49 protein-coding genes and 1 tRNA gene (1 of these 50 running past the window's edge) are annotated in these 57,671 nt (G+C 42.2%); 31 read left to right on the top strand and 19 right to left on the bottom strand.

The features are described 5' to 3' along the window. The 13 genes from D0T87_RS18445 to D0T87_RS18385 all read left to right on the top strand — a co-directional run. Positions 1-423 carry the 3' portion of a hypothetical protein gene (locus D0T87_RS18445; RefSeq protein WP_163176769.1) on the top strand. 75 nt of this gene lie to the left of the window's left edge, so only the last 423 of its 498 coding nucleotides appear in the window; its start codon lies off the left edge, out of view; the stop codon is at positions 421-423. 272 nt (positions 424-695) lie between these two features. Continuing rightward, positions 696-974, top strand: coding sequence for a helix-turn-helix transcriptional regulator (locus D0T87_RS18440; RefSeq protein ID WP_163176767.1), 279 nt, complete (start codon positions 696-698; stop codon positions 972-974). A 75-nt stretch (positions 975-1,049) separates the two neighbouring features. Next, positions 1,050-1,286, top strand: coding sequence for a hypothetical protein (locus D0T87_RS18435; protein ID WP_163176765.1), 237 nt, complete (start codon positions 1,050-1,052; stop codon positions 1,284-1,286). Next, positions 1,280-1,636, top strand: a complete 357-nt coding sequence (locus D0T87_RS18430) for a type II toxin-antitoxin system RelE/ParE family toxin (protein WP_163176763.1) — start codon at positions 1,280-1,282, stop codon at positions 1,634-1,636. The genes D0T87_RS18435 and D0T87_RS18430 overlap by 7 nt, the downstream gene beginning before the upstream one ends. 205 nt (positions 1,637-1,841) lie before the next feature. Then, positions 1,842-2,336: an HU family DNA-binding protein gene (locus D0T87_RS18425; protein ID WP_163176761.1), complete on the top strand. Its 495-nt coding sequence runs from the start codon at positions 1,842-1,844 to the stop codon at positions 2,334-2,336. Positions 2,337-2,696: 360 nt separating this feature from the next. Then, positions 2,697-4,058 (top strand): hypothetical protein, encoded by a 1,362-nt coding sequence (locus tag D0T87_RS18420; RefSeq protein ID WP_163176759.1) that lies wholly within the window; start codon positions 2,697-2,699, stop codon positions 4,056-4,058. A 125-nt stretch (positions 4,059-4,183) separates the two neighbouring features. Then, positions 4,184-4,804: a hypothetical protein gene (locus tag D0T87_RS18415; RefSeq protein ID WP_203558730.1), complete on the top strand. Its 621-nt coding sequence runs from the start codon at positions 4,184-4,186 to the stop codon at positions 4,802-4,804. 2 nt (positions 4,805-4,806) lie between these two features. Beyond that, positions 4,807-5,628, top strand: a complete 822-nt coding sequence (locus D0T87_RS18410) for a nucleotidyl transferase AbiEii/AbiGii toxin family protein (RefSeq protein WP_239063761.1) — start codon at positions 4,807-4,809, stop codon at positions 5,626-5,628. Positions 5,629-5,728: 100 nt separating this feature from the next. Further along, entirely contained in the window at positions 5,729-5,929 is a 201-nt protein-coding gene (locus D0T87_RS18405) for a hypothetical protein (protein ID WP_163176757.1), read from the top strand. Positions 5,930-6,221: 292 nt separating this feature from the next. Continuing rightward, the gene (locus D0T87_RS18400; RefSeq protein WP_163176755.1) at positions 6,222-7,835 is read left to right on the top strand and encodes a DUF6377 domain-containing protein; all 1,614 of its coding nucleotides are present in this window, start codon (positions 6,222-6,224) and stop codon (positions 7,833-7,835) included. A gap of 227 nt (positions 7,836-8,062) precedes the next feature. Then, a complete protein-coding gene (locus D0T87_RS18395; protein WP_163176753.1) occupies positions 8,063-11,044 on the top strand; it encodes a TonB-dependent receptor in 2,982 nt (993 codons plus the stop codon). An 11-nt stretch (positions 11,045-11,055) separates the two neighbouring features. Next, a complete protein-coding gene (locus D0T87_RS18390) occupies positions 11,056-12,576 on the top strand; it encodes a RagB/SusD family nutrient uptake outer membrane protein (RefSeq protein WP_203558729.1) in 1,521 nt (506 codons plus the stop codon). 7 nt (positions 12,577-12,583) lie between these two features. Further along, the gene (locus D0T87_RS18385) at positions 12,584-14,989 is read left to right on the top strand and encodes a CocE/NonD family hydrolase (protein ID WP_163176751.1); all 2,406 of its coding nucleotides are present in this window, start codon (positions 12,584-12,586) and stop codon (positions 14,987-14,989) included. A gap of 223 nt (positions 14,990-15,212) precedes the next feature. Here the strand turns inward: D0T87_RS18385 and D0T87_RS18380 are convergent, their stop codons facing one another. From D0T87_RS18380 to D0T87_RS18345, 8 genes are all read right to left on the bottom strand, one after another. Beyond that, positions 15,213-17,021, bottom strand: a complete 1,809-nt coding sequence (locus tag D0T87_RS18380) for a glycoside hydrolase family 2 protein (RefSeq protein ID WP_163176749.1) — start codon at positions 17,019-17,021, stop codon at positions 15,213-15,215. A gap of 30 nt (positions 17,022-17,051) precedes the next feature. Beyond that, positions 17,052-18,188, bottom strand: a complete 1,137-nt coding sequence (locus D0T87_RS18375; RefSeq protein ID WP_370526914.1) for an aldose epimerase family protein — start codon at positions 18,186-18,188, stop codon at positions 17,052-17,054. 63 nt (positions 18,189-18,251) lie between these two features. Beyond that, positions 18,252-19,265: a family 43 glycosylhydrolase gene (locus D0T87_RS18370; protein WP_163176747.1), complete on the bottom strand. Its 1,014-nt coding sequence runs from the start codon at positions 19,263-19,265 to the stop codon at positions 18,252-18,254. A gap of 84 nt (positions 19,266-19,349) precedes the next feature. After that, a complete protein-coding gene (locus tag D0T87_RS18365) occupies positions 19,350-21,359 on the bottom strand; it encodes a hypothetical protein (protein WP_163176745.1) in 2,010 nt (669 codons plus the stop codon). 19 nt (positions 21,360-21,378) lie between these two features. Further along, the gene (locus D0T87_RS18360; RefSeq protein ID WP_163176743.1) at positions 21,379-22,335 is read right to left on the bottom strand and encodes a glycoside hydrolase family 43 protein; all 957 of its coding nucleotides are present in this window, start codon (positions 22,333-22,335) and stop codon (positions 21,379-21,381) included. A gap of 23 nt (positions 22,336-22,358) precedes the next feature. Next, on the bottom strand, positions 22,359-24,566 hold the full coding sequence (locus D0T87_RS18355) for a family 43 glycosylhydrolase (protein ID WP_163176741.1): 2,208 nt from the start codon (positions 24,564-24,566) through the stop codon (positions 22,359-22,361). A gap of 170 nt (positions 24,567-24,736) precedes the next feature. Further along, the gene (locus D0T87_RS18350; RefSeq protein ID WP_163176739.1) at positions 24,737-26,323 is read right to left on the bottom strand and encodes a RagB/SusD family nutrient uptake outer membrane protein; all 1,587 of its coding nucleotides are present in this window, start codon (positions 26,321-26,323) and stop codon (positions 24,737-24,739) included. A 27-nt stretch (positions 26,324-26,350) separates the two neighbouring features. Beyond that, on the bottom strand, positions 26,351-29,368 hold the full coding sequence (locus D0T87_RS18345) for a TonB-dependent receptor (protein WP_163176737.1): 3,018 nt from the start codon (positions 29,366-29,368) through the stop codon (positions 26,351-26,353). A gap of 1,087 nt (positions 29,369-30,455) precedes the next feature. Between D0T87_RS18345 and D0T87_RS18340 the strand changes: the two genes are divergently transcribed. After that, positions 30,456-34,469: a hybrid sensor histidine kinase/response regulator transcription factor gene (locus D0T87_RS18340; RefSeq protein WP_163176735.1), complete on the top strand. Its 4,014-nt coding sequence runs from the start codon at positions 30,456-30,458 to the stop codon at positions 34,467-34,469. Between the two features lie 188 nt (positions 34,470-34,657). Here the strand turns inward: D0T87_RS18340 and D0T87_RS18335 are convergent, their stop codons facing one another. The 4 genes from D0T87_RS18335 to D0T87_RS18320 all read right to left on the bottom strand — a co-directional run bounded on the left by D0T87_RS18335 (position 34,658) and on the right by D0T87_RS18320 (position 37,399). Next, positions 34,658-35,053 (bottom strand): YtxH domain-containing protein, encoded by a 396-nt coding sequence (locus tag D0T87_RS18335; protein WP_163176733.1) that lies wholly within the window; start codon positions 35,051-35,053, stop codon positions 34,658-34,660. A 296-nt stretch (positions 35,054-35,349) separates the two neighbouring features. After that, positions 35,350-35,784, bottom strand: a complete 435-nt coding sequence (locus D0T87_RS18330) for a UPF0158 family protein (RefSeq protein ID WP_163176731.1) — start codon at positions 35,782-35,784, stop codon at positions 35,350-35,352. 15 nt (positions 35,785-35,799) lie between these two features. Next, entirely contained in the window at positions 35,800-36,378 is a 579-nt protein-coding gene (locus tag D0T87_RS18325; RefSeq protein WP_163176729.1) for a plasmid pRiA4b ORF-3 family protein, read from the bottom strand. A gap of 100 nt (positions 36,379-36,478) precedes the next feature. Next, positions 36,479-37,399, bottom strand: coding sequence for a hypothetical protein (locus D0T87_RS18320; protein WP_163176727.1), 921 nt, complete (start codon positions 37,397-37,399; stop codon positions 36,479-36,481). Positions 37,400-37,484: 85 nt separating this feature from the next. Here D0T87_RS18320 and D0T87_RS18315 point away from each other — a divergent pair, with 85 nt between their 5' ends. From D0T87_RS18315 to D0T87_RS18295, 5 genes are all read left to right on the top strand, one after another. Then, positions 37,485-38,033: a DUF4738 domain-containing protein gene (locus D0T87_RS18315; RefSeq protein WP_163176725.1), complete on the top strand. Its 549-nt coding sequence runs from the start codon at positions 37,485-37,487 to the stop codon at positions 38,031-38,033. Positions 38,034-38,188: 155 nt separating this feature from the next. Next, the gene (locus D0T87_RS18310) at positions 38,189-38,866 is read left to right on the top strand and encodes a response regulator transcription factor (RefSeq protein ID WP_163176722.1); all 678 of its coding nucleotides are present in this window, start codon (positions 38,189-38,191) and stop codon (positions 38,864-38,866) included. Then, positions 38,863-40,128, top strand: a complete 1,266-nt coding sequence (locus D0T87_RS18305; RefSeq protein WP_163176720.1) for a HAMP domain-containing sensor histidine kinase — start codon at positions 38,863-38,865, stop codon at positions 40,126-40,128. Before D0T87_RS18310 ends, D0T87_RS18305 begins: the two co-directional genes overlap by 4 nt. 139 nt (positions 40,129-40,267) lie before the next feature. Continuing rightward, the gene (locus D0T87_RS18300) at positions 40,268-40,708 is read left to right on the top strand and encodes a PepSY-like domain-containing protein (RefSeq protein WP_163176718.1); all 441 of its coding nucleotides are present in this window, start codon (positions 40,268-40,270) and stop codon (positions 40,706-40,708) included. Between the two features lie 35 nt (positions 40,709-40,743). Further along, a complete protein-coding gene (locus D0T87_RS18295) occupies positions 40,744-41,229 on the top strand; it encodes a PepSY-like domain-containing protein (RefSeq protein WP_163176716.1) in 486 nt (161 codons plus the stop codon). Between the two features lie 76 nt (positions 41,230-41,305). On the opposite strand, the gene D0T87_RS18290 is transcribed toward D0T87_RS18295, so the two are convergent. From D0T87_RS18290 to D0T87_RS18280, 3 genes are all read right to left on the bottom strand, one after another. Continuing rightward, a complete protein-coding gene (locus D0T87_RS18290) occupies positions 41,306-42,514 on the bottom strand; it encodes an L-serine ammonia-lyase (RefSeq protein ID WP_163176714.1) in 1,209 nt (402 codons plus the stop codon). A 114-nt stretch (positions 42,515-42,628) separates the two neighbouring features. Next, entirely contained in the window at positions 42,629-43,672 is a 1,044-nt protein-coding gene (corA, locus tag D0T87_RS18285) for a magnesium/cobalt transporter CorA (RefSeq protein WP_163176712.1), read from the bottom strand. Between the two features lie 84 nt (positions 43,673-43,756). Further along, positions 43,757-46,249, bottom strand: coding sequence for an endonuclease MutS2 (locus D0T87_RS18280; RefSeq protein ID WP_163176710.1), 2,493 nt, complete (start codon positions 46,247-46,249; stop codon positions 43,757-43,759). Positions 46,250-46,382: 133 nt separating this feature from the next. Here D0T87_RS18280 and D0T87_RS18275 point away from each other — a divergent pair. From D0T87_RS18275 to D0T87_RS18230, 10 genes are all read left to right on the top strand, one after another. Further along, positions 46,383-46,467: transfer RNA gene (locus tag D0T87_RS18275), tRNA-Ser, on the top strand. A gap of 460 nt (positions 46,468-46,927) precedes the next feature. Continuing rightward, complete coding sequence (locus D0T87_RS18270; RefSeq protein ID WP_163176708.1) at positions 46,928-47,674, top strand: hypothetical protein; 747 nt, start codon at positions 46,928-46,930, stop codon at positions 47,672-47,674. A 25-nt stretch (positions 47,675-47,699) separates the two neighbouring features. Then, positions 47,700-48,257 (top strand): hypothetical protein, encoded by a 558-nt coding sequence (locus D0T87_RS18265; protein WP_163176706.1) that lies wholly within the window; start codon positions 47,700-47,702, stop codon positions 48,255-48,257. Beyond that, positions 48,254-48,718 carry a hypothetical protein gene (locus tag D0T87_RS18260; RefSeq protein WP_163176704.1) on the top strand — a complete coding sequence of 155 codons (465 nt, stop codon included), beginning with the start codon at positions 48,254-48,256 and terminating at the stop codon, positions 48,716-48,718. Before D0T87_RS18265 ends, D0T87_RS18260 begins: the two co-directional genes overlap by 4 nt. 1 nt (position 48,719) lies before the next feature. Further along, a complete protein-coding gene (locus D0T87_RS18255; RefSeq protein ID WP_163176702.1) occupies positions 48,720-50,351 on the top strand; it encodes a hypothetical protein in 1,632 nt (543 codons plus the stop codon). Between the two features lie 63 nt (positions 50,352-50,414). Continuing rightward, positions 50,415-50,756, top strand: coding sequence for a hypothetical protein (locus tag D0T87_RS18250; RefSeq protein WP_163176700.1), 342 nt, complete (start codon positions 50,415-50,417; stop codon positions 50,754-50,756). Further along, positions 50,698-51,198 carry a hypothetical protein gene (locus D0T87_RS18245; protein ID WP_163176698.1) on the top strand — a complete coding sequence of 167 codons (501 nt, stop codon included), beginning with the start codon at positions 50,698-50,700 and terminating at the stop codon, positions 51,196-51,198. The genes D0T87_RS18250 and D0T87_RS18245 overlap by 59 nt, the downstream gene beginning before the upstream one ends. A gap of 62 nt (positions 51,199-51,260) precedes the next feature. Beyond that, the gene (locus tag D0T87_RS18240) at positions 51,261-51,641 is read left to right on the top strand and encodes a hypothetical protein (RefSeq protein ID WP_163176696.1); all 381 of its coding nucleotides are present in this window, start codon (positions 51,261-51,263) and stop codon (positions 51,639-51,641) included. Between the two features lie 263 nt (positions 51,642-51,904). Continuing rightward, positions 51,905-52,336, top strand: coding sequence for a hypothetical protein (locus tag D0T87_RS18235; protein ID WP_163176694.1), 432 nt, complete (start codon positions 51,905-51,907; stop codon positions 52,334-52,336). Further along, positions 52,323-53,612, top strand: a complete 1,290-nt coding sequence (locus D0T87_RS18230; RefSeq protein WP_163176692.1) for a terminase large subunit domain-containing protein — start codon at positions 52,323-52,325, stop codon at positions 53,610-53,612. The genes D0T87_RS18235 and D0T87_RS18230 overlap by 14 nt, the downstream gene beginning before the upstream one ends. 110 nt (positions 53,613-53,722) lie before the next feature. Here D0T87_RS18230 and D0T87_RS18225 read toward each other — a convergent pair whose 3' ends face one another. Beyond that, positions 53,723-54,061 (bottom strand): hypothetical protein, encoded by a 339-nt coding sequence (locus D0T87_RS18225; RefSeq protein WP_163176690.1) that lies wholly within the window; start codon positions 54,059-54,061, stop codon positions 53,723-53,725. A gap of 33 nt (positions 54,062-54,094) precedes the next feature. Between D0T87_RS18225 and D0T87_RS18220 the strand changes: the two genes are divergently transcribed. Further along, positions 54,095-54,493: a DUF5675 family protein gene (locus D0T87_RS18220; RefSeq protein WP_370526916.1), complete on the top strand. Its 399-nt coding sequence runs from the start codon at positions 54,095-54,097 to the stop codon at positions 54,491-54,493. A 45-nt stretch (positions 54,494-54,538) separates the two neighbouring features. On the opposite strand, the gene D0T87_RS18215 is transcribed toward D0T87_RS18220, so the two are convergent. The 3 genes from D0T87_RS18215 to D0T87_RS18205 all read right to left on the bottom strand — a co-directional run bounded on the left by D0T87_RS18215 (position 54,539) and on the right by D0T87_RS18205 (position 56,442). After that, positions 54,539-54,958 (bottom strand): DUF5053 domain-containing protein, encoded by a 420-nt coding sequence (locus D0T87_RS18215; RefSeq protein WP_163176686.1) that lies wholly within the window; start codon positions 54,956-54,958, stop codon positions 54,539-54,541. 41 nt (positions 54,959-54,999) lie between these two features. Continuing rightward, positions 55,000-55,188, bottom strand: coding sequence for a hypothetical protein (locus tag D0T87_RS18210; protein ID WP_163176684.1), 189 nt, complete (start codon positions 55,186-55,188; stop codon positions 55,000-55,002). Positions 55,189-55,275: 87 nt separating this feature from the next. Further along, complete coding sequence (locus D0T87_RS18205) at positions 55,276-56,442, bottom strand: site-specific integrase (protein ID WP_163176682.1); 1,167 nt, start codon at positions 56,440-56,442, stop codon at positions 55,276-55,278. A gap of 417 nt (positions 56,443-56,859) precedes the next feature. Between D0T87_RS18205 and D0T87_RS18200 the strand changes: the two genes are divergently transcribed. Next, positions 56,860-57,579 carry a phage integrase SAM-like domain and Arm DNA-binding domain-containing protein gene (locus tag D0T87_RS18200; RefSeq protein ID WP_163176681.1) on the top strand — a complete coding sequence of 240 codons (720 nt, stop codon included), beginning with the start codon at positions 56,860-56,862 and terminating at the stop codon, positions 57,577-57,579. Positions 57,580-57,671: the final 92 nt, after the last annotated feature.

Raw genomic sequence — 57,671 nt, 5'->3', positions numbered from 1 at the left:
TACCGCCTGTTCTTTCTGCTGGAAGGTAAGATATTCCTTAAAAGTCAGGTAGCAGGGAAACATCTGCTCTATGCCAAAGAAATGATGATGTTACCGGCAGGAAGTGAGATCAGTTGCAGTGCATTTGATAAATCTAAATTTGTTATATTGGATTGTACCGTACTTCGTGCCAAAGGGAATGTTTCTTATATGGAGGAATTGAAAGAGGTTGCAGTTGTATATGAGCCGGAAAAAACGGTCTTTCCTATTTGTATTAAATTGGAGAAGGTGTTAAATGGCTTTTTTGCTTATGCAATGGATGGGAACTATTATACTGATGTTTATGATGCTGTTTTTATTTTCCTGCGGTCGTTGTATACACCACAGGAACTGGGGGCTTTGTTTGCTCCGATGATACGTGTAGAGTTGAAAGTTGAAAATTGAAAGTTGAAAGTTAAAGGTAAAATACAGTATTTATGAACTCTCTCTCCGCTGGTGCGGGAGTATAGGCGGATGTTATTAATCAGTTATGATGGAAATGGTTTACTGTAGGGGCGGTTCGCGAACCGCCCGAAAATGGTTTTCTGTATATTCTGTGCATTGGGCGGTTCGCGAACCGCCCCTACAGTAATCAATTCACTTTCAATCCGTTATACGCTAACCGTGTTCAACCCAATATAAACGAATTTAAAGAATATATTTAAGATAAAAATAAAATGGATAATGATATGCTTATAGATCAGATCAAAGAACACCTGTTTTGGATAAAGAAAGAATCAGGTTTGTTGTTACTGGAAATCCGTCAGCGTAACGGATTAACCCGGCTATTTGTGGCCGAAAGTATAAATATGAGTCAAAGGAATTTATCTACGATAGAAAGGGAATACAAAGCTACACTCGATGAAATACTCAAACTCTATACGTTTTATCATTCCAAAAGCTATGGAACCGCTGAGGATGATGAACGGTTTAGAAGGATTATGAGGGGTGGATGATGAAGAATTGTGCTACTGTTTACTGTTATTATAAATGGTATTGATTATCTTTGTGTGTAAATAAGATAAAGAGACATGAAAACAACCATCACTATTGAAACAGACAATCGGGCGAGCCTGGATAAAATACTCGATAGTTTTCGCAAGACAAAAGGTGTGAAAAAAGTAGAGAGGTTACATTCGGAACGTATTCAGGGTGTACCAGTAACACGTGAGGAGGTAATGGAAGACATTCGTTGTTCCGAGGAAGATATAAAAGCCGGGCGAACAATTACAAATGAAGAACTACGTAAACGAATAGTTACGTGGTAGTGGTGTGGTCGGAACGTGCCGAGAATAGACTCCGGAATATTTATAAGTATTACTTTGAAATAGCTGGTCTAAGGACGGCTCGTAAAATAGTTAACACCATTATAGATGCATCGGATAGACTTGCTTCTCATCCAAATATGGGTCCCGTAGAGCGCTACTTAGGAAGAATGTCATTAACTTATCGTTCTATCGTAGTACATAAAAATTATAAACTCCTATACCGGGTCGAAGACCAGGTAATTCATATTCTTTCTATTTTTGATTGTCGGCAACATCCCGGACGAATGAGAGAAGATATGGAGGAAGATCTTTCACATGGAATGTTGCACGAAGACTTTGTTGGATGGTGATCCTAAAGATAAGAAATATAAATTTGTATAAGTTGTGGTTTTAGTAAATAGTTGAATATTAGCCGGTTATGTTATTTCTCTGAAAACCGCTCCCAGAACCCCTAAATTCGTTTGCCGGCTACCGGATAATCCCCACCTTTGCATTGTTAGCTAACAATAGAGAGTATATTAACTGATTGTATAACAATGAAAAAAGGAGGTTTTTATGTCTGTAATTTACAGAGCCGTGAAACGGAAATCGAATCCCTTAGTAGCAGAGTCACCGGACAAATATTACCCGCAGATTGTAACGCTGGGTAGTAAGATTGACCTGAAATTTATGGCGGAACGCATGCGTGACAATTCGTCACTTACTACAGGGGACATTAAAAGTGTAATCCAGAATTTTGTGGATAAGTTGAAAGAGCAGTTGCTCGAAGGGAAGACCGTCAATATTGAAGGACTGGGTGTGTTTAGCTTATCGGCCCGCTCAAAAGGCGCGGAAACAGCCGAGGACCTAAATGCCGACAGCATTGAGGGTGTACGCATCTGTTTTCAGGCCAACAAGGAACTGAAACTACATCGCAATGCGACCCGTGCAAGCGAGAAACTACAGTTCACCCGATTGGAAGAACACCTGAAGAATATGGGTATTCTGGCAGGCACGGGAGGCGCAGCCGACGGTGAAGATGGTGGTGATGTCGTAGATCCAGGGTTTTGATATCGATTTATTAATTCTAAAATGAGAAAAAATGAAGAAATCGACAAAGGATTTGCTTTATAAGATCATTATTGCCATAGTCAGTGTATTGGCGGGGGTGGCAAGTGGTCAGGCAATGACTAGCTTGTAGTCTGTAAAGGCAGATTGCCGTAATATTAAGGAGAGACATGAATATTCGTGTCTCTCCTTTTTGTCCTATTAACTAGTATTTTTATGGTTATTCTTATATCTGTTTCCTGGATTATTTGCTATCTATGAATATAGTCTTACTCTACAAAAATATGACTTTTTACTAATTAGTAGATAATTCAGTGGGAAATAAAGAAGTAGGCTTTGCTCTTTTACCAAAAATGGGTAATTTTGGAGGAAAATAAACCTAAACAAAGATACAAAGATGAAACTGATAAAAACGGTAACTATCAGATATTTTTCGAACTGAAAGACGATGAACTGAAACCATATGATTCGGCTGACCCTGTATCGAGGGGATTCCAACTCACTTTCGATCTGGATAACCTGCCAAAGGATACCTATTTCATGCCCACCGAGGTAAACAGACTCAACGAGAGTCAGAAATTATTCTTTTCCTACGACAATCGTTCCTTTGAGAAAGGTGAAATTTACGAGCGTCATCTCTATGTCCCCCAAAAACAATGGATAGAAGTTACGGTGGTCAACAACCAGCCTTTGGGAGGCAATAGTGACTTTGCCATTCGCAATTGGATAACATATGGTAGTGGTCGCTGGTCTGATAATGATTATAGCAAAGGCGAACTTGCTTGTGTGGATTATCCCATAAAACTGACCGAAGAAGAGGTGCAGACATTCCGGGTGCCTTGTGCAGCCAATGACTCCAACCGCATCGCCTTAGCGTGTGCAGAGGGAGCTACTACGGGCTGGTATGAAACCATTTCGCCGATACAGAAGGTATATGTCACAAAAGACAAGCCCGGATCATTGCAACTTGAGAATAATCTGCTGGCGAAAGAGTTCAGGTTCAAGCTAAAAGCCTGGTCCGATGGACGTACTGTGGCACCCTTTGAAAATATAGTATTTCTAATTACCGACTGGGACGGAAAGGAATCAATAAGCATTCCTTCTTCCTTATGCAGCTATTACGACTCCATTGTGTGGTCGGCCGATGGGTATCCTGACCATTTGACCATCTATCGAGATTTGGGTATACCCCATTATACGAACATATCGGAATGGAGATGTCACTTCTTCCAGAACAAACCGCTCTATACCCGTTTGCAGGGTTATAGAAACGGACGGGTAATGTTCTCCGATTCCGTTCAGACCGTTATTGGCCCTCGTGACTTCCTCCGCTATGATTGGGACGATCCTACCATTAGTATTGATGCTCCGCATTATGTATGCAGTTGTCCGTTGTACAAAGAAGCTGCGTTCCACTACTACCTGCCGGCTGAACAGAATGGGCATCTCTACTCCAAGGTTACCTTGGTGCGCAATGATTATGAGACCGACGATGCTATGTTCACCGAAAGAGCCAGGAAAACACTTTCCGGTTTGATGGATTACCATCTGGGCGAACAAAAATCATTCGATTTGGCCATGGCGGGCAGCCTGTTTCATTGCCTGCCCACAGGAGTAAAGGCTATTGCCTATTGGCAGACCCCATCCACTCATGCGTTGCTTATTGAAGCTGAAGCCGAAGAAGGTACTTATCCAAGTGTTTATATCCATGCCGAGCCCCGGTAGTTAATAGTGGCTGGGGGGATGGTAATCTAATAGCTGTAGTTCAGTAATTTTTGCGTGGTTATTCTTGTTTTATTCAACTATCTATTCAAAAATCACTATATTTGTATGACAGTTATGAATTTATTATGGAAGAATTAGAGCAATTAGGAATAATACCGGTAGACTATGCAGTCTTACGCTCCCTGTTTTCTGATTATCGTTCACCTCGTAACAAGATTGCCAATCTTGAACAGGCAGGAAAGATAATTCGATTGAAAAGAGGACTGTATGTTGTGTCACCGAAGATAAGTAAGCAGCTATTGTCTGCGGAACTGATTGCAAATCATATCTATGGACCGTCTTATGTTTCAATGGAGAGTGCTCTACGTTATTATGGCTTAATTCCCGAACAAGTATATACCATTCGTTCTATGACTATCAACCGTTCCAGGAATTTTGAAAATTCGATTGGTCATTTTGAATATATAGCAGCGAATGATGCTTATTATTCTATAGGTATAAAACAACAAATAGCTGAGAATAAGTATACTTTCTTGATTGCTACTCCGGAAAAGGCTTTATGCGATATGATTATTGCAACACCACAGTTGCGGATTCAATCAGAAAAAGCATTAGTGATCTACCTGAGAGAAGATTTGCGGTTTGATATGTCTGGCTTAGATAATATGGATACGGATATTATTAAAGAGTGTATTGAGGTCGGAAAAAAAAAGGAAGTATTAAAATTATTATTGAAATTGATATAGCTATGAATATATTCGAACAAATGCTCTCAAGATATGAGGTTAAGACTAGTGAGCAAAAAAGAAATGCAACACACGAAGTAATGCAAGAAATAGCCCTTGCCGGATTATACCGGGGTGGCTTTTTCGATAAAGCAGCTTTTTATGGCGGTACTTGCTTGAGAATATTTCATGAATTACCTCGATTTAGTGAGGATATGGATTTTTCTCTTATCCGGAAAAAGGAAGCGTTTGACTTGGAAAACTATTTCCCTTTTATTGTTGAAGAATTCAAAGCAGTAGGACGTGATGTTGTTATTACCCGAAAAGAGAAAAAGAAGGAAACAAAGGTGGAATCCGCTTTTTTGAAGGATAACACAGCGATATATGATGTTGAGTTCAAGACTGAGAAAGATTTCAAAATTAAGATAGAGGTTGATATTGACCCCCCTCTTGGATTTGTTACAGAACAAAAATTGTCGTTAATGCCTTTTTCTTTTATGACACGCTGTTTTACACTTCCTGATTTATATGCCGGGAAAATGCATGCTTTGTTATTCCGAAATTGGAAAACTCGGGTAAAAGGTCGGGACTGGTATGATTTTGAGTGGTATATTCGCTATAATATTCCATTGGATTTTGCTCATTTGCAAATCAGAACTAAAGAATTTAATGATATGGATATAGATAAGGAAACGTTTACTTCTATACTGAAAGAAAGGTTGACCTCTACAGATATTAATATGGTAAAACGTGATGTATTGCCATTCATACAAAATCCCAAAGAGTTGGATATCTGGTCTAACGATTATTTTCTTCAATTAGCAGATAGAGTTAAGTTCCTGTAGGGAGTTTTGTTTTTCGACCATTTATCGAAATCTGGGTAATACCATATTATACGAGCGTAAATCATTCGATTTGGCCTGCCCTAAGATACATGATAATGTTTTGAATACTAGAATCTTACTTCAGGCCGACAAGGAACCGAAGCTACATCGCGATACGATACGTGCGGGTGAAAAGCTACGGTTTACCCGACTGGAAGATCACCTGAAGAATATGGGTATTCTGGCAGGCACGGGAGGCGAAGGCGGCACCGGAGGCGGAGACGGCGAGGATGACGATGAAGTCGTAGATCCAGGGTTTTAATGTCGATTTATTAATTAAAAAAATGATGAAAGAATGAAGAAATCGACAAAGGATTTACTTTATAAGATTATTATTGCCATAGTCAGCGTGCTGGCGGGTGTGGCAAGTGGTCAGGCAATGACTGGCGTGTAATCTGTAGTAGCATGTTGCTGTAAAAAAGGGTAGAGTGTGTCAAAACAGCGTTTCGATACACTCTCTTTTTAAGAACGCACAAGAAGAATTGCATATCATTTACAGTTTTTTGTAACTGGGATTGATTACCTTTGTCTATCCATTAAACATATCTCCTACTATGAAGAGAAGCACAATTTTTATATGGTTCGTTCTTTGTCCCTTATTATCTTTCGCAAGTTCAACGCTTGATTCCTTGCTGCATGTGCTTGATAAAGCCATTGACGACCATATGATATATACTGATATCCGGGAAAAACGTATTCATGATCTTAAAACAAAGCTGCAAGCCAAAGACCTTTCTCCGGATAGCATTTATGCATTAAATATGGGTTTATATATGGAATACAGACCATATATATGCGATTCTGCTATTTACTACTTAAACCGCAACCTGGATATTGCCGACGTATTGAATGAATTGGATAAGCAAACCGAAACCAGACTTCGGCTTGCCTACTTTCTGGCTTCAACCGGCATGTATAAGGAGTGTATGGATGTACTTGATGGGGTAAACCGGAAAACCTTGAATCCTAAGTATCTGGTTGATTATTATAATACGTATGGACACGTATACGGCGATATGTCCTTTTATTCGCAAGATAAGAGGAACAGCTCCCGTTATGCGGCTATATCCAGAACCTATAAAGACTCGTTGTATAGTGTCCTCACCCCCGATGCAAAGCAATATCTCAGGCTCAAAGAGTATTATTGGTTTTCCATAGGGAAGATAGACGATGCTATGGCCATTAACGATGAGCGCCTCGCCATGACCGAGATGGGTACTCCGGAATATGCTGCGATAACCTATTATCGCTCACTATATTATTCGAGAAAGAAAAACGGCGAGAAGCGGAAAGAGTATCTTGCTCTTTCCGCCATCTCGGATATTAAAGCCTCCATACGCGATAATGCTTCTCTGTGGGCGTTGGCCGACTCGCTTTACTCCAATGGCGATTTAAACCGGGCCTATAATTACATCAAGTTCTCGCTTGATAACGCCAATGCCTTCAATGCCCGTTTGCGCAGCTCGCAGATATCGGGCATACAATCTATTATTAATAAAACGTATCAGATGCGTAGCGACCAACAGAAAGAGAAGTTACGCAATTACCTGATTATGATTAGTTTCCTGTCTGTGCTTTTGGTCATAGCTGTACTGTTCATCTATAAACAGGTAAAGAAGGTGTCTGTAGCCCGGAATAATCTGCAAGCGGCCAATGAAGAACTCAAACGGATGAATCTGGAGCTCTCGGAGTCTAATCTGGTGAAAGAAGAATATATCGGGCAGTCGCTGACCTTATGCTCCACCTATATTAATAAGTTAGAATCATTCAGAAAGCTCATACATCGCCGGATCACGTTGGGACAAACGGAAGAAGTCTTTAAGCTAACCCGCTCGGAAGATTTTATGGAAAAAGAGATGAAGGAGTTCTATACGAATTTCGATAATACCTTCCTGCATCTGTATCCTACTTTCGTGAAAGAGTTTAATATGCTTCTTACCGACGACGAGCAAATCGTATTAAAGAAAGGCGAACTCTTGAATGCCGAACTCCGGATATTCGCCCTGATCCGTTTGGGTATAGACGATAGTTCCAAGATCGCCAGCTTTCTGGGCTACTCGGTAAATACCATCTATAACTACCGGGCTAAGGTGAAGAATAAAACCAGGGTTTCGCGTGATGAGTTCGAACGTTATGTGATGAAAATCGGTGCTCCATCCGATAAATAATGCCTCATTGCAATTAAAATTTCTCTTTATTTATTTGTATAACATCCACTCTGCCGTTCTACGGTGGAGTGATTAACTTGTTGATTCTCAGATTTGTTTTTCTGAATATCCTCCAATTTAATCCACTCTGCATACCCCCGGTGTAAAACCAAACCTCTTTCGCTATACTTTTGCCTTTGTCATTTTAGCTAAGATGCATAAAGTATTAACTTTTAAATTTAATATTCATGAAAAAGAGTAAGCGAAAGAGTACTTTTAAGAGAGAGATCCTTTTTCCGTTATTTGTGTTTTTCTTATCTGTCGGTGCATTCGCACAGTCCATATCTATCAGCGGGACGGTGAAAGATGCTTCAAACGAGCCTATCATTGGAGCGAGCGTGCTTGAAAAAGGAACAGCCAACGGTACGGTAACCGATCTGGATGGTAACTTCAGGCTCAATGTGTCCGGGAATGCCGTATTGACGGTATCTTATATCGGCTATCAATCACAGGAAATTGCTGTTAAGGCAAACCATACCTTTGATATTACCTTAAAGGAAGACACTAAATTCCTTGATGAGGTTGTGGTAGTGGGCTATGGCACGATGCAACGCAAAGACGTAACCACCTCTGTGGCTACCGTTTCTACCAAAGATTTAGACCAGCGGCCCATCATTTCTACCGGAGCGGCTATGCAGGGAAAAGCGGCCGGGGTGCAGATTACACAACCCAACGGACTTCCCGGTCAGGAAATGGTGATTCGTGTGCGTGGTAATTCCTCCATCAACGCCAGCAACGACCCGCTGTATGTGGTGGATGGCGTTCCGATGACGAGCATCAGCTTCTTGTCGCCCAATGATATCGAGTCGATGCAGATTTTGAAGGATGCTTCTTCGGCTGCGATCTATGGTTCGCGTGCGGCTAATGGTGTTGTATTGATTACCACCAAGGCTGGTGCCGAGGGTAGTGCTAAGGTTACCTTTAATAGTTTCGTTGGTTTTTCTAACGTGATCAAGCAGATGAAATCGCTGAATCACGAGCAATATAAAGAGTTGATGGACGAAACCGGGGCCATCAGTCTGCCCGAAGGGTTGAAGGATGAAACGGATTGGTTCAAAGAAACCTATACTACCGGGGTGAATCAAAACTATCAGTTGTCTTTCTCGAACGGGAATGATAAGATGCGGTATTACGTTTCGGGTGGATATACAGAAGACGATGGTATTATTAAAGTAGCGTTTTATAAACGATATAACTTCCGTGCCAACCTGGAGAATCAAATCCGTAAATGGTTGAAAATGAATGTAGGCGCTTCTTATTCCGACTATTCCAGCAATGGAATTATCTCGGGAACGGGCTCCAATCGTGCAGGGGTGGTGCTTTCGGTTATCAATACGCCTACCTATGCCAAAATATGGGATGATGAGAACCCGGGGCAGTATTATAACAACTTCTATGGTGCTAACCTTACCCATCCGGTATCGAATATGTCGCGTAGTGCCGATAACAAAACGAAGAACAACCGTTTGTTGGGCAACATTTCGGGTGAGGTAACGCTGACTCCCGATTTGAAGTTCAAGACCTCATTGGCACTGGACAGGACATATTATCATTATAAGTCATTCTTAGATCCGGTGAAGACCAGTTATGGTAGAGAGCAATTCGGCACGGCGTCCGACAACCGTTCGTTGAGTACGGTATTGGTTTTTGATAACACTCTTTCTTTTGACAAGAGCTTTAACGGGCACAATATCTCTGCCGTGGGGGTTACTTCGTATACCACTTCGGATTATGAATATTCCTATCAGACGGCTTCGCATTTCTTCTCTTCGGATATCCAGACGTTGAACGCGGCCAATAAGATTTCGCAGAGCAATGGTACATCCGGTGCGCAATGGGCCATTATGTCGTATGCGGCTCGCGTGGCTTATAATTATCAGAGTAAATACCTGTTTACGGCCAATATGCGTGCCGATGGTTCTTCGAAACTGGCTCCGGGCAAGCGTTGGGGCGTATTCCCATCGTTCTCTGCCGGTTGGCGAATGTCGGCCGAGAGCTTTATGAAAGATATGACATGGATAGACGACCTTAAGATCCGTGGTGGTTGGGGACAAACCGGTAACCAATCGGGCATTGGCGACTATGCATATATGCAACAGTACAGCATCACCCGCCAGGACTGGACGAAAGAGGATAAAGCAAATGCCATGATTACCCTGTCGCCTGCCAACATGGCCAATCGCGACCTGACCTGGGAAACCACTACGCAAACCAACATCGGTATCGACCTGAGCGTATTGAACAACCGTTTGCAGTTTACGGCAGATGCGTATTACAAGAAAACCACCGACTTGCTGATGGATGTTCCGTTGCCATCGACCGCCAGTGTATCTTCCGTAACCCGCAACGAGGGCGAAATGATCAACAAGGGATTGGAGTTCGCTGTCAATTCCAAGAACCTGGTAGGCGGATTCAAGTGGGACACAGATTTCAATATTTCTTTCAACCGCAATGAGTTGACCAAGTTAACGCTTCAGCAGGTGTATTATTATGCCAAGACATCGGAATCTACCAGTGAGAATTGCGTACGCATGACGGTAGGTAAGCCACTGGGCATGTTCTGGGGATACATCAGCGAAGGGGTAGACCCGCAGACGGGAGATATCGTTTACCGTGATCTGGATGATAACGGAAGAATAACATCGAGCGACAAAACGCACATCGGCGACCCCAACCCGGACTTTACTTTCGGTATGACAAACAATTTTTCTTATAAAGGTATAGGTTTAAGTGTGTTATTAACAGGTTCAGTAGGTAATGATATATATAATGCTTCGAGAATTGAGACGGAAGGCATGTACAGTTCCAGAAACCAGTCGACAGAGGTGTTGAAGCGCTGGAGACAACCGGGCGACGTTACGGATATGCCGCGTGCGGTGATTGGCACGCAGAACGTAAAATCGTCCAGCCGTTGGGTAGAGGATGGGTCTTTCCTCCGGGTAAAGAACGTCACCCTATCGTATGAGTTTGACCGCCGGTTGTTGAGTAAAATCCAGTTGAACAGATTGCAGGTGTATGCTTCGGCGAACAACTTGCTTACGTGGACAAAGTATAAAGGTTTCGACCCCGAAGTAAACCAATACGGTGGTGCGGCTACTACGCAAGGCATTGATTGGGGTACTTATCCGCAGGTCAGATCGTTTGTATTTGGTTTAAATGTTGAATTCTAAAACTATCAGATATGAAAATTATAATAAAAAGTTTATTGTTATTGGCCGTGTGCTTTTTATATACTTCCTGCGAGTTGGATAAAGATCCGGTATCGACGTTCAGCGAGAAGACCATTGCCGGCGATACGGACGATTCGGAGGTTAAATTCGCTACGAAGGCCGAGATGGAAACACAGTATAATGCCATGTATAGCCTGATAAGCGGGTCGGCTCAGCAGGAGTGGACGCTGGACTTGCTGGTGTTCTCTGATACCCATTCGGATAACGCATACAGCGGAGGAACGGGCAATAACTTGGTTACGCTGGAGGCGCAGAGCCAGGATGCCGATAATGGAGTGATTGAACGAAGCTGGAATAAATACCTGAGCTACGTCAATACGGCGAATATCGTTATACTGAATGTAGATAAAGTGCCCGACCAATCGCTGACCGACGCCGAGCGCAAACGATGGAAAGCCGAAGCTAAGATTTTCCGCGGATGGATTATGTTGGATCTGGTGCGCCTTTGGGGAGATATCCCTGTAGTGGTGCAGGAAACCCCGGAAATTACTGCCGAGAACATTGAAGAGGTTTATCCGTTGCTTTATCCCGAAAGAAAACCGGTAGAAGAGGTTTACGCACAGATCGTACAAGACCTGCAAGAGGCGGTTGCCGATGCTCCGGCGGTGGATGCAAACAATAAGTTCCTCCTCACCAAAGGAGTGGCCAATGCACTTCTGGCAAAGGCGTATGCCGAAAAGCCTCTACGCGATTACGACAAAGTGGTGAAGTATTGCAGCGATGTGGAAGCCGCCGGATATGATCTGATGCCGGAATACTCGGACTTGTTTGCTGCCAACGATGCGAAGACGGACGTGCGCTACCGCAACACGAAGGAGTCGATTTTCGAGATCACCTATTCTCCCGGAAGCGGTCAGTGGTTGTGGTCGATGTATGGGGTGAATGAGCTGAATCCGGCTTCGACCTACAACTGGGCCAAGTATCTGACACCTTCAAGAGACTTGATCCGCGCTTTCGAGGACGAAGGAGACGCGGTCCGGATGAAGGAGTCGATGGTTTTTGCCAGTCCCTCGTGGACGCATCATTACAAGAAGGACGATCCTTATTATTATCCTTTCATGTATAAGTTGCGGACGAATGCAACGAGCATCATTAAGATCAGGTTTGCAGATATCCTGTTGCTAAAGGCCGAGGCTTTGGTAGAGCAAAATAAGTTGTCGGATGCGGAGGCACTGGTCAACCGGGTGCGTAACCGTGCGAAACTGGCCAATCTGCCTACGGGCGTGGTGGCTTCACAAGGCAGCATGCGCGATGCGGTAGACAAGGAACGCCGTCTGGAACTGGCTTTCGAGGGGCATCGTTGGTTCGACCTGGTGCGCACGGGCCGCGTACTGGATGTGATGAACTCGTTGCCCGCAAGGGATGAAGGCCGCCGGAAGTCGGATACGTTGACGGAAGAACGGGTGCTCTTTCCCGTGCCTCAGACGCAGATAGATATTAATCCGAATTTGACGCAGAATAAAGGGTATTAGGGTAAAAATGAAAACAAAACTTATCCTCAGCCTTCTGTTCGGCCTCTGTGCGCTGTTTTGCTATTCGCAAAACAGCATCACACAGTCCGGATGCCTGCATGTAGAGAACACAGAAGATTCCGTTTGGTTAACCCGTTACGAGAATGATATTCTTGCATTGGAGAAGCAGGATAAACAGGTGCAGGAGTTTACGTGCGATGCACTCTTCCTCGGTAGTTCCTCCTTCCGGATGTGGAGGAAGATGGCAGAAGACTTCGCCCCGTTGCACGTTGTCAACCGCGGATACGGAGGTGCCTCCATCCGCGACCTGTTGTACAACTACACCCGCATTGTCGGCAAGTACCAGCCCCGGAACATTGTTTTCTATTCCGAGAACGATATTATAGGCTATAAAACGGACATCGGCATCGGCGAATCATTCGATCTTCACCGTCTCTTTTTCGAGAAGCTACTGCACGATTACCCTCAGGCGCGGTTATACATTCTTTCCGTCAAGCCGTCGGGTTCGCGCAAGGCTTTAATGCCCAGGCATAAGATGCTGAATGCGCTGTTCGAGGAGTATGCTGCGAAAACACGTCGCGTTGCTTATCTGGATGTGGCTACCCCGTTGCTGGACGGGCAGGGAGAGATTCGTCCCGAACTTTACCTCGACGACAATCTTCATTTGAACGACGAGGGATACCGGATCTGGACAAACATCATCAAGCCCCGCCTGTCTCCGCCTGCCGGTTATGTCTATAAAGATACGTTCATTCGTGGAGGAGGCCCATACCAACTATTCACCCGCATCTACCTTCCCAAGGGCGAGGGGCCGTTTCCGGTAGTCATCACCCGGACGCCCTACACCTTTAATGAAACCCGTGGCGACAACATAAAGCAAGGGCAGGAGTACGTCCGCCGCGGACTGGGGTACATTCAGCAATACTGCCGCGGAAAGGGCGGTTCGGAAGGCGTATACCAACCCAATGTTTATGAGCGCGAAGATGGACGCGCGCTCGTAAACTGGGTTGCCGCGCAGCCCTGGTGCCGCAGCATTGGCCTGTTCGGAGTTTCGTATACGGCGCTTACCGGTTGGATTGTGGCCGACTCGCTGCCCGATAAAGTGAAAGGAATATATCTTCATCATTACGGAATAGACCGGCACCTGTCGGCCTACAAAGATGGTTTGTTCCGGCACGATATCCTTACGGGATGGGCCATCGACAATGCTTCCGAGGTGAGCCACAAACCCAGTCACGATCCGGAAGAGCCGTATTACGACGAAAGCCGTTTCCGTCCGCACAAAGAGATGGACGTGAAGAGGCTGGGTGTTGAACTGCCGTGGTATCGCGATTGGATTTCGCACCCCGATTACAGCGACCCTTATTGGGAAACCGGAGTCTGGGGGCAACTGCGTGGCATTCCTTCGAAAATCAAGGTCCCCATGACGATCGTGGCCGGACTGTTCGACCATCATCTCGAAGGTACCCTCAAGGGTTACGAACTCCTGTCGCCCGAAACCAAAAAGAATAGCCGGCTGATACTCGGAGGGTGGGATCACTTCTACCAGTATCATCCCGATGTTTCCCCCCAGCCGCATGCCAAAGATGTGGATGTCTTTGCCGATCAACTCGATTGGTTGCACAAGGTAGTGGCCCAGGGCGTTGTGCCCGAAGGCAATGTGCAGGTTTATTTCATTGGTGCCGATTGTTGGAAGACGTATGCGTCATGGCCCATCCGCAGGGACAAAGACGTTGTGTACAGCCTGAGCAACCGGAAAGATGCCGGAAACCACCATGCGTACCAGCTTTTGAAAGACCGTATAAACACCCCGCACACGGGCAGTAGGCAGCTTGCCTCTTCGTCCCTGAAGTTCGTCTACAATCCCCTCCGTCCCGTTATGTCGGTAGGGGGAGAAACCTTGTTCAACTCTTCTGCCCGCCGCGGAAGTAAGCCCCAACCCGAAATCGGCTATCGGGATGATGTTCTCTTCTTCCTTTCGCCACCTCTGGAAGAGCCGCTCACCATAGCCGGTCCGGTAAGGGCAACGATTTATATGAGTAGCGATTGCGACGACACCTGCCTGACATACAAAATCAGCGAGGTAATGCCCGACGGCAGGGCGTATAATATCCGCACGGGCATTACCACGTTGGCCTACCGGAACAATACCTACGGACAAGCGCAAGCGTACACCCCGAATGAGGTGGTGGAACTGAACATAGAAACCCTGCCTGTGACCTGGCAGGTGAAGCCCGGCAGCCGGCTGCGGGTAGATATCACTTCGTCCGATTTCCCGCAATACAGTATACATTCCAATTACGCCGGACTGTGGTCGGAACAGGTGCGGACCCGCAAAGCCCACCAAACCATTTATATGGACGAAGAACATAACAGCCGCATCTCCATTCCGGTGATTGAATGGGAAGATTAAACCAGCTTCATCTCCAACAGAAGGTTTCACCTGTTTGCTGACACCCGGGTGTGAACGGGCTTGACACCCGGGTGTCAGATCTATTCACACCCGGGTGTCAGCAAACGCATGAAACTTTCATCGGCAATATATAAAAGTAGAAGGGGGCGCCTGTGCAGGCACCCCCTTGCGTGAGTCAAATACGAAGCTTTGCTTCGGTGTTATCCTGAATGACTCTTCAAACTTACTTGTTCAATAAATTACAGATTTCCTGATTTACTTTCCGTATCCGGTCTTCTTCTACCTTAATAATCTTCCGGTCATACGTGATCAGTCCGTTAACTTCCACTTCCACATCCGTGGTTTGGGTATAAACGGCTGCGGAGAAGCCACTGCGGATCATTTTCTTTAGCATTTCGGCATACTTCACATACTCGTCTGTTACCTCCTTAGCGTTTTTGAACTGAACGTATCCCCAGTTTTTGTCCGTTTGCCACAGGTGTCCGTCGAGTGGGAGGCCGATGCCGCCATACTCGCCCAGTACTGTTGCCCTTTCGGCATCATACAGATACATTTCCGGACCAGGATAGTTGTGCAGGTCCAACATATCGCCTGTGTGGTAGTGGTTACCTCCACTGGCTGGGTTCACCAGGCGGGAAGGATCGTAGGTTTTCGTCCATTCGGCAAATTCAACTGTTTTGAACTGTCCCCAAGCCTCGTTGAACGGAACCCAGGTCACGATAGAAGGGTAGGAGTGCAGATAGTCCATAATCTCTTTCCATTCCTTGCGGAAATTGGCTTCCGATTCGCCTGTGCGTACGGCTTCGGTTCCGGTGAAGTATTGCCTGTTTTGCCATTGGGGTGAGCGATCGCCGTTGGGCATATCCTGCCAAACGAGGATACCGATGCGGTCGCAGTGTGTGTACCAACGTGCCGGCTCCACTTTTACGTGTTTACGGATCATGTTGAAACCGAGATCCTTTGTTTTTTGTATATCGTACAGTAGTGCTTCGTCGGTTGGTGCGGTGTACAGTCCGTCGGGCCACCAGCCTTGATCGAGCGGGCCGAACTGGAAATAATCCTTGTTATTGAGTTGCAGGCGAACAATGCCATTCCCGTCTCTTTTGCTCGAAACCTTGCGCATGGCGGCATAGCTTTTTACTCTGTCTTGTAGCTTGCCCTGGCTGTAAAGACTAACTTCGAGGTCGTAGAGCGCGGGCGATTCGGGCGACCATAGTTTAGGATTGTCGATGGCAATTTCGAGCATTTCGCTTGTGGCGGCTTTCGCCCTGGCGATGGTTGTATTGCCGTCTTTTACGATCACCTCTACAATATCGCCAAAGGCAGTTCCTTCGGTACAAGCCTTCACGCTCAGTTTCCTGGCATCAATGTCGGGCGTGGTTTTCAGGTTGGCGATGAACTTCTTATTAACCGGTTCCAGCCAAACGGTTTGCCAGATGCCCGATACGGGTGTGTACCATATGCCATGCGGATTTTTATGTTGCTTGCCTACGGGTTGGTAACCATCGGTCGTAGGGTCCCAAACTTTGACCACCAGCTTTTGGGCGCCCGGGGTGAGGTAAGGGGAAATATCAAAACTGAACGGAGCATATCCTCCGGTGTGCGTACCGATCTTGATGTCGTTCAGGTAGACTTCAGTTTTCCAGTCTACTGCGCCAAAGTGCAGCAACACGGTCTTGCTTTTCCATGAAGACGGCACGGTGAAGGTGCGTTTGTACCACAGTTCATTGTCTTTTCCGAGGTTCTTTTGTACGCCGGACAGACTGGATTCTACGGCAAATGGAACCAGGATTTTACCATCGAATTGCTGGGGTTCACGCTGTCCGATGGGAAGTATGGCGTAATCCCAAAGGCCATTCAGGTTTACCCAATCGGTACGCTCCATAATAGGGCGGGGATACTCGGGCAATACGTTGTTGGGGTCGAGCGTTTCGGCCCAATTGGTTTTTATTTTGTCTCCTGCGGGTTTCCATTGGGCATGGAGTCCTGTGGAAGCGAAGAGAAGGGCTAAAAGAATGAGTCTGATTTTCATAATGGTATTATATTTTTCTTACAAAGTCATTTACTTAGTCGTAAACTTATATATGCACGTATGCGTATACGTTTCTCCCGGATTTAACCGTGTAGAAGGGAAGTCCGGATGGTTCGGGCTATCCGGGAACTTCTGCGTTTCCAGAGCAAGCGCTTCCCTATAGCCAATAGCCTTTCCATACTTATTCTTCGCCTTTCCGTCGAAGAAGTTTCCGCTATAGAACTGTACACCGGGTTGATCGGTATATACCTCCATCACCCTTCCGCTGGCGGGCTCATACAACGTCACAGCCAGTTCAACGTCGTTAGCCGATTTACGGTCCAATACCCAATTGTGGTCATACCCCAAGCCATTCTTAAGCTGTGCATCATCCACATTGATTCTCTCGCCGATGGCAGTTGGCGTTCTGAAATCGAAAGGAGTGCCATCTACCGGAGCAAGCTCACCCGTTGGAATAAGAACGCTATCAACCGGAGTGGTTTTGCCGGCGTTGATGGTCAGGATATGATCGGTGATCGTACCGTTGCTATCGCCTTTCAGATTAAAGAAAGAGTGGTTCGACAAATTAACCACGGTTGGCTTATCAGTCGTAGCTTTATATTCAATCTTCAACCCATTGTCTGTTGTGAGCGAGTACTTTACGTCAATCTTAAGCTCTCCCGGAAAGCCTTCGTCGCCATCGGGCGAGGTATAAGAGAACAGGATGGAATTGGGGGTAACTTCGTTTACATCCCAAACAACCATGTCTAACCCTTTGAGGCCTCCGTGCAACGTCTGACCGTTATTATTGATTGGTAACTGATAGGTTACTCCATCCAGTTCGAACTGTCCTTTGGCGATGCGGTTGGCATATCTTCCTACGATACAGCCCATGAAGCGTTCGCCACCATTATTTATATAGCGATCTATGTTTTCGTAACCCACAGCCACATCGGCATACTTACCGTCGCGGTCTGCCGCCCAGATGGAAACGACACGCAAACCGAAGTTGGTTACCTGTACGGTTAGCCCCTTGCCCGAATCCAGCGTGTAAAGAGAGACAGGCTTGCCGTCTACTTCCGTATTAAAGGCCGATTTATCGAGTAATGGCAATTCATTCTTTTTGTTGCCGCTACAAGCAAACATGGCGAATAGGGCGCTTGCGAATAAAATCTTTCTGATCATCATATTTTGTTTTTTAATGAGCCTGATACTTGTCAGGGAAATCTGTCATTAACTGACCGGCTCTTGTTATTTGAAAACCGGAATCGCTGCCTGGTTATCCGGACTATTGCCGTCGACATAAGGCCAGCCGTTGGCGTCCCACCCGATCTGACTGAGAAGTAATACCCTGCCCTGTGGTGCATTTCTGTCTACTCCGTGATACAAGAGCCAATCGTTTCCCGCGTTATCCTGCACAATCTCAGAGCAATGTCCGTTACCCACAAAGCGTTCGTTCGACCCGATAACCACCGTATACCCGTTCTCCATCATATCCTTTCCGGCTTTATCCACATAAGGCCCGAACAGAGACTTGGAGCGGCCCACTACCAATTGGTAAGTACTGTTCACCCCCTCGCAGCAGCTACCGATAGAAGCAAACAGGTAATAGTCATCTCCTTTTTTGTAGATGTACGTACCTTCGAAGGCGGTTCCGGCAATGCGTTTCTTTTCTGCATCCGGTTTAACGGATAGTCCGTCGGCGCTTAGTTCAATGGCATAAAGTCCTCGGAAACTTCCCCAGAAGAGGTATTTCTTCCTGCCGTCTTCTATATAGAACGGGTCGATAGAGTTCTGTACATCAATCTCGTTGCTCCGGAATAGTTTTCCTTTGTCCGTAAAGGGGCCTTCGGGCTTATCGGCCACGGCAACACCCACTCCGCAGGTCCATTCGCCACCCCATACAGACATGGAGTAATAAAGCACATACTGGTCGTTGATGTAATTTATGTCCGGTGCCCACAGCCCGCCATCGGGTTCGAATGTGGGCCGGGAGTTGTTTGTAAATGCGGTGCCGATGTATGTCCAGTCTACCAGATTAGACGATTTTAATATAGGCAGGTTGCGAACATCCTCCGTGGCGTACAGATAGAAGCTACCGTCTTTGGCCCGGATGATGGTAGGGTCCGGCAGGCTGTTGCGCACTACCGGATTTGTGTATGTATCTTTCTCTGGTGCGGGTGGTTCCCCGGCATGTGAGGATGAACTGCATCCGGTAAATAGCACTGTTGCTAATAAAAGACTGAATAAGGATTGTTTTTTCATAATCTTTTGTTTTATAGTGAGGGTGCATTATAAGTAGGACATTAGTCACGTCATTGGTAGCTACTTATGCCCCCTTCTTTATTCCTACTTCTTACTGTTTGTGAAATAGTTACTCACCCGTTCCGGGCTGAGCATTTGCCAAAGAGAAGCAACCGTCCATCCCGGTGCAAAGATCGTATTATAAAATCCTTTTCCATTCTTTCCGTAGTCCCAATTTGTATGTTGTACAACTTCGGGATAATAACCTACCTTGCCGATATCAAACATATGACCTTTGACAGGCATTAACTGCAACATCGAGGTTTTGATCACTTGCGAGAATTCCGAGAAGCGGGCCTCGTTCCGTTCTTTGGTCAGCCAGTCTAACACAGTGGCAAATTCAAAGATAAACACATCAATGTGGTTATTCTCTACCGATACATTGCCCCAACCGCGGGATTGGAAACCTACATCGCCCAACATTTGCCCCTGAGCAAACGGCAGATCCCACAGGTAATACCAGGAAAGGCAGAAGTATGCCGATTCTTTGGCCAGGTCGATATAATGTTCGCGCTCTTTGCCTTTGGTCACCATCGACAGATAGTACATAGCAGTAGAGGCATACAATGAGGCTTCTTTATCTTCACAATTAGAGTCTAATGTCGAAGAAAAGTAATCAGCCTTCGATATGAGTTCTTTTTCCAGATAGACGGCGGTTTTGCGGGCGCTCTCCAAATAGCTCTTATTCTTGAAGTAAGAGTAAGCCATAGTGAGTGGGAGCGTGGCCGATGGGGTACTGCCACCCGATGCGTCGGAGATATTAAATGCGTTATCAAACTTTCTGGGGAAGCTACCATCTGCATTTTGCAGTTTCAGAAGATTGTCGAGCAATGTTTTCATCTTCGCTTCCCATTCGGTATGCTTCCGTCCTTGCTTTCTTTCGTAGTCGAGGTAGTTCAGTATGGCAAATGCTCCTTCGGACTGGCGGCGGATGCTGTAGATGGTTGTCTCGCTGTTATCATCATAGTTTACGAACTCTCTGAAGAATCCGTTGGATGTAAATCCGTGCACCAGATAACTATCGAACACCGCGTTGGCCTTTTGCACCAAACCGGGCTGGCTGTGTGTTTCTCCATACTCCAATGCGTTGAATGCATTGAGCAATACACGGCCAACGAATCCTACCTCTACGGAACCTACGCTGGCACAATCGTCTGTACGCATATGTACACCAGAGAAATACTTCAGATCATATTTGTCTACATAACTTTCGGTAAAGAAATTGCTCAATACCTGTTTTGCGCTTTCCGTATTCCATCCGGTTTCTACGGTGGTTGGTTTGTATTTATCATAACTGTACTCCCAGGTGTTGGCCACGAATGTAGAGAAATCTTTGGCCGTGCCTTGAGCTATTTCCCAGCAAAGTTCGCGTTTCTCTCCCTTTTCCAGTTTCTCAAAAGCCTGTACGGCAGGAGCTAATATCAGTTTACGTAGATAAGTGTTCGGAGCTTCATGGTAAGGGAACCCGAAAACCAAAGCCGTATTCCCATCCATGTTTCTGAATCCGGTGAAGCCCAGGGAGGTCTTTCCGCTTAGAATAACTTCTCCCGCCTGATGCGTGGTGAGGCATTCATCTTTAAAATCGTCTAGTCGGAGAACGGTGTAGTACTCTCCGGTTTTCTCATTAAATATACCCGTCATCGGGGCGCTTAGCCTATCTTCACGTACCTGCCAACTGTCGCTGGTGTGGAACGATGGGGCTTCCTGTGGTGAACGCAGGTTGTGGCGATACCAGAATCCCGGCATATAGAACTGGCAGTCGCTATGACTGATTTGGTCTAGTTCGAATATCTGTTCAAGATTGTAGTATGCGGTTTCGGTAGCCTCTATAGTTACCTTTATTTGTTTGACAGTGCCTTCTTCGGAAACCTGACGGGTGATTTTGAGTGGCAATGCGGTGTTCGCTTTCAACTCTCCCGATGGGGTGGCTTGTAGTTCATAACTTTCGGCCGGGTTGCCCGGTGATTTTACGGATAGCTTGTATGCAAACTGTTGCGCAGTTGTATTTGCCAGCGTGCAGGTGATCAGTGCGATGATCGTGAATATCTTTTTCATATCTATCTTTGTTTAGAGATTAATAAACAAGTTGCGGACGGATGATCTCTCCGGATATTTTCATTATGGCCGGATCATCGTTGGTAAACGTTACATCTACAATGTACATGTCGCGCGGGTGAATGTTATTCTTGTCGCGATGGGCATGGAATACCATCTTCAGCTGACCGGATTTGTCTTTGAACAGGGCGCTATGTCCCACTCCGACAAGTGTTTCGGGCTTTTGAAAGATTGGGTTCTTGTCATATTTCGTCCACGGTCCCATTGGAGAGGTGGCTGTGGCATAGCCTACACCATAGAACGGGCTTTCGTAGCTGTTGGCAGAATAGATCATGTAATATAATCCGTTGTGTTTGATGATGTATGAACCTTCGTTGACACGTGGCCAGACTTCTTCCCACTCTTGCGAAACGTGCAGGCAGGGTTGCATGGTTTCTGTTTTAAGCGTTACCAGGTCTTTTTCCAGTTCGGCAATCCAGATATTGTTACCATCGTTGAACCGGACGAAAGATAAGTAAGGCGTGCCGTCATCATCTATGAACAATGAATTGTCGATGCCTTTTTCGTTGGCTATCATCGGTTCCTTTATGCTTTGTATGAAAGGGCCGGTAGGAGAATCTGAGGTGGCTACACAGATGTGCTCATCGGCCGAGTAGTACATATAGAACTTGCCGTTGATGTGATAAACTTCCGGTGCCCAGAACCAGCGGTCTGCCCAGGAGTCTTGCTTGTTCAATGCCAGGTTTTGTTCCTTTTTCCAACTGAGGAGGTCGGAAGAAGTATAGACTTCGATTCCGTCATTGGCATGGGTACCGTAGGCGTAATAGGTGTCCTGGTACAACATGATGAAAGGATCTCCCAATGGCACGGGATAATGAATTGTCGGATTTCCTTCCTTCTCCTGGTCTGACGAACAGCTGCTGCAACTCCAACATAGGGATGCCAGCACAAGAAATAGTAAATTTAGTTTCTTCATGGTCTATTCTTTTATTAGTTATATTATTCGGGTATGTGGTACAGCATCATCCCATTGAAGGATGGCGTTGCGTTTTCGGCATATATTCCCACTTGCGACGGAGTATTGCTAATCTTCATCCGGGTAATCAGGTTGCCATCTACAAAGACATAGAGTTGGCCTTCTTTTTTAACGAACCGTAGGTTGTACGATGTTTTGAATAGCTCTTTGGTTCTTATTTTATAGATGTAAACGCGTTCGTCCTGCGGATCTTTATTGATAAAACGTAGCGCATCGGTTTTAATGGGATGTTCGAATACGACTTCGTTATACATAGCATCTTCCGTAGTTTGGATTTGAGCAATGGGTGCCGGAAGCCATTTCCCGTTGTCTATCTTGTACTCTACCGATAGTTTATCGAACATATTGTCGATGAATACCCCTTCTTCACCGGTTGCCTGACGGTTTAACTGAATACCATCCATCCAGACGGGATAGTTGAAGGTGTATCCTTTTTCAATGAAGTCGGTGTATTTAATATCTGCATATTGGGTTTTCCAATCTGCCAGGCTGAATGTTTCAGGAGATTTGGCTTTTCCTTTCTCCATCCGTTCTATCGTAAGGTGTTGCTTATCAAAATCAAGGCTGGCTAAAATGTAATTGTCCTCATTTATATATACAGGATAGGCGCCAACTTTTCCTTTTTCTGCCTCGTTGGCTACTTGAAGGGAGAACTCGTATTGCGAAAGCATATCGCCTTTGAACGCTTTGAACAGGGGGGCGGTGCCCATATTGTCCCAGCCGGTGATGTTATCGTCGAATTCATCCCAGCCGATGGTATATAAAAGCCCGTTGAATGCCGTGCTTCCGTTTCCGGAGAAAAGGCCGGGGATTCCTTTTCCGGTGATGTTTGTTTCCAAAACCGGCGAAGCGCCGGGGGCGGGGATATCGTCTATACGAAAGGAGAAATGAGTAACGTTTCTTTCTACGCTTATTTTATGGTATACACCAAACTTAAAGTCCTGGGGCAGGGCATATGTTTGGGTAGTGCTTTCGCCGTTTCTGCATTGCTGTACGTACCAGCTGGCTGGCGCTTCCAGTCCAACCTTTATCCAGTTGTTTTTGTCCTTCCACCAGGCAATGACTCCTGCGGTTGAGGCTGTTTTTATTCCGGCTTCGAACAGGTAGGAAGTGGCCGGAGTAGCTTCGTTGGTTAATAACTTTTCTGAGTTGGCCTGTAAAGAGAATTCTTCGGTACAGGCATAAGTGGCTTTTGTTGGTTCGGGATAATAGCCTTCGGTCTGGCTTGCAGTTATCCCGTCGGCATGCATCGTTTTGTTGTGGAAGTAGATACGGTTGATGTATTGGCCTCTTCTGTCCTGGTTCTTGTTGGCCATATAGATAAGCCACCACTCAAAACCATTCGGACCACGGAGGATATTAGGCTGTCCGGGCGAGAAGAGGAGGCCGTCTGCCGTGTGGACTGCATGCAATAGCGGATAGGAGTATTTGTTGCCATTGTTGAATGAGGTGGGCGAGTCGGCCTCGGCTACGCCAAGTTGATAATTTCCATATTCAGTAGAAGTATGATTGGCGTTGTACATCATGTAGTATCTGTTGCGGTATTTTATTACCCACGGGCCTTCGGCCACGCGGTTGTCCATCGTTTCCCAGGTACCGGGCAGGGAGGCGAACAGATAAATGGGGTGTCCGTCGAATGTACGGGGATCTTTCATGGGGCGTACCCAGATGGTGTTTCCATCGGTGAAGCGTACCATGTACATGTATAGTTTGCCGTCGTCGTCTTTGAATACCTGCGGGTCGATGCGGTTGTCCATCCATTGGTCTTTTACGGGTTCGTGGTAGGGGCCGAGGATGTCGCTGGATTCGGCATGGGCAATGTGCACAATGTGTTTATCTTTTCCCCAGTGGTTTACCGACCAATAGAGGTGGAAGGTGCCGTTCAGGTAGATCATGTCGTTGGCATGTATCTGATTGTTTTTGGCTCCTGTTCCGGCGGTCCACTCGTTGTCCATGTCTATTACGTGGAAGGGGCCGGCCCAGTTAACGAGGTCGGTGGAGGAGTAGAAATCGCCATTTGTATTGACTCCACCAATGTAATAGGTACCGTTGTGTTTGATCACGCCGGCATCGGCCACACCGGGTAGGACCGGGTTGTTGATGTTTTGGGCGGATAAGGCGCCGAAACATGCGAAAACGAGAGGTAATATTAGTTTTCTTGGGGTAAACATGGGGTATAGGGTTTGAATGAAATTATTTATGTGTGTCTAATATCCACCCCCTGCCCCCGCCAGCGGGGGATAGGCTGCGCACCATCCGCATGGAAACCTGGCTCACCGCCTCGGTGTCCCCCGCTGGCGGGGGTAGGGGGTGGATATTAATACACATCTAATTTAAATTATTAATAACCCGGATTCTGGGTAAGTAGCTTAACGCCATCTACTTCACTTATATCCACTTCATCCCTTGGGATAGGCAGACGTCTGTGTTTACCCACAACGAAGTTATTGAAATCTTTGTCGCGAGCTTTCAGCTCATCAATACCGGCTTGAGAATCAAGTAAGCCCCAACGTTTCAGGTCGGCCCATCTCCAGCCTTCGAAGCAAAGTTCCAGGGTACGTTCCATTTGAAGACGTTTGATGAAAGCTTCTTTTGAGTTCAGGCAATCTTTCCACTGGCTGTCTTTCAACTTAGTCATACCGGCACGTTCTCTTACTTTATCCACATGTACGGCGGCATCTGTAGGTGTGCTTCCTGTTTCTACAAGACATTCTGCATAGTTCATCAGGATATCTGCATAGCGCATAATGCGGTAGTTGTTGCGTGCAAAGTAATCTTCACGTTCGCGGTAATAAGAAGTGTTGTACTTACGGATGTAACAATCTTCCGCGTCCATTCCCCATTCCGGGAACCATTGCGAAGCATCTGCATTGGCATAGTATTTCTTAGATTGATCGGGGAAGTCATCACCAAAGTTCTTATAAAGAATACTGCTATATAGACGCAGGTCGTTTCTTCCGTCCGCCATTCTTTCTTTCAGGAACTCGTCTACCAGCCAGCGGCGTGCTTTACCGTCGCCCCAACCTGTACCATGATCGCCACCGGGAGCGTAGAATTGTGTACGTTGGAATCCGAATGCCATGCTGGCGTCATTTCCTGTACCACCTTTATTTTGATCGTCGAACTGGATTTCGAAGATACCTTCCTTGTTGTTCTCATCTAAATCGGTAAAGTTGTTTTCGCGGTTATCAATAAGTCCGTATATAGACCCTTCTCTTTCGATGAGCCATTGCAGTTCTGTTTTTGCTTTGTCGAACAAACGTTGTTGCATATAAGCTTTGCCGAGCAATGCTTTGGCAGCTCCTTTTGTGGCGCGTCCCAGATCGGCACCACCCCATGAGTCTGGCAAATAGGTAGCAGCAAAGGTAAGATCTATTTCTATCTGATCCCAGATTTCTTGTTCGGAAGCATCCGAAGGAACATAGCTGGTATCTTTTGGTTCCAGAATCAATGTACCTTTATCCCATAACAGATTGACCTGGAAGTACCACAAGGCACGTAAGAAAGAAGCCTGTGCCAGTATCCGGTTTTTCTGAGTTTCGTCCATCTCGATCTCGGGTACATAGGTCAACACCTGATTGCAACGGAAAATTCCGACATAGAAATGTTCCCAATGTACGTTGTTTCCTTCATAGAAATTGTAATTATTATAAAGGAAGCGCGCCCAGTCGGCCAACTCGGTCCAGGGCGAGGAACTCCATCCTTCGTCCGATGTCAGGTCGTAACGGAAAGAGAGCCAGCGCATCCAGGTTCCTTCTTTATATAAGAAGCTGTAACAAGCGTTTACACCTGCTTGTGCATCATCTGCCGATCGCCAATAGGTTGTATTTGTCACTTCATTGGGGTTGTCGATGTCCAGTAAGCTGGAATCACATCCGGTACCCAGAAGTAAAGCACCGGCTAACAATAATCCATATATCTTTTTCATAATTTAATTGTTCTACTGATTTATAAATTAAAAGGTCAAATCCAAACCAAACATAACAGAACGTGTGTTGGGATATGCATAGCTATCGGTTCCGCTGTTCCAGATGTTGGTATTTACGAAGTCGGGGTCAAGTCCTTTATATCCTGTAATGGTAATCAGGTTGCTGCCGGTGGCAAACACGCGAAGGTTATCAATGCCCAGGTTACTTAGCCAGTTCTTCTTGAAGTTGTATCCGATAGAGATATTCTTCATGCGGAAGTATGAGCCATTTTCTAGGAAGCGGTCGGAATCCTTTGAGTTGCGGCCATCGCCATAAATGATACGTGGGGTATTGGAGTTCGGATTTACCTGATAAGGTTCTTCGCCTTTCTTGAAGCTGATATAGTTGGAGTTGTCGGAGAACAAACGGCCTTGCCATTGTGCTACGTTGTAAACTTTGTTGCCGAACTGGCCGTTCCACATCATGCTGAAATCAAAGTTCTTCCATTCTGCATTGAACATGAATGACATTTGCATCTTTGCCCAAGGGCTGCCACAGAACACGCGGTCGTTGTCGGTGATGTTGGCGTCCTGATATCCTTCTCCGTCGGGCATGTCAATGTACTTCACGTCACCCAGTTGCGGACGCTTTCCGTCGATCATGATCGGTCTGCCATCGGTGGTCACATAATTGTCAATTTGTTCTTGCGTCTTAAAGATACCGTCTGTTTTAAGCAGATAGAATTCGGCCAATGATCTGCCGGGTATTGTTCTTGCCTGGCCCGAGTCGATGGATTCTTTTCCTACTCCCAGACTGAGCACTTTATTATTCAACGTAGTTATATTCAACAATGCGCTGTATTTAAAATCGGAAATCTGATCTTTCCAACCTACAGTAAATTCAAATCCGCGGTTACGCAAGCTGGCTGCGTTAGATTTTGGTGCTCCTCCCTGATTACCAGTAGATATGGCAATCGGTGTATCGGCCAAAACGTCTTTTGTTTTTGAGTTGTAGTATTCAGCGCTGAATGTTAAACGTTGATTAAGGAAGCTGGCATCGAAACCTACGTTCACTGTTTCTTTTGTTTCCCAAACCAGTCCGGTGTTTACTAATTTTACCTGCGTACCACCCGATTGAATGGCTCCTCCAAAGACGGTTACAATACTCTGGTTGATGGTTCCGATATAATCCCATTCGCCAATAGAAGCATTCCCCAGGCGTCCCCAGTTACCTCTCAGTTTCAGGTCGTTGATCCAAGGCACATCGAAGAAACCTTCTCTTGAAATTCTCCAGGCACCGGATATGGATGGGAAGTTTCCCCAACGGTTTTCCTTTGACAGGCGAGAGGTGCCGTCGCGACGGAAAGTGGCTGTCAGATAGTATTTATCATCATAAATGTAATTGGCACGTCCCAGATAGGAAATCATAGCGCTTTCCCGGATGCTGTTCGAGTTTTGCTGGTTGCTTTGTCCGGCATTCAATACAGTCAGGTAGTCGCCATTGCCCAGCATCGGGAAGTTGAGGCGGGATGCCCAAAGACCTTCCCATTTATTGTGCTGATAGGTTGTACCGGCTACAGCATCTACGTGATGCTTTCCAAAGTCTTTATTGAAGTTCAGGGTATGTTCAATCAGCGTGTTAAAGGTATTGTCGCGTGCTTTCTGACTTTCCGGATCGCGGTGTTCCTGGTTTTGAGTCCAGTTACCTTCGCCGCGGAACCAGGAGTTTTCGTAGAAATACAGGTCGATACCACCATTGAATTTGTAAGAAAGGAATTCGAATGGTTTGAACTCCAACCACATCGAACCGTTCAGGCGATTCTCGCGGATGCGACGGTCTTCGAGGTCTTCGCGGGCAATCGGGTTCACACCGAATGTGTTGTATTTTGCCTGGTCGCCATAACCATATCCGCCCGGATTGTTTGCATCGTAAACCGGAATGGTAGGCATCATACGCAGGAAGTCGTTGTACGTATTGGTCTGGTTAGGGTCGGTATTCGTGTAAGAATAAGCCAGACTTTCGCCGAAGGAGAACCAACCTTTTTTACCTTGTGTATTTACGCGGAAGCTGTAACGGTCGAATGTATTTCCATAAGAAACACCATCATTCGTGTAGTAACCTCCGGATACGAAGTAACTTCCTGAGTCGCCACCACCCGAAAGTGATACGTTATAATCCTGAACCAGTGCTGTGCTCAATACCTCGTCCTGCCAGTTGGTATCGTAAGACGAATGCTGTTGCGTGGTTGTTATAGAGCCGATGCCGTCTTTGATGGCTTCTTTGTAAGCGATGTCATTATATTTAATATAATCGGCTGCGTTCATCAGGTCGTACTTCGGACTCCATTCCAGTGTTTCTTTCACGCTTACATTGACTTTCATAGGGCCTTTTGAACCTCTCTTGGTTGTAACGATAATTACACCATTGGCAGCACGCGAACCGTAGATGGCAGCGGCCGAGGCGTCTTTCAGGATCTGGATAGACTCCGCGTCGGCGGGGTTGAAGGCAACGCCCGGGTCGGTAATCATACCATCGATTACCCACAACGGAGAGTTGTTACTCAAAGAGCCTACCCCGCGGATTTGAATCGAAGCGTCTTCGCCTGCTCTACCTGTGCTGCGCACGTTTACACCGGTGGCCAAACCCTGCATCTGACTGACAAGTGTTCCGGCCGAGCTTTTCTTCATTTCTTTGGTATCTACCACGGCAACAGCTCCGGTCAGGTCGGACTTCTTAACCGTTTGGTAACCAATGACAACGATTTCGTCCAATATTTTGGTATCAGATACCAGGACTACGTTCAAGTTACTCTGTCCTTTGTAGACAATTTCTTGTGTGGTGAATCCAATGTAAGAAAATACCAACGTCTGCCCCTGATCTACGTTGACAACATATACGCCATCCAGATCGGATACAGTACCTGTACCTGCACTTTTAATGGAAATACTTACTCCGGGAAGCGGCTCTTGGTTTTCGTCCGTAACTTTCCCTCTTAATTGTACACTCTGTCCGTATGCGGATAATGTACATAATGCTAACAGTGAAAAAAGAATTCTTTTTAGCATGTTTTTAGTTTTAAATTATGGTTAACTAAATAATGAATGTCGAGACAAATGTATGCTATTACTAAAATTTCTATGCTGCTAATTTCGGCAAAAGAATTGTATAAATGGGTCTAAGGGGACTGTTGACTGAAATTTACTATTCTTGACCGGAATTTTCGCCTGGCTTCCATTTTTGTTGGTTGCTACGGCAAAGATATAACACTTCCCAAAATCCGATTGATGTGAACGACCGTATTTGTCCGCCAATGACCGCCGTTTGCTTTAAATTGTCGCCAGGGTGGTATTGGGGTTGTGGTAGGATAGTACTTTGGTTGTGCTACCATAGTACCCTGGCGGTGTTACCATACTACCCAACGAGGCTTAGGGTAGTACCCTAGCGGTGTTACCATACTACCCTGGCAACACTACCATACCACCCAACGGGGCTTAGGGTAGTACCCTGGCGGTGTTACCATACTACCCTGGTTTTAGAGCATAACGGATTGAAAAGGAGTGATTTACTGTAGGGGCGGTTCGCGAACCGCCCAATGCCCAGAATACACAGGAAACCATTTTCGGGCGTTTCGCGACCCGCCCCTACAGTAAATCATTTAAATCAAAACACATACCAAACCCCTCAAAACCCCACAACATGCAGCGCCCCGTACAGAAAATACCTTAACATAAATAACACATCCCACTTTTATAATGTATACATCTGAGTTCATAATGCATACATTTGCCCCCATAATGCATACATTTTCAGACAAAAGAAAGGAAAGTAAAGTAAATAAAATCTTGAAAATGAAAGTTCGCAAGCTCACATTACACGCATGCGCACGTACGCGAGAGATTCAAATATTTATTTCGTGACAATCAGCCAACAGTCGGAAAACAACCTCCCGAATACTTCCATACCCACAAATATCTCGCTACTTTTACACACAGCAATGCCTCGGATAACACATCGTATATCGGCAAGAAAGAGTGGTAAAAACAGGGCTTTTCCGGCAAATGACCGGAATTTACCCTACTTGGTTAATTTTTACCAGCATTTTAATGCTGCACCATCTAAGGCATACCTGATAATATTTGTAACTTTACGCATATGAAAAGAATTAAAATACTATACGCACTGCTGCTGCTCACTTTCTGCCTGCAAGGGTTTGCGGTTGGGAATAAGAATTTCCATTTCAGGAAAATACAGGTAGACGATGGACTGTCCGAAAACACCGTCTACTGCATCCTGCAAGATTCCAAAGGCTTCATGTGGTTTGGCACGAAAGACGGACTGAACCGGTACGACGGCAGCAACTTCCGCGTCTTCAGGCATAGCGTGCTCAACCCATCCTCCCTGGGCAATAACTTCATTCGTAGCATAGCCGAGGGACCGGAGGGCGTTTTGTATATCGGCACCGACATCGGACTGTACATCATGGACACCGTTCACGAAACCTTTATCCCCGTTACGCTCGAAACACTCGAAGGCAAGCGCCTGACCACGGCCGTAAACACGCTTCTGATCGACCGCGATGGCAAACTCTGGATCGGCTCCATGTATCAGGGCACATTCATTTACGACCCCGCCCAACAAACCCTGCGCCAGGTTGAGGTGAAAAACTACAACCTCGGGCAGAATGCCGTCTGGACCATTTACGGCGACCGCTCCGGCACCATCTGGGTGGGCACCCGTCTCGGACTGTTGCGCTATAACGCCGGCGCCAAAGAACTCGAAGCCGTAGACGGTCTGTTTAGTCCCCTCGAAAACTCCGACCATGAAGTCCTCACCATTCTCGAAGACACGAAAGGCAGCCTGTGGCTCGGAACCTGGTCCGATGGTGTACGGTTTTACGACCGCCAGCGATACTACAACACCTCCTATCTGGGCTTGCAGAGCGAAACAGATTACATCACCCATGTCCGTGCGCTTTACCAATACGACAATACCCACATCCTCATCGGTTCCGACGACGGCCTCTACCTGTTCGACATGGAGAGCAAAGAAAGCCGCAGGGTAGATATTCCCCAATCGTACTACAGCATGAGCGACCAGAACGTGTACTCCATAGCCAGCGACCGCGAAGGCGGAATCTGGATCGGAACCTATTTCGGTGGCATCAACTACCTCGATGTCTTCCTGCTTCCGGTCGAAACCTACTACGCCGACGTGAAACACGGCATGCTCTCCGGCAAAGCCGTCAGCCAGTTCTGCGAAGACGCCAACGGCAATATGTGGATTGCAACCGAAGACGGCGGGGTGAACCATTTTGATGTACGCACCAAGCGCATCACCCAACCCATTCAAACCTCCTATCACAACACCCACGCCCTGCTGCTGGACGATGACAACCTGTGGATCGGAACCTTCTCCCGTGGCGTCGACGTCTACAACACCCGTACCGGCAAGCTCCTGAACTACCGCAGCAACGTACGCGATGAGTTTACGCTGAACGACGACTGTATCTTCTCCCTCTACCGCACCAAAAACGGCGATATATATGCCGGAACACCCGTCGGACTGAATAAATACGACCGCAGCACCGATCGCTTTGTCCGTATCACCGAGGTCACCGGATTCATTTACGATGTCAGAGAAGACGATCTGGGCAACCTCTGGGTAGCCACCTACGGAAACGGCGTCGTTCGCCTGGATGGTAAAACCGGGAAATGGATGTATTACGACCAGATCATTAGCAGCGACGACCCCGTGGTTGGCAGCAAACTGACCAGTATTTACATCGACGGACAGAAACGGTTGATCTTTTCCAGCGAGGGCCGGGGCATCTTTGTCTATGATTATCAGACCGATAAGTTCCGTAACATCTCCGAAACCGAGGGCCTGCCCAACAATGTGGTTTATGGCGTGCTCGACGACCCGTTTGGCAATCTTTGGTTGAGTTGCAACAAAGGCATTGTCTGTTTTGACATCCAAACACCAGCCAACTATAAACTATACAACAAAGAAGACGGTCTGCAAAGCAACCAGTTCAACTACAAATCCAGCTATAAAACCCGCGACGGGAAGTTTTATTTTGGTGGCATCAACGGTTTCAGTTGTTTCTATCCGCAAGACCTTTCGCAGCTTCAGAACACACATATACCGTCGGTCGAAATCACAGGCGTCCGCTTGCTCGGCGATTCCAAAGGACAAGATGCCGACATCCAGATCCTATTAAACAAACAACAACGCATCGTCTTCCCACACTACAAATCATCCTTCACAATCTCTTATATCAGCCTGAGCTACCAGTCGCAAAACAAAAATGAATATGCCTACATGCTCGAAGGAGTAGATAAAGACTGGACCCCGGCGGGCAATAACAAGAGTGTGACGTATGTAAATCTTCGTCCCGGCGAATATTCCTTTAAGGTAAAAGCATCCAACAACAGCGGTGTGTGGAACGAAGAAGGAGCACAGATAGATATCGAAATCCTGCCTCCGTTCTGGTTGTCGCTACCCGCCAGATTACTCTATCTGCTGTTAAGCATCGTCCTGATCTACTCACTGATAAGCTATTTCTGGAAGAAACACAAAGAGAAACAAACCCAACAACTGTATGCTTACAAAACGGAACAGGAAAAACTGGCATTTAAGTCGAAAATAGACTTCTTTACCAACATAGCACACGAAATCCGCACACCCGTAAGCCTCATAAAAGCCCCCCTGGAAGAGGTCATCGCACTGGGCGAGGGGAGCGAAGATACCAAACACAACCTGTTTGTGATAGAAAAGAACTGCAACCGGTTGAGCGTGCTCATCAATCAACTTCTCGATTTCCGTAAGATGGATTCCACCGATTATCATCTGAATCCGGAGGCAATAGACCTGAAAAACTATATGACCGAGCTCTACGAACGGTTCAAGAAAACCGTGGTGAGCCGCGACATCGAATTTACCCTTTCCCTGCCCAATGATTCGGTGGGAAGCATCATCTTCGATTCCGATGTGTTGACAAAGATTATCGGCAACCTGCTAACCAATGCCATGAAGTTTACCCGCGACAAGATTATCCTTACGATGGTGGTAAACGAAGATCAATCCTACACTGTTACCGTTGAAGACAATGGAAAAGGAATCCCCGACGATTTAAAGAAACTCGTCTTCGACCCCTTCTACCAAATTGAACCCGACAGCAATAAAGTAGGTACCGGTATTGGCCTTTCTTTGGTAAAAAAACTGGCAAAGATCGTGAATGGTAAAGTCACGGTGGTAGACGGTGGGATGGGCGGTGCACTTTTCTCCTTTACCTTCTCGGGGCTCTCCAAAGAACTGCCGGAGCAAAAGAATGTGACCGACAGCGTACCCGCTGTCGATGCTGCCGCAGAAGAACGTCCCGAAGTGAAAGAAAGAGATAAGAATGCCGTTCTCGTAGTAGACGATAATCCGGATATCACTTCATTTATTAAAAAAGTTCTTGAACGCGATTACGTCGTAGATACCGCCCTGGATGCCAATACCGCCTGGCGACTGTTGGAAGAGCGGGGGTACGACCTGATCATATCGGATATCATGATGCCCGATGTGGACGGAATTACGTTTACCAAGCGCATAAAAGCGGATTTGAATTATAGTCATATCCCCGTTATCCTCCTGTCGGCCAAGACCGAGAATGCCGTAAAGATAGAAGGCTTGCGCTCCGGAGCAGAGGTGTTTATGGAAAAACCATTCTCTACTTCTTTCCTGAAAGCACAGATATTGAGCCTGTTAGAGAACCGCCGAACCCTGCTGGAAGCATTCAACCGTTCGCCGCTGGCTTCGTATTCCATGTTGGCTACCAACCGGGGCGATGAGGTATTTCTGAACAAACTGAACGAGGAAATAGAGAAGAACCTGTCCGATGAAACCTTCTCGGTAGAGTCTCTCACAGATGTGCTCGGGATTAGCCGCTCCAATCTGCAACGGAAACTGAAAGCAATTTGTGCCGTAACCCCGGGCGAATACTTGCGTAATTATCGTTTGAAAAAAGCATGTAAGCTGCTCTTGGAAGGTGATATGCGGATTAACGAGGTGGCTTTTTATGTCGGGTTTAGCTCTGCATCTTATTTTGCAAAGGTGTTTATCAAGTGTTATGATATGTCGCCCAAAGAATTTATTCGCAGAAATTCTCTTGATGTTTCTTGATTTGGCAAGAATATGACTAGAATGAGAGTTTCCCATTAACTGTAGGGGCGGTTCGCGAACCGCCCGTGGCAACGCTAGGTGTATCATTGATTTCACTATTCAGCGTCAAGGGCAGACACAAGGCCTGCCCCTACAGTGCGATTGCTAAACAAATCGCTTTCTGGTGTTTATTTAAAGATTGAGTACGCTTAGTTCAGATTCTTCTTAATCGAATCGCCTACCTGCTTGATTTCTTTGCTTGCCTTGTCTGTTGCTTTCTTCACATCCTTTTTGGTATCATTCCAGGCATCTTTTGCATCGTCGGCCACTTTATCAATCTGTTTACCAGCTTTATCGGCAGCCTTGTTGATTTCTTTTTTTGCATCTTTGGCACCATCTTTCACATCGTCTTTGGTGTCCTCCCACGCATCTTGTACATTATCTACGGCTTTGTCAATCTTATCACCAGCTTTGTCTGCGGCGTTTTCGACTTTGTTCTTAGCATCGTCTATATTGTCCTTAGCGTTGTTTTTAGACTTTTCGCTACAGGAAGCTAATGACAGGATGAGTCCTGCTGCAATAAATACATTTAAAATCTTTTTCATTTTCTTTGTTGAGTTAGGTTAATACTTAAATTCCTATTAATGATACTTTCAACAATAATGAATACGGTTTTGTTTTTGATTGAGCGTTAAATAATGGGTCAAGCAGAAAAGTGTTTCTTTTGTGGGGTTATGAGAGAAACTTATGCTGTCTTAATATCGTCCCAAAGGGTGAGGCTGTTCAAATTATCAGAGCGAATGCAGTTATAACTAAAACGCTCGTCTGAGGTTATTCTTAAATCCGTGAAAAATTATCATCCGGACCTTTGATGAAAATCGTCGGATGATCTTATTCTTATTTACAACAACTGATTCAAAACAAATTTCTCCAGTTGCATTTGCTTAAAATCAAACCAAGACTGCCTATATTTGCTATCATCAATAATATACTTGAAGTTCTGAAAGGGTTTACGTTTTGAAATAGCAGTCCATAAACGTTCTTTTATAGTGTCTTGGTCGGGGATGCAATACTCAATAAAATCCTCCATGATCTTAAATGATTCCCATGATTCGGGTGGATCAATACGTGTTGAATGCTCCCAGCTGTCTACTTTATCATATACTTCACGGCTTACCTTATCGTACTCTTCATCACCGTAAGTAAGGTATGATTCGCCCAAAACGCAATCAACTTCCAGGGTGTCTGTATTAAGGAAACAAATCATGCCCATATCAATTCTTTGAGCAATATCCTTTATTGTTTCTTTAGGGTATTTTGGAGAATCAATATCCATTATAGTTCGGTTTTGTTATATTTTCTTTAAATAGTCATTTACTATATCTATATCAAAAGCATTGGCGTCCCAATTTTCGCCTTCTTCCAATCCAAGCCAGTCTCTATATTCATCGGCTTCTTCACTATCGGGACTCGTTATGAAAGTGTTTTTCATTTCTTCATAACCGTATGTGCCACCACAGTCTTCGGGTGGGCAGGCCCCTTTTCCTGAAAGGCAGACAGCTTTCTTTGTTTTATCGTCCGAGGTGTCTTCTAATGTGATTTCATGAACCCAGTTGTCGCCAAAATCATAGATATAGAGCAGTTTACGGACGTTGTTCGTGAAAATATCAGAAAGCTTAGTCTTTGAAGGATCTTGGGCTTCGACACCATATCCGAATTCGAAAAGATTATCTTCGGCTGGAATAGATATCCGAATATTGCTTTGATATTCTTTATCCATGAATTCAAATAGGTGATAATCCTCCCAATCAAATGCGGTTTGTATTACACTGTGGAATTTTAAAAAAGTGAAATCCGAAGGAACTGCGAGTTTTCTCCATACTGGAGGTCTGGTGATTCCTTTTATTTGAATTTTAAATAGATAAGTCATAAACATTATTTTTTTCAAAAATAGTGTGAAATAAAATATCTACAAAGTATAAATGTGTATTTATTGTACTTGATTAGTGTAATTAGGAGAAAATAACTCCTTATGCCCCTTTTTTATTGAATAACTTCCGCTCATATAAACGATAAACCCCCAAAATAGCAACACCAAAAGCGATAGCTCCAAATACAATTACTGTATTGCTAAGTCCATCTGCTTTAAAGGATAACTTTAACAAGATGGTAGATATGATAAAACCGGAATTTCGTATAATTTTATGAAACTGCTCGGTTAGACTGAACGATAATAGCAAAACCAATACTTCGGTTAGGATTAACGCAGTAAAGAATATATCAAAAAACGTGTTGTTCATGTGCTTTAGGATAAGAATAGTGTTGTCTATAGTTGGCGATATATGACCGAATACAGTAAAACTCCATATAAAGAGTACAATAAATAAAAGCATTAGTCCGATAGCCAGAATCTTTTTGGCAATTACGTATTTTATGCTTCTATCCCCATCGCACTGACGTTCATCTCCTAAGATACACCTATTTCCACTGAGTTTATAGAAACAGAATATGAGTAAACAAAATACAATAAGACTGGTGAATGTGATAAGTATTCCCTGAATCTGACTGAATTCAAATGGGGCATGGGTAACAGATGCATTGGATAAATCGTAGAATATCTTACGGATAAGTATCAATACAATGATTTCGTACTGTTTGCCCAGGTAAATAGTTAGTGATTTAGGCAGATAGTATATAAGGGAATATATCTCATATAATAAGATAATCGTAAATGGGGTATAAATAGCTGATAATAGTTTAAGAGAGTTCTTATTGTCTGCCTCATTTATGGGTATTATTCCGATGTCAACCAGCGCAATCAATGTGAGATGAAGTATGAATGCTACAATGGCTGTCAGGAAAATGATTTTTTCAACTTCTTTTTTCCTCGAATCGGATAGGAAGAATGAATATATCTTATTTATATGTTTAAATACTACATTCTGTGCCATATCTATATAACCGAAAAAAAAGAGAATTGTTCTTTTGTTTATGTATATTCTTTATCTTTGCATGCATCAAATTAGATCATTAAATATGGAAAAACTAATATATATCATTATGTTGCTGGGGCTAACTACCATGGTGGCATGTACAGGAAATAAAGACACTACAAAACATGATGAAACACGTATAGTGTTAAAAGATAGCGTTGATTCACAAGGTGTGCAACGTATGCAACCTTCTAAAATGGAACAAACAATCACTTTTAAAGGCAAGGACTATCAATCATTTGTAAATCGGGTACCTGGCGATTCCCTGGCTCGTGTTAAGAACGATATGGGAGATGTGTTTGTAGATAATACAATTACATTGCGATTGACCCGGGGAAATGAGAAAGTATTCAATAAGACATTTACCAAGCATAATTTTTCTTCATTGATAGGTGCGGATTTCATGAAACATGCTATTCTGGAAGGTATGGTGTTTGATAAAACAACGTCACAAGGCTTTGTGTATGCGGTGAGTGTGAGTTATCCCCAAACGGATTTATATATTCCGATATCGGTTACAATTACGCCTGACGGAAAGATGTCGATGGTGAAAGAGGAACTGATGGAAGAGATTTATGAAGTTGACAGTTGATAGTTGACAGTTAACCATGCGGCATCGTAACTGTCAACTATCAACTGTCAACTGTTAACTATCAACTGTCAACTAAATTACAGATTCTTTCCCAAATTGATTCTTTACTTTGTATGCTACCCATTGCCTAAAGCCGATAGTAGGAGGAAAAGAATATGAAGATACTTATTGTTGAGGACGAACCGGAATTAAGAGAAACTATTCGCGCGTCATTGATCAAGGAAAAGTTTGTTGTTGAAACGGCATCAGACTATCACACGGCAATGCTAAAGGTTAATGACTATAATTACGATTGTATTTTGCTGGATATCATGTTACCCGGTGGAAGTGGGCTTGATCTGTTGAAAGAACTGAAGCAACTTCACCGGAGCGATAGTGTATTGATCATATCCGCTAAGGACTCATTGGAGGATAAGGTTTATGGTTTAGACCTAGGGGCTGATGATTACCTGACTAAACCCTTTCATCTGGCAGAATTGAATGCCCGCGTCAAATCCATTATTCGTCGTAAGCAAACGCAAGGCGATATCTCTATAGAGTTAGGCAACCTGAAACTGTGGCCTGATAATCGGGAAGTTGTTGTAGAAGGTGAACCGTTACAGCTAAATCGTAAAGAATACGATCTGCTTTATTATTTTGTAGTGAATCCCAATCGGGTGATTAATAAAATGAGTTTAGCCGAAGCGGTGTGGGGGGATAATATTGATCAGGCAGATAGTCTGGACTTTATTTATTCGCAAGTGAAAAACCTACGCAGGAAACTGAAACAGGCAGGTGCTACGGTTGAGGTTAATGCCGTTTATGGTTTTGGCTATAAATTATCTGAATTATGAAACTGCTGCATTATATATTTCGTCAGATATCTGTTCTACTCTTTTTGCTGATGAGCGCATGGGGAGTATTTTTCTATTATGCCATATTAGAAGAGGTGACTGATGAAACGGATGATTCATTGGAGAACTACCGGGATATTATCATACGAAGTGCTTTGCAGGATTCAACGATATTAGATACACAAGGAACATTGATGTCTCTTTATTCTTTTCGACCGATTTCAGTGGAAGAAGCGGCAGGATATCGGGAAAAGTATTACGATTCGACTGTTTATATTGAGATAGAAGACGAATATGAGCCAGTGCGCGTGATGAAAAGTTGTTTCATGATGCCCAGCGGACAATATTATGAACTAGAAATCATGACTTCTACTTTGGAGAGGGAAGATATGATTGAGGCTATTCTATGGTACCTATTAGCCCTGTTTACCTTATTGTTGCTTTGCTTGTTGCTGGTTACCCGACTGGTGTTGAAGAAATCGTTTCGTCCGTTGGACCGGTTATTGGAGTGGTTGGGGAAAGTGCAGCCGGGTAAAGAAGTGCCTCCATTGGAAAATGATACTAAAATACAAGAGTTTAGTAAGTTGGGTGAGGCTGCTATTGATATGAGTAACCGAAGCTTTAAAGCCTATCAGGAACAAAAGCAGTTTATAGAGAATGCTTCGCATGAGTTGCAAACTCCTTTGGCCATTGTACGTGGTAAAGTAGAGTTGTTGGCAGAGAGTGAACCCCTTACTGAGGAACAAATGAAGGAGCTTGATGATATTTACAATACATTGGGTCGTGCGGTAAAACTCAATAAATCGTTGTTGCTGTTATCGCGCATAGAGAATAAACAATATACGGATACAGAAGATATTGTACTTAACCGTGTTATTGATAATATGTTGCCTGATCTGATGGATATTTATGAATCAAAGCACATATCCTTGAAGCGTGAGGATGCCGGTGAATTTATATTCAGGGGAAATGCTACGTTAGCGCAGGTGTTGGTTACTAATCTATTGAAAAATGCTTTGGTGCATAGCGCAGAGGGCGGTGAACTACACATTCTTATTAATTCAAGTTCCGTTATTATTAAGAATAGCGGAAGTAGTCCATTGGAGAAAGATAAAATCTTTCAACGTTTCTATCATGCTCAAACTACTAAAAAGGATTCTATGGGTTTAGGCTTAGCGATAGCCAAATCAATAGCGGCATCTTATCGGCTTTCCTTAGATTATACGTGGGATGGTATGCATTGTTTTCGTTTGCATAAATAGTCTTCTAAGGAGTCTGTTCTGTTAAAAAATAAAAAGTTCTTTCTTAAATCAGGTAATTCCCAAATCTTTCCCATTTTGCTATCGTTATTTGTAATGTGAATCGAACGAAACTGATTTACTTAAACCCAAAATAACGATTATGAAAAAGATTCTATCATTAGTAGTAATGGCACTTATAGCCATACAGTTTACATCTGCAAAGGATGTGGTGACTAAGGACGAAATGCAGCTTCCACTTGCTGCCCGTAATTTTATCAATCAACATTTCACTAAACCTCAAATCTCTTATATAAAGATTGAGAGTGAGCTGCTTAAAGGCAAAAAGTACGAAGCTGTATTGACCAGCGGAGTGGAGATTGAATTTGATAGCAAAGGGGAGTGGACTGATGTGGATTGCAAGCGAGGAACTGTTCCTGCTTCTATTATTCCTGAGTATGTAAAAGAGTATGTAAAGACAAACTTTAGCGGGCAAACGATTACACAAATCGAACGTGACCGCCATGGTATTGAAGTTGAATTGAATAACGACTTAAGTATCAAGTTCGATAAGAAAGGACAACTTCGCGAATTGGATGATTGACAAACTAAATTAATATCAACCTAAAAGAAAAGATTATGAAAGAAGTAAGATTCATGATGCTGGCTGCTATGTGTATGGCAATGTTCTCGTTCACCTCTTGTAGCGATGACGACGATTTTAAACCTGAAGATGCTGTACAAGCAGCATTGACTGCAAAGTATCCTAACGCAACCCATATAGAATGGGAAAAGAAGAAAACTTACCTGGTGGCAGATTGCCATGTAGACGGAAAGGATTTGGATGTGTGGTTTACAGCAGACGCACAGTGGAAGATGACTGAAACTGAACTGTTGGCTGCCGATCTACCTGCTGCTGTAACTGCTGCACTTGCTGCTCACGCTACGTATGGAAGCTGGCGTGTGGATGACAGAGACCTTTTGCAATATGCTAATGGCGCATCTGAATATGTAATTGAAGTCGAAGAGCATAATAAAGAAGTTGATCTTTATTTCTCGGCAGACGGAGAACTTCTGGACGAAGTTGATGTTACCACCGGTGATGATACACATTGGCCAGAATGACGGCAAGGTGCCGTACCCAGGTTTCCATGCGGGCGTAAACCATCTGCATGGAAACCTGGCAGCGGCACCTCGCCGCCTACATTTGTTCGTAATCCTTTGCTAATCCTCCTTCGCTTGTTTCTTTGTATAGGGATGGGAGGTCATGTCCGGTTTGTTGCATAACAGTTACAACCTTATCGAATGAGACACGGTGCATGCCGTCGGTGAAAGTAGAATAAATGTTAGCATCTAAAGCTCGTGCAGCGGCATAAGCATTGCGTTCGATGCAAGGTATTTGTACCAATCCACATACCGGATCGCAAGTCATGCCAAGATGGTGTTCTAGTCCCATTTCTGCTGCATATTCAATTTGTGCGGGACTGCCGCCGAATAATTGATTAGCTGCTGCCGATGCCATAGCACAGGCTACACCCACTTCTCCCTGGCATCCGACTTCTGCTCCCGAGATGGAAGCATTGGTTTTTACAATATTTCCTATAAGTCCGGCGGTTGCCAATGCCCGTAAGATCCGGGTATCGCTAAATTCCCGACTGTTTTGTAAGTGATAAAGAACAGAAGGGATGACTCCACACGATCCGCAAGTTGGCGCTGTTACTATCTTGCCCCCTGATGCATTTTCTTCGCTAACGGCCAGGGCATAAGCAAAAACCAATCCACGCGAACGAAGCGACTGTTTGTATCCGGTGGCACGAATGAAATATGTAGAAGCCTTACGTCTGAGGTTTAATGGGCCGGGCAGTACGCCTTCGGCATCAAGTCCACGTTGGATGGCCTCTTTCATGGTTTTCCACACCTCTTCCAGATAGTCCCAGATATCAGATTCTTCGCATTCCATGACGTATTCCCAATAACTCTTACCTGTACGTTCGCACCAAAGGAGTATTTCGGTCATTTTGCTCATGGCGTAGATGTCCGGGCTTTCGATGGTCTGTTTTTGTTCTCCTTCTGATAAGGCCCCACCACCTACACTGTATACGGTCCAGTTATCTATAAGTTTGTTTTCTTGATCATATGCTGCAAAGGTCATTCCGTTGGGATGGAATGGGAGGAAAACTTTGGGTTGCCAGATAATCTCTACCGGCGCCGTGGGTTGTAGTGTATCTATAATGGCAACATCTGTCATGTGGCCAATTCCTGTGGCAGCCAGACTACCATATAGTGTTACTTTGAACGATGCAGCGTCCGGATGACGTCCCAAAAACATCTCTGCGGCTTTGCGTGGTGCCATCGTATGACTGCTCGATGGGCCAGTGCCTATTCGGAATAATTCTCTGATTGTTTTCATATTATTAGTAGTTAGAAGTAAGAAGTTAGTAGTCAGGTTAAAGTTTATTTTGCTGAGGTACATGATAAATGGGATATATGACCTAGCTTCTGACTCTTAACTTCTAACTCCTGATTAATACCATTTTTTTCTTTTAAAAAATAGATAGACGGCTCCTCCGATGAGCGCCATAAGTAACCATGCAAACAGATATCCATGCTTCCAACTGAGTTCGGGCATGAAATCAAAATTCATTCCCCAAACTCCCACAAGGAAAGTTAAGGGGATAAAGATGGTGGATACAACCGTCAACCTTTTCATGATATCATTCATTTTAAGGTCGTTGTTGGATATGTAAAGATCGACCAGTGAAGATAATGTTTCACGGCAGATTTCTATGGTTTGCAGTACGAATTGCAGATGGTCGTTCACATCATTGAAAAAAGCACGATTTACCTTGTGCACTAAAATACTATCCGACCGCAAGAGTTTGACATATTGTTCTTTAAGAGGGAGCACTGCCTTCTTGATCTGCAAATATTGCCGGCGGAGGGATTGTATTTGTATGCCAATGTCATCGGCACTTGTGATTTTGAGCAAAACTTCCTCCAGGTCTTCCAGATCATCATCAATAGAAGATACGATATGTATATAGTTGGCCATTACGCTATTGAGCAATACGCTTAACAGGTAGTCGCTTTGCCTGCCACGAATCTTTAAAACATTATTATGAATAGCGGCTGCAATATCATCGAAGAATGGAGAATCGTATTCCAGGAAACTGAGTACATAGTTAGGGCCTTGGATGAGGCATAATTGCTGTTGCAGCATTTCTCCTTGCTTGTCATCTTCATTAAAATGAAATATTTTCATGATAACTACAAGATAGCTATCATGCTCTTCTATTTTCGTTGGGTGATCGGCATTCAGAATGTCTTGAAGAACAAGGAAGTCAATTTCGAAATGTTCGCATACATCACGTATTACTTCTGTGTCTTTCATTCCACAGACTTTCAGCCAGTTAATACGATTATTGTCTATCGTTTCGCTGACATCTTTGAATGCTTTACCTTTAGCTTCCTGTAGTTCGGTTGCACTATAACTACATAGCTGCAAATGAGCTGGAGAGGTGCTTTCCCCGGTATAGACCAGTTTTTCACTAAGTAAATTGTTCTTCATATTTTATGAATTAATATTCAAAGAGCCATTGCAAAGGTAATGGTTTTATATATGAGAACAATTTTTTAGCCTAAATGTTTGGTATTAAGCCAGGTCGACTACGGTAATTCCTGCCCCTCCGAATTGTACATGCTCATCGGCTGCATGTTTTACTCCCGGTACGGTTTGCAGATATTGCCGGATGATGGTGCGGAGAATCCCTGTTCCTGTGCCATGTAAAATGCGTACCCGGTCCATGCCTACAAGTATGGCATCGTCAACGAAGTAGGTCACTGCCTGAATGGCTTCATCTCCACGCATTCCCCTTACATCCAGGTCTTGCTTGAAGTTGAGCTTCTTTTCGTACATCTGATCGTGGGTTTCACTGCTGACGAATGTGCTTTTTACACTCTCTTTCTTTACAGGGGTGGCATTCGAACGTTCCAGACGATCTAGTTTTACGGTCGTTTTTATGCTGCCGAAAGCTACAATTGCATTCTTTCCACTGATTTCCAGTACCTCACCTACGGATGTTTGGCCTTTTAGTTTTACAATGCTTCCTACGATGATGGTATCTACTTTCGGAGTTGCGACAGGTGTTTTTGTCGCAGTGTTTTGTTTCTTATCCTTTTTGCGGTTCTGCTTTTCTTGCAGTTTTTGCATTTTTCGGGTAATCTTCTCGTCCAGTTCCTGGGTGGCTTTATCTTCCATTGCCTGACGGAAATCGCTTAGCTCCTGACGTGCCTGGCGTGTCTTTTCCTTATCCGCTTGTGTCTCTTTTATGGTACGGATGGTGTTTTCAATCTTAGCGTTGGAATCCTGAAGTATCCGTTCGGCTTCCTCTTTCGCCTGGCGAATGATCTCTTTACGCGACTTACGGAGTTCTTCTATTTCTTCTTCATAACGGGCAATGGTGGTTTCCATATGTTTCTCCCGCTGACGAATGGTTTGACGTTTTCCTTCCCAGTATCTCTTGTCTCTGACAATATCTTGCAGGTATTTATCGGCATTGATGTACTCGCTCCCTACAATTTCTGAAGCATCGGCAATGACATCTTCGGGTAATCCGATTTTCCGTGCGATTTCTACAGCGAAGGAGCTACCCGGATTTCCGATTTGTAATTGAAAAAGGGGCTGCATCAGGTGCCGGTCGTAAAGCATAGCGCCATTTACTACGCCTTCGTGATCTTCTGCGTAGTGTTTCAGGTTTTGGTAGTGGGTTGTGATCACTCCGTAGGTTTTCTTATCGTTATACCTTTTCAGAACAGCTTCGGCTATAGCTCCGCCGATTTGAGGCTCTGTACCTCCTCCGAACTCATCAATGAGGATCAGACTGCGTTCGTTGCAGTTCTTGATCATGATTTTCATGTTGGTCAGGTGAGAAGAATAGGTACTTAAATCGTCTTCGATGGATTGTTCATCGCCAATATCTATAAAGATGCTGCCAAACATTCCGGCGTGGCTCCGCTCGTGCAGTGGAATGAGCATGCCGCTTTGGAGCATATACTGCAACAGCCCCACTGTTTTGAGGCAAACGGATTTACCTCCGGCATTTGGTCCTGAGATGATGAGTATACGTTGCTCGTTATTTAGCTCCATATCCAATGGGACAACCTTCTTGCCTTGTTTGGCTAATGCAAGTTGTAATAATGGATGCACTGCCATAGTCCAATCCAGTAGTTGTTTGTTTTCCAGTGCGGGTTTGATGCTATTGGTTTGTATGGCAAAATGGCTTTTCGCCCGGATAAAGTCGATCTCGGCAAGGAACTCATAAGATTGTAATATCTCCGGGATGGAGGGGCGTACGGTTTCGGTAAAAGCGGTTAATATGCGAATGATTTCCCGACGCTCTTCTCCTTCCAGTTCGCGGATACGGTTATTGGCATCTACTACTTCTGCCGGTTCAATGAATACGGTTTTCCCACTGGCAGATTCATCGTGTACAATCCCTTTGATCTTTCTTTTCAGTCCGGGTGCCACGGGGATAACCAGACGTCCGTCGCGCATGGTTGGGGTTACATCTTTATCCACATAACCTTCTGATTGTGCACTACGCAGTATACTGTTCAACGAGCGGGATATGCTACTCATTGTACTGTTTAGTTCGCGGCGTATTTTCGATAGTCCGGGAGATGCGTTGTCTTTTATCTTACCGTATTTATCGAGAATACTATCTATTTTAGATATGAGTTGGGGGAATACGGCAATGTCGCCAGCCAGTTTCTTCAGGCTGGGGTAGGGGGTGTCTTCTTCTTCTTCCTCGTTTTTGTTGAGGAAGCGCACAATGTCGCGTATGGTTTCCAGCGAACGGCGCAGGTCGAATAGTTCCTGTTCGTCCAGATACATGCCTTCCACGCGTATGCGTTTGAGTGACGGACGGACGTCAAAGAAGTATTGCGCAGGAAAATTGTCTTCTTCCTGAATAATACGGATAAACTCGGTTACTTGGTTGAGTCTTTCTTGTACTTCATCAAATTGGTCGGAGAAGGCCATCTCTGCCACTCGCTCTTCACCTAACGTACTCAGACACTTGTCTTTAAGTAGCTGTCGGATTTGATCGAACCCTATCTTTTGCTCAAAATTATGAGGATAAATCATTTGCTTTACTTCTATTAGTGGGACAAAAATACGATTTATTGTCGAAAAAATCGCTTGAATGTTTGCGGATTTAAAAATCATTCGTACCTTTGCACCGCTTTCAACGGAAAGCACTTCTTGAAAAAGAGGTTTTGGAGAGGTGGCAGAGTGGTCGATCGCGGCGGTCTTGAAAACCGTTGAAGTGTGAGCTTCCGGGGGTTCGAATCCCTCCCTCTCCGCTGAGTACTAAAAGACCACAAATTTAGTACATTATCAGGAGAAAGTTTTCTATCTCGAAAGCAAATTAAAGCATCCATTTTGGGTGTTTTTTTTGTTTAAAGCCTTTTTGTGAGTGTTCTGAATGGGTTTGCTGTTCCATTTCCAATAATTCCAAATAAATTTTGCACCCACATTGTTGCTTGTATGCTACGCAAGTTGTGCAGCACTTTTGCGACTAAATTTGCGACCTACTTTTTTTAGTATAAAAATGGTCGCAAATAGTAATTTAACAAATTGGTATATAGTCAGTTAAATGAAAACTGTAAAATATGGGAGAAAAAGGATTTGAACCTTCGGAACCAGATGATTATTTCACTAATAAAGACAATAAATAAATCAAAGAACTACATACAAATATACCCAAATTCTGCATTATATTCAAATTCCAATCACATTATCTTTCTTAAAAACAGTATTAAAATGAAGAAAATTAAGATTGATAATACAACTTATAATATACCAACATCCTTTCAAGATATTACCCTTGGAGACTATGAAGAATGGTTTGATTCTAAGGTTGAAACATTAACTGATAGAATACATTTAATCAGCAAAATCACCAAAATGCCTTATGAAGTTTTAAATGAATTACCTTCTTCTTTCTTCTTAGACCTTATTAATCTTGTATCCTTCACCTTTCAAGGTGGAATGGAATCATACGGACTAAAAAATGAAATAAATATTGATGGTATTTCCTATTCAATCAGTTATAAGGATGAATTAACCCTTGCTGAATGGGTGGATGTAGAAGCTGTATTTGAACAAACGGAAAATAGACTATCTGAAATACTTGCTATTGTGTGCAGACCAATTGGCGAGAAGTATAATTCAAAGAATAACCCTTCAAGAATCAAGATATTCAAGGAACTTACATTGGATAAGGTATTTCCGTTATACGCTTTTTTTTTAACCTTAAATCAGAAATACATAGAGACTATGAACCTTTGTTCAACGGTGGTGGAAATGGCAGACCAACAAGTGGAGCTTTCAGAAGCCTTTCTCAAAAATGGGGGTGGTATGGAAAAATTGTCTCGTTATCAAAAGATGATATATCACAGATTGATAAAACACTTGAAAAAGGAGTTATTGAAATATTCAACTTCTTATCCTACCAGAAAGACAAGTCAGAAGCCGAGGAACAAGAAAGGAAGTTTCAAGAACAAATAAATAAAATGAGAAGATAATAAATACAATGATAAACACAGTAGTAGACACATTCAGGGAGTTAAGCCGCAAACATAAATTAATCAAATCATTCTATTATGATAAGAATTATGAGTTAGGAGAAGGGAATGAAGTACATCCATTATTCTGGTTGGAAGAACCCATATATGCAAAGAACAAAGGTAGTGAGGGTGGAGCATTTACCATAACTGCAAACTTCTGCATCTTATTAATACCAACAAATGATATGGATGTATTAAGGTGTCAATCACTTGCATTAAGTGCGGGTTTGAATATGATTGAGAAGTTGAAATTTGATGAATATGCTGAACTAAGTGTATTACCTGATTGGACTTGGGTTACTCTTTCTGATTATTATGATAATAATGCCAGTGGTATAAGGTTTACAGTAAACCTATCATTAAAGAATATCAGCAACTATTGCTTATTGGGTGAACACTTTGATGATAATAAGGAGTTTGAAACCAAGGAAGTACTGAATAGCTTTGATGTAAATGCAAAATCCAAGTGTGAAACCTTTGTAAATAAGCCGCTTTCATTTGATTTAAAATTAAAAAGAAAATGAACGAACACATATATAAAGCATTAACCGTCATTGCAGAAGATATAATTGAACTGGTGAGAAGGGTATTAGCCTCTGATGATGTTGGTGTGAACTTGAAAGTTGATAAGAATACATTGAAAGATTCCAATCTTTATAAAGAAATTGAAACTGATGTAGATAATAGTAATCCAGTGGTATATATGTTATTGAACCAGTATGTGGAATATGTTGAAAGAGGTCGGGAAAGATACCATACTCCTAAAGTGCCTATTGATGCTTTAAGGGATTGGGCGGTTAGAAAAGGTATTGGTTCAGACAACAGCACCTTATTTGCCATTCAAAGGTCTATATATAATCTGGGAATTAGACCAAGACCGATATTATACTATGTATTTGAAGAGTTGGATGAGTTGTTTGAAAAAGAGTACTTTGATAGAATCTTTGATTCAATAATAAAAGAGATAGAAGAATATTTTAATTAAGATGGGATTTAAAACACAAGATATAGCAAACGTAACAGAGAATAAGAAGATAACCTTATCCAACAACCCTAACTTTGTGGTATTTGAAAGTAAATCAAATGCTTACACACCTGTTAGTATCTCACTGACGGTAAGAACCACTTATGCAGGAAGTGTGGAATATCCAGAACAAACCAAAATTGAGCTAACAGAAACAGAAAGTGGGATTAAGCATATCTACCAAGGGACAAATGAAAGTAAGAATGTAAATGATACCACATTCCTTTTAAACGGTGATAGAAGCGTTACAGCACAGAACATCAGGAATACATTATTGAAGGATAGTTTTTTTAGTTCCAACTTTGAAATTACCATACCCTTCAACATTGATGGGAGTGCTATTAACAATGGATATGTGATTTATATTACCTCAAAGGGTGGTGGTTCTAAATATACTTTCAGCTTTAATACTTTGAATAGTACATTTATTAGCATTTCAGGTAATCCTAATTCTTCTTCCAACAGTGATACTATTGACGGTGGAAAGGGAAATACTGAAATAGAATTGGATGTATATGAAGATACTGGCATATTCCTTGGTGAAAATGATGCACCTGTAAATAGTGACTTTGGTACATACATTACCACTTTATCCAAATCATATTATAAGGAAAGTTTATGGTTTGAAACCAATACATTGATGAACAAGAAGATTGGTTATAGTACTGGTTTTCTTTATTCGGATAGTTGGGTTAATGCAGGTACATCTTTGAATTATCGTTTTGTAGCTAAGAAATATGATGGTTTGAACCGTATTCCTTTCTATATTTCCAATGTACTTTATATATTTAATGGGTATGATTATACATTAAATCCTAATGATATAAGTGATTATGTATATGATGGAACTAAGGGCTTTGATTTGGTTAAACCTCTTACCAATCAGCCTGTAAAGAAGTATATAAATGGACAAACCGAATACTTCAATTTCATATTTAGTGATGCCCAACATAGTATTAATTTGAGTAAGGAATATAATCTGGGACTAACTTACAGATACTTCACACAGAGCGGTACATATATAATCACTTCCATAAAGCATAACCAGAACCGAAAGTTATTTGATGTGGTTAACACTGTTAGGTTACAACCTGATATTGAAAGTATTGAATTATCTTCTGGTAAAGTAGTAGGGTATTTCACTGTTGGTTTATCTCGTAATGGTTCTGTGGTATCAGATGAATTAAGATATGATGTAATTCCAGTATGTTATAATAAGATTGTGGAATTTGCCTTTCTAAACAGGTTGGGCGGTTGGGAAACATTTAACTTCAATGGAGAATGGAGTAATGAATTTAAATTGGATGAATCCACCAATATATTTAAAACGTTGTTGCCTAACTATAACGTATCTGATGAAATTGAATCAGTGTATTCTAAAACAATGGAAGAAATATTCACAGTGCAATCTTCTTCAATTAGTTATGAAACAGTTGAATGGTTAAAGGAATTAGCCACATCCAAAGCTATATATGAGTTATCCAGTAAGAGGTATGTTATTATTCAGGATATAAATTTAAAATATAACAGCAATGATAACCAATATCAGATACAGATGAAATACAGATACTCCGATTCAATAAACGGTAATTAAATATAAGGGTGTTGGAAACAACACCTTTTTTCATAGTCTTTATCTTTTTGAAAAAGAAGATAAATGGTAAACATAGAACTTTATATTAATGGTAAATTGTGTGATATAACCAATCCTTATGAATTAGGTGTTAGATTAAATAAAGAAATATTCATTCCAAGTGAGATTACTTCAAAGGATGTCCAGTACTCCTATACCATTACTTTGCCTTTCTCGAAAAACAATGATGAAATATTTAATTACGCTAACAATGAAGAAGTTAAGAATAAGTTTAATCACCTGTTCAATGCTGAATTAATAGTTGATAGTATTAGGATTTTTGAAGGGCTATTTAAAATTACTTCCATTGACAATAACAAATACAAGGGAAACTTATATAAACCTTTGGATATTAGATATAAATGATTTCGATGGGTATAAATTCAAAGATGATTCATTATATGATTCTATGTATGTGGATAATATATATACTAAAGGGGATTGGTTTGAATTACAATCTGTAGATGAAGCTAATTTTACCGAAAAAGTAAATAATAGTGCATACGGGCAGCAATTAGCCACATTTATAGGTTTATATGATGCAGATATTCAAAGGGAGATGTTGAAATCAACCAATTCAAAGTTTTTGGTTGCATTTAGAACCTATACTGGCAGATACTTTGTGTTCGGCTCTGATGGTGGTGTTACTCTTACCTATGAGAATCAAACAGGTGCAAAAACTGAAAGTATTGGTTATTCCATTACTCTTAATATCACTTCATCATACCCATTGTTTGAGTTGAATCCTAATTATTTCAATTCAGAACATACCGTTAACTACATCTATGAACCCATCTATGATTCATAAACTAAAAGAAATAATAGATGCTTTAGAAGCACTATTTGATGAAATAACTGATAATAAAAGCAATGAATATTGTATGTGGTTCTATTGGTCTTACAGTTGCAATAGTTGAAGATTATTTTACTCCAAGTGTTATATCAGTAAAAGAGGATATTATTGGTACTTGGACTGTTGCCGATGATGGTAGTGAAAATTGGTGTCAAATAACTTTTTATTCAAATAATACATATTCAATGCGTTACGGTAATCCAATTTTTGGCGAATGGGTTGATGATAAATTTGAAGGCACTTATAAAGTGGAAAAAAGAAGATATGCACATAATGGAAAAGAATATATTGCAGTTATTGCTAATTGTATGAATCTTGATTTTATTGCATTAGATTACAATAGAAAACTCTTTTATTGGGCTGATAAATATTGGGGTAAGGCTAAAAAAAACAAGTAAATCCCCTTGGTAATAAGGTTATGAAAAAAGTAAAATGAAAGACGATATTGATAAAATAAATAGAAAATTGAAATAATTCCTAACCAGTTAATTCAGTGTTCAAGGTCAACCAACTTGGACACAGGGGTGTGAAGCGTTGCACCCCTCTTTTAAAAGAAATTTCAAACACCTATTCATTATATAGTTTAAACCTGTTTTTATCTGGGGATGTAGCTTAACTGTCTACATCCCTTTCTTTTTATCTATTCCAAAAAGTAGATAATATGAGTAAGAAATATTTGAAACAGGATTGGGTTCAAGAAATATGGACTAAAATTATAAATGGGCAAACGAGATATGAAATAATCAAAGAACTTGAAGTTGATACCTATGGTTGGGGTTCTGATAAGTGGAGTAGAGCACAGCGTTATAAAGTTGTGAAACAAGCCTATGACGAATGTGCTATTGAATTGGCTGATAATCGAGAGAAACAACGTAATCTAATGTATGATAGATACCTGTCAATATATGAAGATGCGGTAAATAATGCAGATAGAACCAACGCAAGGCAAACACTGGATTCATTAACTAAACTGATGGGATTGAACGAACCTGAAAAACTAATGATTAATTCAGATGTCATAGTTCAAATTGATTTCAACGCAAACACCAATAATGATGAAGATGTAATAGAGGTGGAAAATGAAGAAGGATGATGTTCAAAAAGCAAAGAAAATCACCCTTCAAATTAAAAATCTCAATTTAACAAAGTCCCAAAAAGAACTATATGATGCAGCACATAATATGCACTACAAGTATATATGTGCAAACTATTCAAGACAGCAAGGTAAAACAACAACAATCAAATTGTTAATTGTAGGGTGGTTATGCAGAAAGTATAATTCAATTTGTTATTTAGCTCCAACATTAAAACTATCCAAAAAAATATTCAAAGATATTGTTAAACTGTTTGGAAATAGTGGTTTAATTAAATCTGCCAATGCAACAGACTTAATAATTGAAACAGTTACCAACTCTACTTTATTACTTGCATCAGCAGAACAATCAGATAGTTTAAGGGGACAAACATTCACCCATATATGTTTGGATGAAGCTGCATTCTACAATGAAGGGGATGAAAATAATAATCTATTCTGGAATGTCATTTACCCAACCTTTAAAGTAAAAGGAAGAAAACTTATTGCCATATCTACACCATTTGGAAAAAAAGGATTTTACTATGACTTATGTTTAAAAGGTATTAATCAGGAAAAGGGATATAAGTACATAAAGAAAACAATATATGATGATGCGTTAATTTCACCAGATGAACTAAAAGAATTAGAAAAATCATATCCTGAATTAGCATTTAAACAAGAATTTTTATGCGAATTTATTGATGATGCTATTACTTACTTTAAAGGATTTGACAAACAATTCGCTGACTATCAATTAAATACAAAACAAGATAATTTAAGACATTGGATTGGGATTGACTTCTCTTCAGTTGGTGCAGATGAAACTATTGTAACCACTATCAATGATTCCAACCAAGTATTCCAACATAAGATAACTGGTAACTTAGATACTCGCTATAAACTAATTGCCGAAATAATTAATTCAACCAAAAATCTTCAAGGCGTTTATATGGAAGAAAATTCTATTGGTTCAGTTATGATAAATGAAATCAAGAAACTGGTGAAGAACAAAAAACTTCTCCATTCGTTTCTTACTACCAACCAAACTAAAACGGATATTATAACTGAATTGGCTTTAGCCATTGATAGGAATGAAGTTTGGTTGAACAAACTGGATACTGATTTATTTTCCCAATTTTCCACTTTCATTTATCAGATAACCAAGACAAAGAAAATTTCTTTTGGAGCAAAGGCAGGGCATAAGGATGATAGAATAATGAGTTTGGCAATAGCCTTAAAATGTAAGAATGAAAAATTGAATACTGGTAAGTTCTCCTACAAATTCATTCACTGATTATCAGTAAAATAGTATGTGTGAGAACCGAACCTATATTGATTATCAATTAGTTACAAATATTGGTCGCAAATTATGAGCACAATAGTGGGGGTAAATTATACCCCTCATTATTTTTTCAAAGATTGAACCAATATAGGTTTAATGAAATCTGCCATTTTTTGTGTTTCAGTTTTCAGAAACGATTTTAATGCAGTTTTATCCCCTTCTAAATGTAACTTCATTATTTTAGGCTCTATCTTATCCGTATCATATAATTTGTCGAACATATCAATCTTTTCCGCATAACTGGGGTTGATATGAGTTTTTAAATCACAAACTGAAACAATTAGATTCTTATATGCTTGCAGGTATGTAATTCCAGATACATTAGCTTCTTCCGCTTCTGCATCCAGTTTTGCAAATGAATTCAAAACATTGTTTAAATATTCTTCTTCTGTTTTTCTCATAATCTTATCTATTTTAAAAACACAAATATAATGATAAGATTGAGATTACACCGTTTTTATAAAGGTGAGTTATACACAATTGGTAAACTATACATCAATGATGAATACCTGTGTGATACTATTGAGGATGTTGTAAGAGAACTGAATAGTATTGAAGATAAGGTATATTGTGAAACTGCAATACCATCAGGAACATATAAGATAATACTTAATGTAAGCCCGAAATTTAAACGATTATTACCAAGACTATTAGATGTACCATTCTTTGAAGGAATATTGATACACAAAGGAAATACGGCTGAACACAGTTGTGGTTGTATTATTGTTGGTGAGAATAAAGTGAAAGGTAAGGTTATTAATTCAACACACTATGAAAAGAAGTTGGTTGAGTTATTGAAAGATGAAAAGGATATTGAAATAACAGTGGAATAAAAAGAAAGGGTAGGAATTAACCTACCCTTAAATTGGACGTTGCGATTAAACAACAGAAGATATTTGAAATTCTGATAGTTTACGTCCAATATCGTTTATGGCAAATTGCAGTTTCTTTAATTCTTCATCTGTAAACTTTGCAGGTTTACCTTTTACAATATTACCGTTAATGCGTTGATATAACCAACTCTTTGAGTGGTTGAAGTACTTCATTGCAATATACTTCAAAGATACAACTTCTGTAATTTCTGCCAACTGTAATTTCAATCTTGTTTCAATTATAAAGGCATCAACCTTTTCACCTTGCTTTCTGGATGCTTCTGAAATTGCTTTCTGAATAAGGTCTTTCTTTTCTTCATCTAAATCAAAATTGGATTCCAAAACACCATATTGTTCTTTAAACTTGTTGGTATCAGTGCCATTAAAGTAATCTACCAATTTATTAAGTTCTGTATTAAAGTCCATATTATTACGTTTTATATGGGGGGGTACACCCCCTAAGTTAATTACTTCTTTTTCAATTCTCTTTCAAGGTTTTCCAAATTCCTTAGTCTATCCAACCAATAATCAACTTCTTTGTTGTTCTGAATGTTTTTCTCATTGGAAAGAAAACTAAGCATCTTTAGATTCTCTTTGGCTTGCAATATCTGCATTGAAATATTTTTAAGCCATTCCCGTTTTTCTTGTTCGTCCATAATTTCAAATATCACTTGTTATTTAATCGCATTACAAATATAGGTAATCTTTAGGTTATACCCCAATTTTAAGATGGGTATTTTAAGTTATAATTGAAATAACTTACTACCTTTCACTGATTCCATTATTGATTTATCCAGTAGTTTTGCATAATGCTGCGTTTGTTTGATATTGGTATGTCCCAAAATTTTTGAAACCGCTTCAATAGGAACACCATTGTTTAAGAATAATGTTGCTGCGGAATGTCGGGCAATGTGTGTATGTAGCTTCTTCTTAATATTACATATAGTACCAATTTCATCCAGATAACAGTTATATTTTTGATTTGAAAGAACTGGCAATTCAAAATTGTATTTCTGCAAAATCCGCAAAGCTTTTGGAATAAGTGGAATTTTTGCCATTACGTTTGTTTTCTTTCGGGGTTTGATAATCCATATATTACCACTATCATCAGTATGTATATGTTCGGGTGTGAGTTCAAAACAATCTGAATATGCAAGTGCTGTGTAGCAACAGAATACAAACACATCCCGTACTTTATTAAGTCTATCACTACCAAACTGTTTTTTCTCAATTTTATTAATTTCAGCTTCAGTTAGAAATTCCACTTCTTTTTTTTCCTTTACCTGTTTCCAAGTTGTGAACGGATTCTTATTTATAACACCAGAATTAAAACTTAGAATTACAATTTGCCTAAATCGGTCTATGTCCTTTAATGCTGTATTATGTGATTTGGTTTTTCTTAGGAATGTGAAAAAGCCATCTATGAATTCATAATTAATATCCTGAATTGGGTAATCTTCCAATTCATATTTTCCTTTTATATAATCTTTTAAATTTCTGATGGTGATAAGGTGCTTTGAAAATGTGGTATCAGATAATTGTCCATTTTCGCATTTCATCTGAACGGTTTTCATAAATTCATAATGGTATTCAATAAGCATTACTTTCTTTTCCTCAATACCATTTATGAAGGCATCTTTTACGGTTTTTGCTGTAATTGGAAGATTCCTTTGGAAAAGGATTGTTTGACACTCAAACAGTTTCTTCTTAATATCGGATAAGAATTCGTTGGTATCAGGTTCTCTTCTTACCATTTGTCTTTTTGCATCAAAAGAAGAAGCTTTGCATTTTCGGGTGGTTGTAATATACACCCGTTCGTTGTTTACAGACAGTGAAATTTCAATTGGTGATAAACCTGTTTTATCGGCTTTTGAAGGGCGACAAACAAAACAAACACTAAAAGTCATCATAACTTTAAATTTTTAAATTAAACATTATGATTTATTTTATTGTCAAATATTTTGTGCAATACTTCTGCGACAGTTTTAAATGCAAATTTTTATCCGCATCAGAAAGACTTTATTAATTTGCGATTTGTGAAACTTAACTCATTGATAATGAAGTAGGAGAGAATCCCTCCCTCTCCGCAAGGAGGTGCTTTATGTGAAAGCAAAACCCTGTAAATTAAACATTTACAGGGTTTTTTATTTTTCTACCTATTGCAAAATATAGCATTTTATAGCATTTTTTGGTGGCATAATAGGTGGCAAAAATAAAAGCAAAAAAATGCCACCGAATAAGGTTTTAATTCGCAGATATTCAGCGTTTTGCATAGTTTGTTTTTGCACTTGATATAGTAATTTTATAACCCAAAAATCAAGTGAAAAATGGAACAACGAATGACTTTTAGCGTGGCGTTTTATATTAGACGTACGCGATTAAACAAACATGGTGAAGCGCCAATTCAATTAAGAATCACAATCAATCGGATGCGTGCTGATACCACAGTGAAGAAAACAATATCTCCCGACTTGTGGAATAGTGCACGTGGTAAAGCTATTGAGAAAACTCCTTTAGCTAAAGGGTTGAATATGTATCTCGATGCAATTCGTGCACGTATTACTCATATACATCGAGATCTGGAGATTGATGGTGAAAGGTTTATTACTGCCCAAATGGTTTTAGATCGATATCTTGGTCGTGATCAATCTGCTAGACATACAATCCTGGAAGTATTTCGTGAGCATAATGAAAGATGTAAGAAATTATCTGGTATTGATATCTCACCTGCTACTATCGAAAGATATGAGACTTGTTTTAAGCATACTCAAGAGTTTATACGCTGGCGTTATAAAAAAGACGATTATTATCTTGATGAACTTAATCGACAGTTTATTGAGGATTATGAATTCTATTTTAAGACTGAGAGAGGTTGCAGTCATAATACGACTACCAAATATCTCAAGAATTTCAAAAAAATAACTCGTATTGCGATAAACAGAGAATTACTTAAAAAGGACCCATTTGCTGAAATCAAATTCTCTTTAGATCCAGTTGATCGGGATTTTTTAGAAAGTCATGAAATACAAAAGATGATAAATCAGTAGTGTCCGGAGAAATCCCCGAAACGATTAATTAAACATTTAAATATCAATGATTTATAGCGGTTTTATTTTTTTTCGATTTGAATTTATAGTTT

The organism is Bacteroides sp. 51, from assembly GCF_010500965.1.
In the GTDB taxonomy this organism is placed as follows: domain Bacteria; phylum Bacteroidota; class Bacteroidia; order Bacteroidales; family Bacteroidaceae; genus Bacteroides.
Note: the sequence above shows the minus strand (reverse complement) of the source record. Positions and strands in the feature narration are given on the sequence as shown.

What these genes read in the sequence shown, in the direction of transcription:
- D0T87_RS18280 (WP_163176710.1), bottom strand. Translation starts at nt 46,249, where the DNA reads ATGATTTATCCTCATAATTTTGAGCAAAAGATAGGGTTCGATCAAATC.
- D0T87_RS18295 (WP_163176716.1), top strand. Translation starts at nt 40,744, where the DNA reads ATGAAAGAAGTAAGATTCATGATGCTGGCTGCTATGTGTATGGCAATG.
- D0T87_RS18230 (WP_163176692.1), top strand. Translation starts at nt 52,323, where the DNA reads ATGAAGAAGGATGATGTTCAAAAAGCAAAGAAAATCACCCTTCAAATT.
- D0T87_RS18290 (WP_163176714.1), bottom strand. Translation starts at nt 42,514, where the DNA reads ATGAAAACAATCAGAGAATTATTCCGAATAGGCACTGGCCCATCGAGC.
- D0T87_RS18265 (WP_163176706.1), top strand. Translation starts at nt 47,700, where the DNA reads ATGATAAACACAGTAGTAGACACATTCAGGGAGTTAAGCCGCAAACAT.
- D0T87_RS18390 (WP_203558729.1), top strand. Translation starts at nt 11,056, where the DNA reads ATGAAAATTATAATAAAAAGTTTATTGTTATTGGCCGTGTGCTTTTTA.
- D0T87_RS18260 (WP_163176704.1), top strand. Translation starts at nt 48,254, where the DNA reads ATGAACGAACACATATATAAAGCATTAACCGTCATTGCAGAAGATATA.
- D0T87_RS18410 (WP_239063761.1), top strand. Translation starts at nt 4,807, where the DNA reads ATGAATATATTCGAACAAATGCTCTCAAGATATGAGGTTAAGACTAGT.
- D0T87_RS18215 (WP_163176686.1), bottom strand. Translation starts at nt 54,958, where the DNA reads ATGGACTTTAATACAGAACTTAATAAATTGGTAGATTACTTTAATGGC.
- D0T87_RS18335 (WP_163176733.1), bottom strand. Translation starts at nt 35,053, where the DNA reads ATGAAAAAGATTTTAAATGTATTTATTGCAGCAGGACTCATCCTGTCA.
- D0T87_RS18435 (WP_163176765.1), top strand. Translation starts at nt 1,050, where the DNA reads ATGAAAACAACCATCACTATTGAAACAGACAATCGGGCGAGCCTGGAT.
- D0T87_RS18385 (WP_163176751.1), top strand. Translation starts at nt 12,584, where the DNA reads ATGAAAACAAAACTTATCCTCAGCCTTCTGTTCGGCCTCTGTGCGCTG.
- D0T87_RS18340 (WP_163176735.1), top strand. Translation starts at nt 30,456, where the DNA reads ATGAAAAGAATTAAAATACTATACGCACTGCTGCTGCTCACTTTCTGC.
- D0T87_RS18255 (WP_163176702.1), top strand. Translation starts at nt 48,720, where the DNA reads ATGGGATTTAAAACACAAGATATAGCAAACGTAACAGAGAATAAGAAG.
- D0T87_RS18350 (WP_163176739.1), bottom strand. Translation starts at nt 26,323, where the DNA reads ATGAAAAAGATATATGGATTATTGTTAGCCGGTGCTTTACTTCTGGGT.
- D0T87_RS18320 (WP_163176727.1), bottom strand. Translation starts at nt 37,399, where the DNA reads ATGGCACAGAATGTAGTATTTAAACATATAAATAAGATATATTCATTC.
- D0T87_RS18240 (WP_163176696.1), top strand. Translation starts at nt 51,261, where the DNA reads ATGAATATTGTATGTGGTTCTATTGGTCTTACAGTTGCAATAGTTGAA.
- D0T87_RS18370 (WP_163176747.1), bottom strand. Translation starts at nt 19,265, where the DNA reads ATGAAAAAACAATCCTTATTCAGTCTTTTATTAGCAACAGTGCTATTT.
- corA (WP_163176712.1), bottom strand. Translation starts at nt 43,672, where the DNA reads ATGAAGAACAATTTACTTAGTGAAAAACTGGTCTATACCGGGGAAAGC.
- D0T87_RS18415 (WP_203558730.1), top strand. Translation starts at nt 4,184, where the DNA reads ATGGAAGAATTAGAGCAATTAGGAATAATACCGGTAGACTATGCAGTC.
- D0T87_RS18425 (WP_163176761.1), top strand. Translation starts at nt 1,842, where the DNA reads ATGTCTGTAATTTACAGAGCCGTGAAACGGAAATCGAATCCCTTAGTA.
- D0T87_RS18200 (WP_163176681.1), top strand. Translation starts at nt 56,860, where the DNA reads ATGGAACAACGAATGACTTTTAGCGTGGCGTTTTATATTAGACGTACG.
- D0T87_RS18380 (WP_163176749.1), bottom strand. Translation starts at nt 17,021, where the DNA reads ATGAAAATCAGACTCATTCTTTTAGCCCTTCTCTTCGCTTCCACAGGA.
- D0T87_RS18365 (WP_163176745.1), bottom strand. Translation starts at nt 21,359, where the DNA reads ATGAAAAAGATATTCACGATCATCGCACTGATCACCTGCACGCTGGCA.
- D0T87_RS18250 (WP_163176700.1), top strand. Translation starts at nt 50,415, where the DNA reads ATGGTAAACATAGAACTTTATATTAATGGTAAATTGTGTGATATAACC.
- D0T87_RS18300 (WP_163176718.1), top strand. Translation starts at nt 40,268, where the DNA reads ATGAAAAAGATTCTATCATTAGTAGTAATGGCACTTATAGCCATACAG.
- D0T87_RS18440 (WP_163176767.1), top strand. Translation starts at nt 696, where the DNA reads ATGGATAATGATATGCTTATAGATCAGATCAAAGAACACCTGTTTTGG.
- D0T87_RS18330 (WP_163176731.1), bottom strand. Translation starts at nt 35,784, where the DNA reads ATGGATATTGATTCTCCAAAATACCCTAAAGAAACAATAAAGGATATT.
- D0T87_RS18270 (WP_163176708.1), top strand. Translation starts at nt 46,928, where the DNA reads ATGAAGAAAATTAAGATTGATAATACAACTTATAATATACCAACATCC.
- D0T87_RS18225 (WP_163176690.1), bottom strand. Translation starts at nt 54,061, where the DNA reads ATGAGAAAAACAGAAGAAGAATATTTAAACAATGTTTTGAATTCATTT.
- D0T87_RS18325 (WP_163176729.1), bottom strand. Translation starts at nt 36,378, where the DNA reads ATGACTTATCTATTTAAAATTCAAATAAAAGGAATCACCAGACCTCCA.
- D0T87_RS18310 (WP_163176722.1), top strand. Translation starts at nt 38,189, where the DNA reads ATGAAGATACTTATTGTTGAGGACGAACCGGAATTAAGAGAAACTATT.
- D0T87_RS18360 (WP_163176743.1), bottom strand. Translation starts at nt 22,335, where the DNA reads ATGAAGAAACTAAATTTACTATTTCTTGTGCTGGCATCCCTATGTTGG.
- D0T87_RS18375 (WP_370526914.1), bottom strand. Translation starts at nt 18,188, where the DNA reads ATGATGATCAGAAAGATTTTATTCGCAAGCGCCCTATTCGCCATGTTT.
- D0T87_RS18345 (WP_163176737.1), bottom strand. Translation starts at nt 29,368, where the DNA reads ATGCTAAAAAGAATTCTTTTTTCACTGTTAGCATTATGTACATTATCC.
- D0T87_RS18305 (WP_163176720.1), top strand. Translation starts at nt 38,863, where the DNA reads ATGAAACTGCTGCATTATATATTTCGTCAGATATCTGTTCTACTCTTT.
- D0T87_RS18235 (WP_163176694.1), top strand. Translation starts at nt 51,905, where the DNA reads ATGAGTAAGAAATATTTGAAACAGGATTGGGTTCAAGAAATATGGACT.
- D0T87_RS18205 (WP_163176682.1), bottom strand. Translation starts at nt 56,442, where the DNA reads ATGATGACTTTTAGTGTTTGTTTTGTTTGTCGCCCTTCAAAAGCCGAT.
- D0T87_RS18395 (WP_163176753.1), top strand. Translation starts at nt 8,063, where the DNA reads ATGAAAAAGAGTAAGCGAAAGAGTACTTTTAAGAGAGAGATCCTTTTT.
- D0T87_RS18210 (WP_163176684.1), bottom strand. Translation starts at nt 55,188, where the DNA reads ATGGACGAACAAGAAAAACGGGAATGGCTTAAAAATATTTCAATGCAG.
- D0T87_RS18355 (WP_163176741.1), bottom strand. Translation starts at nt 24,566, where the DNA reads ATGTTTACCCCAAGAAAACTAATATTACCTCTCGTTTTCGCATGTTTC.
- D0T87_RS18400 (WP_163176755.1), top strand. Translation starts at nt 6,222, where the DNA reads ATGAAGAGAAGCACAATTTTTATATGGTTCGTTCTTTGTCCCTTATTA.
- D0T87_RS18315 (WP_163176725.1), top strand. Translation starts at nt 37,485, where the DNA reads ATGGAAAAACTAATATATATCATTATGTTGCTGGGGCTAACTACCATG.